Genomic DNA, 48,634 nt, shown 5'->3' with positions numbered 1-48,634 from the left:
TGGCAACTGTATAATAGCACAATACAAATCAGGATTAGATATTTTTTCAATTTTATATATTTAAAATGCCCCACAACGGTTAGTATAGGCTGTGAACGAGGCGCAGCCGAGTATGGAGCCTGTGCAGGGTTATGGGAAGTTGTTATTTAACTATTGGGTACTGTTACTTCGTTAGGTCTTGGGTATCGAACAAGCTTCTCGAAATCTACCTTCCAAAACTCTAATTCATAAAATTTTTGATGGTTGTCTATGGTCAAGGTGATTATTACAGGAACATTATCTTCGTCTATATATTCAACCTGTACAAGGTCTGAAGAATATGTTCTGTCAGGCTCACTGCTGACAAATCGGATACTTCCCATTTTACCATCTTTTAAATCTTCAACCAGTTCAGGAATATCAAAAGTGCCTTCCTTATTCGAAATTCTTATAAGGTGCTTTATAAGATTTTGTTCGCTATCTTTTAAATTCCTTGTTTCCATTTCTAGAATTTTCTATTTCTGCAAAGATCTTAGGCTAGGCTATTGCTGAGACAGTTTGCAGTATTTGTCGAACAATAAAGGCGCGAGGCTTGTGATAATGTTAATTTGATTTAAGTATATCTGAAATTTTTCTTATTAATTCAGCACAGTTTAAAACAAAATCATCATCTACTTCGACTAGCGTTGAAACTTCAGAAATGTCACCTTCATCAAAGAAATATTCGGTTGGTAGCTTCAATTTAAAGGGTAGATCTTTTGATTTGGCTACAACAGCATTATAGCTAGAACCCTTGCCATGCTTTAGTACATTGATAGCAAGATAAAAGGCATTGAAACGGTCGACTAAATCTGTTTCTCCTTTTTGAAGGAGAATCTTTTTTGCTTCTTTGAATCCATCACTACATGCTAATGAATTCTGTAGTTCTGCTTCAAACATAGAATACATGCCAGTTGCAAGTATTGCCTTCTGTAACTGTATCATTTGAACTCCTTTGACCAATGGAGTATGGGCACTTAAATGAAGTTCTTGTTCTATTTTGCCAAAAGTCTCATTTAGGGCTTTTAGTGTGAATTCTGTTCCTATTTCAACAAGTTCTTCAAAGTTGTGCATATATCATTTAATTATCCATAACGGTCTTGTGTATACCTTGTGCGAGGCAGTCAGCCGAAACATTGGGTATAAACCTTGTTGTGCTTCGTTTTACTTAAATTCAATTCTTGAACAAATAAGGTGAAGTTTATCTGTGTCTTCTTTGTTAAGCCACCATGGATCAAACGGCCTTTTCTTACCGTTTTTTAATTTAAAGTATGTGTTAGTGAAGGGAGTGTAGTTTATCACAACATAATCAATGTCGGTTTGACTAAAGGTCCACTTGCGAAAGCCATCTTTAATGGTTACCTGCTCTCCATCAAATATGATATAGTCTCTTTTGATAAGGTTAGTAATTATTTGCACAAACCATATTACAGCTCCCAAGCCACCAATTGCTAGCAAGAAAGTATTAGGAGCATAACGCAATGGATAAATTATTCCAACAATTATGATAATGTATGTGAGACTATAACTAATCTTTTTTCTTAACACTATCTCCATTTGAATTTAAGTCATTTTAATAATTAGAAATGCGGCACAACGGTCTCGTACAGGCAACGGGTGAGGCATTAGCCGAACATGCTGCCTGTGCTGTGTTGTGGTAGGTTATTTTTTCAATTTGTGTAGTCCATTTATAGGAAGTTTCTTTGTCATGCCATCTTCATTCATTGATAGTGCAATCTCAATTTTGTTATCAGCTGTGAATTCAAGGTAACCGTCTACAAGTTCAATATCTCCACTTTCATTGCTAATGGAAATGTCTTTGTAGTCGTACTTATTTTGTCCCGGGTTTTTAAAATTTACTCTGTATAAATCAATTGGTCTATAGAATACATTGCCGCCGTGTCCAAGAATCACTCTCTCGCTTGTTCTGTGGAAAATTGCAAAGCTTTTATTCTCGTTAATAAATGCAATCTCGTTTGCTGGAGCACAGCTTGTAAAAGCAAGTATACCAGCTGCTATAAATACCTGTACTCTCTTTTTCATAATTATTAATTAACCACAACTATCTGCTAACAGGAGTATCTACTCCTACTATCTGCACTATGTGTAGAGTGTTGATGACTGATCATAAACTATAGTTTGGTAAATGCAGTCAGTTACCAGGTACATAGTACAGCACTAATATAGTTTATTTCCTGAAGATTTGAATGGGCGGGAACTATAGGCATAAAAAATAAGAAGGGTTACATCCGTCTGATGTAACCCTTCTTATATCTAACTGCGTGAGCAATTAGGTAATCTTCCAACCTTTTTATGATACACCTTTTACGCCCTGCCTAACCCGAAGGTTATAGTTTGCAGAAAATATTCTGAAATATTTTCAGACAGGCCTAAAAGCAAATAAGCCGACGTTTCAAGTCGGCTTATTCTAAACAGTTAATGAAGTTTTTAAGCTTCTAAAGCTGTATGGTTATTTATACGGTAGCTCCTTTTCGAGAGTTACCCCAAATTAAAATCTTTTTCTACGGAAACCACGGCTTTCACCACCACGGTCTCTGTCACCGCCACGGTCGCCACCGAAACGGCTTCCACCGCGGTCACCGCCTCTGTCACGGTCGCCACCACCGAAACGGCTGCCACCTCTGTCGCCACCACGGTCACGATCTCCGCCACCACGTGGGCCACCAAATCGGCTGCCGCCACGGTCGCCACGATCACGGTCTCTGTCGCCACCGCCGAAACGGCTGCCACCTCTACCACCGCGCTCTTCACGTTCACCGCCTTCTTTACCTCCGCCTTTTTTATCAGACTTCTCAACTACAACCATGCGGCCATCCACTTCAATACGGCCTACTTTTTCAAGTATGTTGGCCGTGTATTCTGAAGGCACTTCCACAAAGCTGAATTTATCGTAAAGGTCGATGTCACCAACTTTAGCAGCAGGAATATCAGAGTTAGCAGCTAACAGGTCGATCAGGTCTTTCGGGTGCACACGGTCTTTTTTACCGATCGTGATAAACAGACGGTCGAAACCTTCTTTAGAGAAACCAAGTCCTTTTTCAGCTTCTTTACCAGCCTCTTTAACCTTCGCTTCTTTAAGTGTCATTTTAAGCAACGCAGCTGCTACTTCAAGCGAAGTATAGTCTTCGTTCACAAGCTTTTCTATAGTTGAGATATGCTTGGTCAGGTTGCCTTTCTCCAGTACTTCACGCACTTTTTCAAGGAACATGTTGGTACGCAGCTCATTCACATCTTCGTAAGTAGGTACCTGCTGCAGCTGGATATTGGCTTTTGTATAGCGCATGATATCCTTCAGCTTGTACATATCCGAACGGCCTGATACGAAAGAGAACGCTTTACCTGATTTACCGGCACGACCAGTACGGCCAATGCGGTGCACGTAAGCTTCTTCGTCCTGTGGCAGGTCGTAGTTAAATACGGCTTCTACGTTCTCCACATCCAGGCCACGGGCTGCCACGTCAGTAGCTACAAGTATCTCCAGCTGTGCGTTACGGAACTTGCCCATAACATTAGAACGCTGGTTCTGGTTAAGGTCACCGTGCAGGGCATCGGCTAAATAACCACGGCTCTGCAGGCTTGTTACCAGTTCATCCACCATGCGCTTGGTATTACAGAAGATAACAACCGACTTCATGTTGAACATATCCAGCACGCGCGACAGAACTTCCTGCTTCATGCTGTTACGCACCTCAAAGTAGATCTGGTCGATGTTGGTTACGGTAAGCTCTTTATGAACCACTTTTACAATCACCGGATCATTCTGGTAACGTTTGGTAAGGTCCATGATCGGCTTAGACATGGTAGCTGAGAAGAATATCGTCTGGCGCTCTTCCGGCATCTTGCTCAATACAAACTCGATATCGTCACGGAAGCCCATGTCTAACATCTCATCTGCCTCATCCAAAATGATCTTACGGATCTTGTCAAGTCTTAAAGTTCCGCGCTCAACGTGGTCCATAACACGACCCGGCGTACCGATCACGATCTGAACACCCTGCTTTAGGGCACGCAGCTGACGGTCGTAAGCCTGGCCACCGTAAATAGGAACGATGCTGATGTTTGGCTTATACTTAATTAATTTCTGGATCTCTCCGGCTACCTGGATAGCCAGTTCGCGGGTTGGGCAAAGAATCAACGCCTGTACACTGCGGTCGTTCTCATCAATGCTTTCTATAGTTGGAATACCAAAAGCGGCAGTTTTACCTGTACCTGTCTGTGCCTGACCAATAATGTCACGGCCTTCCATAATAACTGGTATTGCTTCTGTCTGGATTGGGGAGGCCTCTTCGAAGCCCATGTCTGCGATAGCACGCTGAACCTCCGGCGAAAGCGGAAGCTCGTCAAATCTGATTTTGTTCATCTAATTTTTAATTACTGTATAACTCTCTGGAGCAGCCTGTTTTTACCTATCCCTATGATACGTATCGAAAAACAAAAAATAAAGGTTATCCAATTGTGGCGTTGCCAGTTATACCAGTAAATCAGACTTATTCCAAATCGGGTGCAAAGGTACGACGATTTTACATCATAAACTAATATTCCTTAAACCTGCCCTTTTCCCAGCTCATAAGTCTAAACATCAAATATTAGGATTATTCTATACTTGCTGTTGTAACATTAGCTGGTACTATGGAGTATAACATGTAAATATTTAATTAAAATTTATTACTTTTTAAATTGTTTAGGTACAACCTTTTTATAGGCCACACGTTAATATAGCCAATTCACCCATTTAGAGCATACATTCACCATCAATTTAAATATTTAAACATTTATTTTTAACAAAGTGCCGTAGTATACAAAATCCGAAACCCAAAACTACAAACCCTTATGCCAAAGTAATTAGTACCTAACCCCGGTACCCCTGCCCCACTTACCTACAAGCCTTATTGAACAGAAGCTAATGAGCACGTGTAAAATTACACCGCTTACTGAAAATCAATTAAACAAAACCTTAAACCCCTTAGTCCTCTACTTATGTTACATTTTACTAAAATCTCAACTCAAGGCAAAGACTTTAATCTAATTGCTTCTGGTGCGCTGGCTTTTAAAATTCACAACAAAATTCTGAAGGATGAAGCGTTTGTGCATGGCTCTTCCGTTAGCCGTAACATGTTGGTAGGCAGTGTGCCGGCCCGCAAGGCTGCTACAACTGACAAGAAAAGCGTTTTCTTTGTTATTATCTCTGACCTGGATAAAGTAAATACCGAATCGTTGTGCCAGATGATAGCACAGGAACGTGCAAAAGGTAGCTACGCGGTTTGCCAGGTTATCCCGATGTACTATAACGAACCATCTTTTAAAGCACTTAAGATGCTGCGCCAGAACTTTGATGAGGTACTGGAGTTAAGTAAATTTAACCTGGGTGGCAGCAAAGTATTAAATGGCCTGGAGCAACAGCACTGTATCATTTCTGAATACGTGATCTCGATGGCCCGCATTATGTTCCATGTATGTGCCAACAGCGCCATACCTGCAAAAACAGCTGAAGAACGTATTGAAGAACCAGCATTTGCATAGACTCTACAACACTATAAAATAAAACAGGCTGCCTACCCCTACAGGCAGCCTGTTTTATTTTAGGCCTTTACTACCAACAGCATAGAGATTTACTTTACTTACAAGCTTACAAACACTGGCAAACGGGCAGGCAAAAGTGTATCTTTAAGGCTGGCTATACTCTGCACACAATGGCATCTGTTTTTAAAATATACTCTTCTTCTGCCGGGTCAGGCAAAACGTACGCGCTAACCAAAGAATACCTGAAACTGGCGCTACATTCCCCTAACCCCGACTATTACAGAAGCATACTGGCCATTACCTTTACCAACGATGCCGCCGCCGAAATGAAGGAGCGCATACTGGGCGCCTTACGCGGCTTTAACGACGATACTATATCCGAAAAAGCAAAAGCCAAAAGCGAGAACCTGCTCGAAACTATAACCAGCGAACTACAGAAAGAGCACCCGGAACAGCACCTTGACAAAGAGGAGATAAGAAGACGTGCAGGATTTGTATTTAAACAGGTGCTTTACAACTATGCCGATTTTAGTGTAAGTACCATTGATAGTTTTGTGAACAAGATCGTCCAGGCTTTTGCCCGTGAACTGAAGATACCCCACAACTTTGAAGTAGACCTGGATTCGAATACGCTTTTGAACACAGCCGTATCGCTGCTGCTGGATAAGGTGAAAGATGAAAAAGGAGACCTGCTGACCGAAACCCTGGAGCAGTTTATACTGGAGAAAGCAAGCGAGGGCCGCAGCTGGAGCATGCTAACCGAAGAACTGGCCGACTTTGCCAAAAACCTGCTGAACGAACAGGTATACGAAGCCATCACCGACCTGCAGACGCTTACGCTGGAAGATTTCAGGGAAGTGCACCAGCAACTGCGCCAGACCAAACAAGACATTGAAGCCGCCATAGTTGAGCCCGCCACACAGGCTGTAGCTTTAATCGAGCAAGCCAACCTCGATGCTGGCGACCTGTCTTATGGCAAGAACGGCATTTACGGTTACTTCTTCCGCTGGCTGAAAACTATAGATCTGAACTATGGCAACAGCAACGCCCGCAAAACTGTGGAGAACGATAGCTGGTACAGCGCTACGGCCAAAAAGAACAGCTTTATAGTTAGCCAGATCGATAGCATTAAAGACCAGTTAGCTGAACTATACCTGGAGCTTGAAAACCGGAAAGAGCAGTTTGCCGGTATGTATACTTTGCTCAACGCTATAGTTCCGCACCTGTATAAACTATCAGTTCTGAACGAGTTGGAGAAGTGCCTGCAGGAAATAAAACTGGATAAGAATACCGTTCACATATCGGAGTTTAACAAGCGCATTATTGATATCGTGCTGAAGGAACCGGTGCCTTTTATTTATGAGCGTCTGGGCGAGAAGTATAATCACATCCTGATAGATGAGTTCCAGGATACCTCGGTGCTGCAATGGAACAACCTGCTACCTTTGGTAGAGAATGCGCTTTCATCAGGGCACTTCAGCATGGTGGTGGGCGATGCCAAACAGGCGATCTATAGATGGCGCGGCGGCGAGATGGAACAGATCCTGCACCTCTACAAAAAGAACACGGCCCAACTATATCAGAACCGCCGCAACGCTGAGCTGATACGGGAACGCTACCACACGCTTAACAACGAGGTACTGCAACCCGACAACCTGAACCAGAACTATAGAAGCCGCGCTGAGATCATCGAGTTCAACAACGACATCTTTACGTTTGCCAGCCAGGCCCATCCCGAGTTCGAGATGTTCACCTCTATCTACGACGAAGGCTTTACGCAGGAAATACCTGACCCGAACAACACCGGCGGACATGTACAGGTGCTTTTTACCTACGACGGCGACAGCAATACCAAGTATGATTTTGATACCTGCACCCGCACCGACGAACTATACCCAAAGTATACCCACCCGGATGAGTTAAACTATAACGCAGGCATGCTGAATATGGTGCTGCACCTTGTGGAAAATGCTGTGTCAGATGGCTACAAGCTACGCGACATTGCCATCCTCAGCCGCACTAACCAGAACAGCAAACGCATCGCTAACTTCCTGAAAGAGCGCCGATACGATATCATATCCCAGGACTCGCTGTCGCTGCAGTTTGCCGAAGTAGTGAACTTTATCATTGCTTTATTCCGGGTGTTTAACCGGCCAAACGATGCGCTGGCAAAATCGGAAGCCTTATACCTGCTGAGCGTGGTTACACGCAACGAAGTGCCAGATGTGAAAGTAACGCAGCGCATTGCAACTATAGCCAACACTGCAGACCCGGCCGCTTTTTATGATTACATCAGAGAGCAGGGTTTTGACCTGGACGAGCGCAATACCGGCAATCTGTCTATTTACGAACTGACCGAAAGGCTGATCCGCATCTTTAACTTACTGGGCCATAACAACGAATGTGAATACATTTTCCGATTCCTGGATTTAGTACTGGAGTATAGTTTAAAGAACAGCAATAACCTTAACAATTTCCTGGCCTATTGGGATATGCAAAAGGAAAAGCTGAGCATCAATACGCCAAAAAACCGCAACGCCGTTACCATCACCAGCATTCACAAATCCAAAGGGCTGGCCTACCCTGTCGTTATCATTCCGTTTGCCGACTGGAGCACCGAACCCAAGCGCGGATCGTTGATGTGGAGCCAGTTGCCGGATAATGTTAACTATACAGGTAAATTAAGAAGCGTAGCCGTAAACATGGGCTCTAAACTGGAGAACACCGAACTTGGCGAGCAGTATAAAACTGAGGTAGAGAAGACCTTTATCGAAAACCTGAACATGTTGTATGTGGCCCTCACCCGCCCCATCGACAGGCTATACTTAATTGGTAATGCCAAAGACCTGCTGATTGAAGATAAAATGCCGAAAGCGGATGGACAGGTAAAAAATGTGAGCCATTTGCTATACCAGTATCTGAAGGAAAAGGAACTATGGGAGCCTGGCAAATTCTGCTACCAACTCGCAAAAGGCAACGCTGCCAAAAAGCAAAACTATAGTTCGGAAGAAGATGAAGGTACCTTTGAACTGACACACCTGGTAACAACCGACTGGGAACAACGCCTGAAAATAAAGCAGCACGCCAATAACGTCTTCGATTTTGAAACACAACAACGCCAGCGCCAGGTAAACCGCAAACTGCATTATGCTTTATCACGCATTACGTTTGCCCCGGAGGTGAACCAGGTGCTGCGGCAAATGGGCTACGAGGGCATCATCAGTGAGCGCGATAAACCGGAACTATTGCGCCTGCTAACCGAAATCGTGCAGCACCCGAAAATGGCCTATTACTTCTCAAAAAAAGTAGTTGTAGAGCAGGAAAAAGAAGTGCTCGATGCCCGCGCATACCTGTACAAACCTGACCGCATTGTGTTTGATGGCGAGGCAGTCGTGCTGATAGAATTCAAATCGCCGCCACCAGAGCCTGAGCACCGCAACCGATTAGACCATTATGCTGTGCGTTTCCGGCAATTAGGCTATAAAAAAGTAAAATGCGTGCTCTATTATTTCGACACTCAGGAAGTAAGGGAATGGCAATACGGCGACAAGCCTGCCGAGCAATTAGGGTTGGTCTTTAGACCTCACTGATTTTCATGGCGCGAGCGTCCTCGTCCCGAAATTCTCCGGGATCTGCCACTCGTGTCGAACTATAGTTGGGCCTTTGGCCCGGTTGAGTTAAACAATCTGCTGTTTCGGACATCTATGTCCGGAGCCAACTCTGCTACGGACTTCCAAGTCCGCGTTATTCGCAACACGGGGATTAGGAAATCCCCGGCAGATAGCTTTCGGACACGGATGTCCGAAAGAGCGTTGGTAGTTAAAGGCACGGGATACAAACCTGCGCCAGCAAATAAAAGAAAGAATAAATAAACTAAATCATAACACCAGTTCCCCTTCCTGTTTTCATGAAGGGGTTAGGGGAAAGTAAACCATGGAACAACGCATAACATTAGTAACACTTGGTGTTAAAAACCTGCAACGGTCAAAAGACTTTTACATCAACATTTTTGGCTGGAAGCCACTGGAAACGAGTACCGAGAGCATTCTTTTCTTTCAGCTAAATGGTATACAACTGGCCCTCTTCCCGCAGGAATCTTTGGCAGATGACGCCGGCGTACCTGCCGACGGTAAAGGCTTCAGAGGCTTTTCGTTGGCGCATAATGTGCGGTCTGAAAAAGAGGTGGATGAACTGGTGGCATCACTGGAAGCTAAAGGAGTTACCGTACTCAAGCAACCCGAAAAAGTATTCTGGGGAGGCTACAGTAGCTACATCTCAGACCCGGATGATAACTTATGGGAGATTGCTTACAACCCTTTCCTACCGCTCGATGCCAGTGGAAATACGGAAAGCATCCATTAAGACTAAGATCCATAAGATTTCAGGATGACCAGGATTATAACACATGAATCATACTTTGCCCGGTATTTCACTTTATGAAAATCCTAAAATCCTTCCATCTTAAAAATCTTAGTTCCTATTCACTCATTCAGTTATTCAGTCATTCAAAATTAAGCCAGTGCAGACTTTCCTGGAGCTAACCGCGAAATACATTTACGAGAAATATAAAGAGAACATCAGCGAGCTGTGCATTGTGTTGCCATCGCGCAGAGCAAGCTTTTTCTTTAAAAATGCGCTGGCCCACGCTGCCATTGACCCGATATGGTCCCCGGAAGTTTTATCGATGGAAGACTTTATCTGCAAAATGGCCAGGGTGGATGTAGTAGAGCCTATAAACCTGCAGCTCGAACTATACGACCTGATGCGCGAGCAGGACCCGACCCTGGATTTCGACCAGTTTGTAACCTGGGCCGGCACGTTGTTGGATGACTTCAGCAGGATGGACCAGAACATGGTGGATACGCGGAAGCTGTTTGATTACCTGAGCGAAGCAAAGGCCCTGGAGCGCTGGGAACCCCGCAGCCTGGGCTGGACCATGTCGAAGGACATGCGCAAGTATTTTAGTTTGTGGGAGAATATCGAAAAGACCTACCATAACCTTCAGGCGCATCTACACTTAAACAAGCAGGCTTACACCGGCATGGCTTACCGCAAAGTGGCCACTGAGATAGAAACTATAGTTCAGGAGAACACCTGCCACCAGTTCATCTTTATAGGCCTGAATGCACTCACTAAGTCGGAAGAGAAGATCATTAAGGCACTTCTGAAGCACAACAAAGCTGAAGTACTTTTCGACAGCGATGATTTTTATATGGAAGAAGGCATGGCCAACCGGGCCGGCAGCTTTCTGCGGAAGTATAAAAACACCTGGAAGTTACCTGAATGGCGTTGGCAACAGAACATGCTGCTAACGGATGACAAATCTATAAACGTGATAGGCGTTGCCAACGCCAGCATGCAGGGCAAACTGGCCGGACAGTTGCTACAGGAAATACGCCAGCAGGACAAGCACGCGCAGGTAGCTATCGTATTACCCGACGAAACCTTGTTGTTGCCTGTGCTGCATTCCATTCCGGATGATGTGCCCAACTATAACGTAACCATGGGTCTGAGCTTTAAGGGCACTCCCCTGTTCAACCTTGTGGATCTGCTGTTTGACGTGCACCTTACCGGTGTAAACCAACTGCAGGAAAGCGGTTACAAAGTGTATCAGTACCACCACCTTTCGGTTAGCAAACTGCTCACGCACCCGTTCATCCGGCGTTACGAACTCTACCTGAACGAGCAACCCGACCAGAAAGCTTTTCATGGGCTGATACAGCAGGTGCTGGATACTATAGTTTCTGAAAATAAGGTACTGATAACGGCACAGGAACTGTTGGAAATGGGTCAGCACCACCCGCTGTTCGAAACGCTGTTCCGAACCTGGCGCGATTGCGACGATATTATAGTTGCCATGTACGACCTGATAGAGCTGCTCCGACAGGTGTACACACACGGCCACAACACCATCGAGACCGAATACCTTTACATCTTTTACACCATTATCAAGCGCCTCGACACCATTTTTGATTGTCGCGATCAAAAAATATCGGTACGTAGTTTCCGTAAGTTTTTATATGAACTGATAGGCCAGACACGATTGCCATTCAGCGGCGAACCGATCTCAGATGTGCAGATCATGGGTATGCTGGAAACCCGTGCGCTGGACTTTGAGAACCTCATCATTTTATCAGTAAACGAGAATACGCTGCCGGCTCCTAAAAAGCATAACTCCCTGATGCCCTTTGATGTACTGAAGGAGTTTGGGCTGCCAACCTATGCCGAGAACGAAGGCGCGATGGCCTACAACTTTTACCGTTTACTGCAGCGCGCCAAGCGAGTGAACTTGCTGTATGTGCTGCCTTCGGATACCTATGGTTCGGGAGAGAAAAGCCGTTTTATATTACAACTGCAAAACGACCTGGCCCTGCGCAACCGCAACATCACTTTCCGTGACATGACGGCTATAGTGGAACAGACCGACACCAAGGAATATGATGATGACATCGTTATACAAAAAGATACCGCCACGCTGGAGCAAATAAAACGCGATCTGCAGCGCGGCCTCTACCCTTCCAGCCTTAACACATACATTAACTGTTCGCTTAAATATTACTTCAGCCGCATAGCCAAAATGCAGGAAGCCGACGAAGTGGAAGAACAGGTAGATGCTGCCCAGTTTGGTACTGTAGTGCACCAGGTGTTGGAAGATTTTTTCAAGCCATTTGTGCTGAGTGGCCAGCCTATAGTTGCCGAAGACATTGACCAGATGCTGCTCGAGCTTCCGGGCCACACCAAGCTTGCTTTTAACCAGGCAACGCGTGGTGCCAGTACTGATCGCGGCCTAAACTACCTGCTGCTGAAAGTAGCCATCGAAGTACTGGAGAAATACCTGAAACAACTCAAAAGCTCCAGCGAACTGCCACTTTACATTCTCAGGTTAGAAGAATCGCTTACAGCCAAATTAAAGGTACAGGTTAACGACGAACTACTGGACGTAACCATAGCCGGAAAAGCCGACCGCATTGATATGACCGGCCATGAAATAAGGGTAATAGACTATAAGACCGGTAAGGTTGAGCAAAGCAAGCTACGGGTTAAAACCGACGACCTGCGCACGCCATCATCTAAAACCAAAGACTTTGATAAGCCACGCCAACTATGGCTGTACCAGTACATTCTGCAACGCCAGTTACGCGATGCACCGCAAACTATAATTACCAGCAGCCAGCAAATTGATTCAGAAACTATAGTTGCCAGGTCAGGCATTATCTCGTTCCGGAACATCGAAGAGAATGTACTGTCGTCGGAGTTTAATTTTGCAGGAGATGATGGTCAACCGAAGGACTTTATAACTGCATCGGAAGAACTACTGACCGGCATCATCCAGAACATGCTTGACCCGAATGAGCCGATCCGAAAAACGCAGGATCCGGATGTTTGCGAGTATTGCGCTTATAAAGGAATCTGTGCGAGGTAAAATCTGATTTACAAACTATAAACCAACTGCCTGTTCCAGCAATAAAACTGTATGCCCGACAAACATTTGCCAATCTATGCCATAAAAGACTTTAACCCTGCTCCGCAGCGGGAACAGTACTTTTATTGTAGCAGGTTGAGCAGGCATTTACAGATTCACCTTTTTATACAGAAACCACACAAACACAATTTTTACATTCTGCTATTTATAAGCCAGGGCACCGGCACTCATACAATAGATTTCGAGCAATACACGGTAAAACCAAACACAGTGTTCTTTTTAACCCCGGGGCAGGTACACAGCTGGCAACTTTCAAACGACACAGAAGGATTTATACTGTTCTTTAGCCCGGACTTTTACCTCCTCGATTTTCCGATTCAGAAGTTACACCGTTTCCCGTTCTTTCATGCGGCCCTGCGCTCCCCATCTCTGCTTTTATCCGAAGCTGCATTTAGCCACCTGCTCCCAACTATAGAAAAGTTGCAAACCGAATATGCGCAGCAGCAATTTCTTAAAGATGACATGCTTCGCAGTTACCTCGATGTGCTGCTGATACAACTGACACGACTATACCAACTTGATTACCCGGACGATCTAAACACCACTGCTCCCATTCCTTATCTACAGTCGGTGGAAATGCTGATTGAAGCAAACTATAAAACCCACCAGCCTGTCAGTTTTTATGCTGATAACTTACACATTACACCTAAACAACTGAACGAATACTGTAAACGCCTGCTCGGGAAGACAACCACAGACCTGATACACGACAGAATTATACTGGAAGCAAAACGATTGCTGGTGCATTCTGATCTTACGATAGCGCAGGTTGCTGCCGAACTGGGGTATTTCGAGAGTGCCTATTTCTTCAGGTTCTTCAAGAAAAAAACGAATTATACGCCGGAGCAATTCCGGAAAGAGTATGTATAGTTTACAGCCTGCAAGGTAAAATTGTACAGCATTTGGTCGGTTTCGTGCAGTAAAAAGTCTCTATGTAATCCGTAATTTTGTAATGGATAAACTGATGTGATATGGCCTGGAAAGATTCAGCATTTTATAGTATACTCAACACCAAATGCCCGCGCTGCCACGAAGGAGATATGTTCCCGAAAGGCAGTATGCTAAATTACCGCAAATTCTCAAAAATGAACGAGCAATGCAGCTGCTGCGGTCAGCATTTCGAACCGGAGCCGGGTTATTACTATGGTGCCATGTTCGTTAGTTATGCTTTTAGCACAGCCATTTTTATAGGTGTCTGGGTTCTGCTAAGCTTGTTTACAGAAGACGTTACCTTAACCATGATGCTGATCGCGTTAATAATTGCTGTAATCATATTTCTGCCGCTCACCTTCCAGCTATCCCGCAGCATCTGGATCCATTTCTTCATCCGTTACAAAGGCCCCTGCACTCCACAGGCAAGTAAGTAAGTAAGTAAGTAAGTAAGTAAGTAAGTAAGTAAGTAAGTAAGTAAGTTCGCGGAACTATAGTTTTGAACCTGTTCATCCAAAACTTAACAGGAGCTGTAGTTTCACTTTTCACCTCCTTGGTGGCATACTGGAACGGGGCTTTTTGTACTATTAGTTAGCCTACCCTTGGTTTAAACTAGTTAAGCAATAAACATTAACTCACTGTAAACGTTAGTATTATAGATAGTTAATCTTGTATTTAATTGCACACATTTAAACCTTAAGCTATGAAAAGACTATTTACACTCCTGATATGTATGGCATCAATTCATCTCACTGCATCAGCACAGGATGAGCAGATAACCAGACCGCAGACCACAGCGCCGGTTGCAGGCGAAGCAATTGCACAGGGCAACTGGATGATCGGAGCCAGTATCGCTAATATTGGTCACAACTTTAAATCTGAGACCTTTACACTCGATATTAACCCAAGAGCGGGCTACTTTATTTCCGATAATGCCGTGCTGGGAGCCCAGGTGCAACTTGGCTTATCTATTTATGATGGTGGCGAAGAATTCAGATATGGCCTTACCCCTTTTGCCCGTTACTATTTTCCGGAAGGTGCAGCGCCTACACACCGTTGGTTTGGCGAAGCCGTTTTTGGTTTTGCAGGCAGCTCCGAAGAAGACAGTGAAGGTGACTCCGTCTTTTCGCTGGTGTATGGGCTGGGTGCTGGGTACGCGCACTTTGTAGCCTCTAACGTAGCTCTGGAAGGTACCTTAAATCTGATCCGAAGCAATGCCAACATCGACGTAAGCAACGATTCATCTACCGGACTTTCCCTGAGCCTTGGTTTGCAGATCTATCTGCCGGGTAGCGGACGTAGTTTCTAACTATACATATTCAAACCCTTCCAAAGATCATCTGTACTTTATAGTTGCGGATGATCTTTGCTTTTGCCCCCATCTACTCGTAACTATAATGTAGCTTATCTCTTTATTTAGTATTAACTTAGTTAGTATAAAACACTTATGCTGAATGTAGTGTATTACTACAAAGATGATTTAAGTATAGACTATAGTTTGTAAGCGTACAGGCATATCCCGGGCCTGGATTGCCGGGTATAGTTTCCGAAACGAATGGCTTATGCTACAAGATCCCGCTCCAATTCAGCTTACATTTCTGGGTGGTGCCGGCACAGTTACCGGTTCTAAGATCCTTCTAAAAACAGCTAAAAACCAGATCCTCATTGATTGCGGCCTTTTCCAGGGGCTAAAACAGCTGCGACTTTTAAACTGGCAGAAGCCTGCTATAAAACTGGAAGAGCTGGATGCCATCATCCTCACACACGGACACCTGGACCATTGTGGTTACCTGCCGGTGCTTGTAAAAAACGGTTTCGACGGACCAATTTACGCTACAGAACCAACCCGCGATGTAACCCGCATTATCCTGAACGACAGTGCCCGCATACAAATGGAAGATGCTGAAGAAGCAAACCGCGGCGGCTACTCCATCCACCATCCGGCCAAACCGCTTTACAACCTCGACGATGTTGCACGCACCATGCCTTTGTTCGACACACATAACTATGGCGAATGGGTGATCATAAACGAAGACTTTAAGTTTTGTTTCCGGAACAGCGGCCACATACTTGGCTCAGCTATAGTTGAGTTGAAGTGTCAGGGCCGTACATTCCTTTTTTCGGGAGATATCGGGCAGCGCCAGCCTTTGTTAATGGACCCACCGGTAAGGCTTCGTGAAGCAGATTATGTGATCATGGAATCTACTTACGGCGACAGGCTGCATAGCGAAATCTCGCCTTACACCGAGCTTACAGAAGTAGTGAACCATACTTACGACAAAGGAGGCGTGCTGGTCATTCCAAGTTTTGCCGTGGAGCGTGCCCAGGAGTTGCTTTTGCTCCTTAACACGCTTAAAGAAGACAAGAGCATCCCGCCAATTCCTGTTTACCTCGATACACCGATGGGCATTGATGTATCGGACTTGTACCTGCATTACCATGATTGGCATAACTTAACCCGTGCCGAGTGCGAAACCATGATGCGAAACGTCCACATCATCCGCAAATTTGAACACACGCAACATGTACTGGATACACATGGCCCTAAGATCGTGATTGCGGGTAGCGGCATGGTGACCGGCGGTCGTGTGTTGTATTACCTGGAGCGTTTGCTTGGCGATTCTAAAAATACAGTGTTGCTGGTAGGTTTTCAGGCGCCTGGTACACGAGGCAGTTTGCTTAGCAGCGGAGCAGATGAACTGAAGATACACGGTGCATACTATAAAGTTCGGGCTGAGGTTCGGCAGATAAGCTCGATGTCGGCACATGGCGACCGGGATGACCTGCTCTGGTGGCTGCAGAGTTTTAAACACACACCGCTGCAGGTTTTCCTGAACCATGGCGAGGCACAGGCCAGCGAAGCTCTGCGCATGGAAATTAAAGATAAGCTAAAATTCCCGGTAACTATAGCCCAGATGGGAGAAACCTATTATTTATAGGTCTAACTATAGCTAAGTTACTTTACAAACAAGCGTTTATCAAACTCAAAGGGCTCTATGCCAACTATAGTTACTTTCGGAAAATCGGGGTGGCGTGGGTTTACGAGATAATTGCAGGTGCCCTGCACTGCTGCTGAAGGTACTTTCAGCACAAGTTTTTCATGTTCAACTATAAACTCATCGCCGATAACCTGTGTGGCATTACTATGCGGGAAAGATTTCCAGTCAGTAGGTAGTTTCGCTTCGGACAGTTCAGTTATCCCGATATCATCCGGAATTTGTATCTGGATAAGCTGGTAATCGAAGGGTACAATCCCGAGGGGCATGTGTACGGCAACTTCTACAGTGCAAAGCGCAATAGAATCGCTGGTGTAAAGCATAGGCGTTCCTTTGCTGTTCCAGCGGCCGCCAGCCAGCTCCGCCCCTTTTCCCGACAGGTCTTTTGCAAACCTGGCGCGGCTCAAGCGGTATACGATCATGCCAGTACGCCGTGCTCTATACGGGTAAGCTCATCGCGCAGCATGCCTATGCCAAAAGTGCTGTCCAGCAGTTCTTTCGGTTTGATGCCACCTAACGCTACATTCTTAGCTTCCAGCCAGGCATCAAAATTAGCCTGATCACCGAACACCTCCACTCCTTTATTATAAACCAGCGTTATTTCCAGTATCTTTTCAGAGTGCAGCGGATCAAAAGTGCGTTTCTCTTTTTTATAACGCTGAAAAGTGCGTTCCGACAAATGGAGGTAATTAGACCACTCGCTTATACTAAAAGGACTTTTGTCGGCAATCGTTTGGAAAGAGGCATACTTGATACCTTCGCGCACCGTGCTGATGAGCATGAAAATATCCCGGTCATCGATCAGGCTATAGTTTAAAGTAGTAAGTGCGTGTGCCATAGGTAAAGCTTTTGTCAAATATACGAAACTTGTCGATAATTAATCGACATTTGTCGCAAGTATTTTTATTGGCTTAAGGTGCAGAGTTAAACTATAGTTATCGTTACCTCTAACAGCCTGATTTGCTAAATCAACTATAAACTTCTATTTTTAATGCAGGAGTTTTAACCGGCTCAACAAAATCAACCTAACCCGTTTATGAAGAAGTTACTTTATACTATAGCTGCCTGCTTACTGGCCGCTACCATTACCTTTGCTCAGGATGCCACCGAAAAGCCAGCCCCCAAAGTGCTGCCAATGTTTGGTAAAGTAGTAAAAACAGAGGCGCAACAGTTACAAGACGAGAAATTTCTGAGCAGCTGCGACAAAAACTTTACAACCCGCACCGAGGCCAGCAACTTTTTTATGGAGCGCGGCTGGGAATACCTGAACGAAGGCCAGACCGATACGGCTATGTACCGCTTTAACCTGGCCTGGCTCCTGAACCCGGATAACGCCGATGCACACTGGGCTTTCGGGTTAGTAACAGTTGCTAAAGGTAACCCTGAAGAAGCGGTTGGTTATTACGAAAAAGCACTTGCGCTTAAACCGAAGAATTCCCTGCTCCTCTCCGACCTGGCAACCTGCTACATAGCCATGTATGAGCTGAAACCGAAAAACAAATCACTTAAGAAAGCGGCAACTTACGTAGAGCAGTCCATGGCTGCAGATGCCCAGAATGCATTTGCTTACTTTACCATGTCTAAAGTAAAGTTTTTTAACAAAGACTATAGCGAGGCCTGGACCTACCTGCACAAGGGCCGCGAACTGAACATGGCTGCCGTAGATTATACTTATCTGCTACAGTTAACCGATAAAATGGCTGATCCTAAAGGTTTCTATAAGAACGAAACAGCCGTTCAGCCGGAATAATCAAACTATAACTTCTTATATGAAAAGGCACCTGATGAGGGTGCTTTTTTTATTTAAAAATTGGGGTAAATCCTTCTCGGGCCGCCTGTTACTATCTATAATTTACTATATTTGTTCAGTTACCTGTTTGTAATTTATAGTTCTGATCATATGAAAAAGAAAATTGTACGCGCTTCTGTTCTTGTGTTGGCGGCAACGATGTCTTTGTCGTCGTGTGTGGTTTCTAAAAAGAAATACGACGACCTGATGGCCCGTAAAAATGCCCTGGAAGTAGACAAAGCCAGCCTGGAAGAACAAAAGAGTACTCTGGAAGAAGAAAAAGCATCGCTGGAGAACCAGAAAGCCCAACTGGAGCAGGAACGTGCAGACCTGGAAAAGCAGAAAGCAGAATACCAGGCAAGTTTGCAGCAGGCTCTGAAAGAAGGTAAAACGCTTGGCGAGAACCTGAACATGAGCAAGTCGCAGATAGATAAGCTTAGCGCCGACCTGAAAGCCCGTGAGCAGAAACTGGCTGAACTGCAGCGCATACTCGATGAGAAAGAGAAAGCCGTGAAGAACCTTCGTGCCCGCGTAAGCAATGCCCTGCTTGGCTTCAACGACAAAGACCTGACCGTGCAGGTGCGCAATGGTAAAGTATATATATCGCTGGCAGAGCAGTTGTTGTTTAACTCAGGCTCTACCAAAGTGGACCCGAAAGGTGTTGAAGCCCTGAAAAAACTGGCACAGGTACTGAAAGAGCAGCAGGATGTGAATGTTGTAGTAGAAGGCCATACCGATGATGTTCCGATTGCAAGAGGCACTGTTGGCATGCAGGACAACTGGGATTTGAGCGTACTTCGCGCTACTGAAATTACGCGTATCCTGACACAATCGGGGGTTGCGCCAGAGCGTGTAACGCCATCCGGCCGTTCGCTTTACGTTCCGTTAGAGGATGCCAAAACAAAGGAAGCACGTCAGAAAAACCGCCGTACCGAAATTATTCTTACTCCTAAGTTAGATGAGCTATTCCAGATCCTGGAGTCTGCCTGATAAGGTTTGAGGTTAAAACGTTTTGAAAACAGCCAGCTTTCTAAGAGAGCTGGCTGTTTTGTTTTATAGTGTCTATAGTTGACTGTTCATTTGTCATCCCGAGCGTCAGCCGAGAGATCTTATGTGTCATATAATTGAAAGACCTAGCAGTATGCGCAGCTCTTGCTAGTCGAAGATCCCGGCCTTGTTCCGGGGCGTCTAATGTTCTATAGTTGAATCGACTTTCAACTTGAACCAAGTTATAGTTTCAAATTACCTCCAATCCTGGGAGCTTTACTTACCTATAGTTTCAATCCAGCTTTGGTGCCCTCACGGCCGGGAGGCCCCGTCTTCGGGCATCGCGCTGTTGATTTGAAGCTACCCTCTTACCTCGGGTTGGCTGCGCCACCGCAACAAATCAAAGGCGCTCAACCCAAAGACTGAGAAGTTTCTCATATTAACCGCTAAACTATAGTTAGAACCGGTGAGCTTCGACATTTATCGTGGTCATAGTTCCGTAGGGACAGGTCGCGACCTGTCCGTGCTATACCGTCAACAATAGAACTTTAGATAATAAAATGGCAGTAGCAGAGAGTGTCCCCTTGAGGGGACTATAGGGGTGTTTAAAAGTCAACTTTAAAACTATAACTCAGTAGTAACCTCAACAGGCACAGTTGCAACTGGCAGGAATCTATTAAACAAAGGAAGGAAACTGAAATACAACGTAAAACCGACCGGCAAAGACAGAATAGACCAGGCAGCTATGCCGGCCAGGTTCGCAACCCATAGTGTGCCCAGCGCTCCTACCCAATCCATCCGGAACATATCCATCATCTCATCTATAGTAAGCCGAAACTCTGACATCCCGAATAAGAAAATACCCAGCTTGATAAATGGAATAACCAGCAAAATCTGGAGTGGCTGAACCAGGTAACTGATCAATACAGTTGCAGCAATATTTAACCTGAAACGTGCAGCTAAAGCTGTACCCAGTATAGTTGTAACACCTAGAGCGGGAATAATGCCGACAACAGAACCAACAGCAACCGTAGCAGCCAGCTTTCGGGGCGACATGCCTTGCTTTAGAATGTTTAGGATGGGTTGAACTATTCTGCGTCTGAAAAAGTCTTTCACGGTGAAAAGCAGCTGCTGCCGGTTAAAAAATAAAGTAACGGTATTGGTAAGTGATTTAGTTTACGGCAGTTGCTCGATAATTGGATAAACTGGCAAATGTTCTTCGCAAAATTACTCTTTCATACCCAAAAACCACGAAAGTAACCTGTAGCAGGTGCAATTAAGTCCAGAATTTATAGTAGCATCAAGCCACAACCTAATTAAAATATCTTAAGAATCAGTGGTACAACAATTATTTTAACTGAACACTAAACCATTTGCTCACTGCCCTGTCTAAACCTCACAATAACCCCACACAAAACTTATAAATGAGAAAGTTTTTACTCACGCTGGTACTTCTTTTTACCATCGTAGGAGCATTTGCTCAAAGTGCATCTATTACAGGCGCTATTAAAAGTGGCCAGGATAATTCGGCATTGCCTGGTGCCAGCGTACTGCTGGTCAACAGCGCTACTGCTGCCACAGTGGCTTCTATTACCGATGTGGAAGGTAACTTCCGGTTCGAGCGCGTAGCTACCGGCGACTATACCATAAAAGTGAACTACCTTGGTTTTAAGCCATTCAGCAGAAATGTGAAGATGGAAGGCAAGGCCATAAGCCTGGGTGCCTTAACCCTTGAGGAAGCCTCAACAGCCATTGGCGAAGTAGAAATAGTAGGCCGTGCCCCACTGGGCGAACAAAAAGGCGATACTGCCCAGTTTAATGCGAAAGCATTTAAAACTGCACCAGATGCCAGCGCTGAAGAACTGGTAACCAAAATGCCGGGCGTAACTATACAGGATGGTAAAATTCAGGCGCAGGGCGAAGAAGTAAAGCAGGTCATGATAGATGGCAAGCGCTACACCGGCGAGGACGTGAGCTCAGCTGTTCGTAATATCTCTGCAGATATGATAGAGAGTGTGCAGGTATTTGATGGCCAAAGCGATCGTGCTGCTTTTAGCGGATTTGATGATGGAAACCGTGTAAAGACCCTGAACTTTACTACTAAAAAAGATCGCCGTCAGGGCTATATGGGCAAGATATCAGCTGGTTACGGTACCGACGAACGATACATGGTTGGTGCAGCTATTAACTACTATAACGGCCCAAGACGCGTAACTATAACAGGCCTTACCAACAACATTAACATGTCTGATTTCTCGGTAGGCGAAACTCCGGGAGGTGGCATGCGTGGACGCAGAGGCCGTTGGGGCGCTGCACCAAGTGGCATAAGTACCACAAATATGTTCAGCATTAATTTTAACGATATGCTGGGCAAGAAAATAGAAGTAAGCGGTAACTATAACTACTCTAATTCTGACAATAGCAACGACCAGTACCGTTTCCGCGATTTCGTGAACACTGACACTACTTACCTGGAGAACAGCCTTGATAACGAAATAGACGACAGTCACCGTTTTAACCTGCGCTTCCAGTATAACATCAACGAGAACAACCGCCTGCTGGTAACGCCAAGCATTACAGTTCAGCACTCAGATGCTTTAAACAACATCAGCGCCTATACCATTGATAATGCGGAGACCGCACAGGAAGAAACCCTGACTCAATCGTTAAGCCGTAACAGGAACGACAACCAGAATATCATCTTTAACAATAACATACTTTATTCTCACCGTTTCGGAGATTCTGGCCGCATCCTTACCACCAACTTCAGTACAGGGTATAACACCACTGATGGTGAGACTTATCAGCTGGAGGACACAGACAACTTGACCGACCCAACCGAAGATGTGAACCGTAACCAGTTCATAAAGCTTGACAGAGAAAACCTGACGTGGAGCGGTAACGTGGATTATTCGCAGCGTTTGGGCGAAAACTCAAGACTGCAACTGGAGTACAACATAGGCAACCAGGCCAATGACTCTGACAGAAGAACTTACGACTTTATTGAAAGCGACGGTCAGTATGACAATAAAGCTAACACACCGCTGAGCAATTCATTTAAAAGCGATTACCTGTCGCAGACGTTTGGCCCAAGCTACCAGTACCGCACCGAGAAAACAAGATTCCAGGCAGATTTGCGCTACCAGATCGCCTCTTTACAGAGTGATGTTTCTTACCCGAAACCATATTCGTTAAAGCGCGAATTCAATACTGTACTTCCATCGGCGCAGTTCGAGTACAAGTTCTCAGAAGCAAGTAACCTGAGCATCAATTTCAGATCAAACACCAACGTGCCATCGGTAACAGACCTGCAGCAGGTACTGGATATTTCGAGACCAACGCAGCTAAGAATCGGTAACCCTGCCCTTGACCAGGATTACCAGAACAGGATCAATATCCGTTACCGTAACTTCAATGCTGAAACCAACCGCGTATTCTTTGTAGGTATGTTTGGTACCATCACCCAGGATTATGTAGCCAGCAGCGTTTACACCAGGGATATTCCGGCCGCTTTTGTAGAAGGATACGACCCACAGCCTGGTGCCCGTTTAACGCGCCCTGTAAACATGGATGGCTACTATAATGTGCGCTCGTTCATGAACTATGGCCAGCCGCTTAACTTTATCAGCTCTAACTTTAACATGTTCGGTATGGTAGGTTATGAGCGCAAACCGGGTATGCTGGATGAGGAAGTGAACTATGCCAATACAACCAATTTAGGTGCCGGTATTAACATCAGCAGTAACATCAGCGAGAAGGTTGATTTCACGATCTCGTCGCACTCCAACTATAACATCGTAAAAAACACGTTGCTAACACAGAACAACAACTATTTTACCCAAAACACCAACCTGCGCTACAACTGGATCTTACTGAAAGGCCTGGTTTACCGCACCGAACTGAACCACGTGTACAATTCCGGTTTATCGAAGGGTGTAGATCCGAGCTATGTACTTTGGAACATGAGCCTTGGCAAGAAGGTGTTCAAGAACCAGCAAGGCGAGATCAGCTTTAGCGTGAACGACGTACTTGGCCAGAACGTAAGTGTGCAGCGTAACATCCAGACTGACTATATTGAGGATGTGCAGTCTACGGTGTTGCAGCGCTTCTTTATGGTTACATTCACTTACAACCTGAAGAAATTTGCAAGCGGTTCAGCTCCTGAAGAAAACAATAACCGTGGCTGGGGTCCGGGCATGCGCCGCGGCCACTAACAGCAACTATAGCTATCAAACAAACTTACAAAAGCCTGCACATATTGCAGGCTTTTTTCATTTACAACTATAGACTAAGTGCCTGTAATTTAAATTGTTTCTTAGTACTAAACTTCTGAACTTAATATACTAAAGTCTCACTAACCAATTATATCTATGAACGAAGCTCATCTGCACATCACACTAAACCACTTCCCTATTATAGGCAGTATTTTAGGAATTGCCATACTGACAGCAGGCATGTTCTTTAAAAGTCGAGATACCGTCCGGACTGCACTTGTAGTGCTAATCATCAGCGCCATAGTTGCCATCCCCACTTACCTGACTGGCGAAGCTGCAGAAGAAACCGTTGAGCACATGGCAGGCATAAGTGAAGACCTGATTCATGAGCATGAAGAACAGGCCGAACTATACATCTGGCTTATAGTTGGGCTCGGTGTTTTGGCAGCTATCTCCTTTTTCGCTGACATTAAACAACTGGCCATGCGCAAGACGCTGTTTATTTTAACTATAGTGCTTGGCCTTGTCTCTATCTTCTTTGCAAGGCAGGTTGGCACGTCCGGCGGCGAAATAAACCACCCTGAAATACGATCTGATTTTGTGCCTGCTGCAGATGACCATGACTAAACTATAGTTAATAGTTGCTGAAAACAACAAAGCCCTGCTAACTATAGTTGCAGGGCTTTGTTGTTCTAATCGTGGAAGGTATTTATAGTTTAGATTACTGTACTTACAACCTTTCTTTTGGCCGGAATGCTGTAAAGTATAAGCCCACCCATGATCAGGAGCATTCCCACATTTCCTACCAGGTTTGGCCAGGCTATGCCGAGCAGCAACACCTCTCCTATCACCGTTGCCAAAATCTCTACAGACTGTGTCGCCTCTACGGCTGCCAGCGCGGCGCTGTCGGTTCGTGCCATATGGGTAGCTTGAAAGAATAAAATAGTGCCGATCACACCCGAGAAAATGGCGATCAGGAAAACACCGATCAAATGATCTTCGTCGGGTAAGCCTGCCTCACCATGCCCAAAGATCATTAACAGAATTAATACCGGCAAACTGCCAATGGCCGTACCTGCAACACGCTGCATGGCATTCAGTTTATAGTTGTGTTCCTCTACAATAAGTAGCAGTTTACGGTTTGCCAGCGGCCAGATAATGGCTGCCAGTATTACAAACGCTACGCAATTTAAAACCTGTGCATCTGAGTAATTGCCTTCTTTCTGGCTCCACTGCATCAGCGCAATGCCGACCAGAATAAGGATAGATAACAGCAGCGCCCGCACCGGTATTTTAGCCCGGCCATCTTTATACAAAAAAGGCGATAGCAAGATGCCGGCAACTATAGTAAACTGGAAAACACCGGCAATAAGCCAGCCGGGTCCAAAAGAAGCCGCTGCTGTAAGTAGAACATACACCAACCCAAACCATATGCTTCCCCAGAAGATCCAGACCTTAGGTTGCTTTTTAAGGATGTGTAGTAAGGGTGTCAGCTGATTTTTATACTGTAAGATGACAAGCAGTATGAGCAGCATTATGAGTGTCCGTAACGCCACGGTCCAGGCCCAGTGCCCATCAGCAGCAGAAATAAAGCTGTTCATGACATAAGTGGAGCAAAAGAAAACCGATGCCACCAACCCAATACCAATCGCTTTCAATTTTTGATTTGCTTCCATAGTTGTAGTTTCTGTTTATGTAAAATTACAACCGGAGCCGATGAACATTACGGCACTTTAAACATCAGGTATGGTACTTTCGGAACCACTCGCTCTGAACTGCATAGGTGTAGTGCCTGCCCAGCGCTTAAAGAACCGCACGAAATAAGAATCATCTTCAAACCCCAGCTGGTAGCCAATTTCCTTAACCGACAGGCTACTGAAGTACAACAGGCGCTTACTTTCAAGAAGCAAACGTGCATTCTGCATATCGGCTACGGTAGTTTGTAAGTACTGCCGGCAAAGGCTGTTCAGGTGTTTGGGCGTAATGTCTAAAGCGTCGGCATAAAAGGAAATGGGCTTATGCTGCACATAGTTCTCTTCTACAAGTCCGCTAAGTTTAAAGAGTCTTTCGCTGTGCCGGGCCGGTGTTAGTTTAGATATCTCGACATGGCACTCGCGCAGCACATAGTTAAGCAGGATGAACAGGTAGCGCGACAGAATGGCCTGGCTGGGAACAGGTTGCTGTAGTTCTAAAGTGATGAGCTCAGTTAATTGCAGAAACAGCCGCTGAAAACTTGCATCCAAATCCAGGTACGGGTGCTGGTATACTGCGCCAAAAAGTACCAGGGCATCGTGAGCTGTGATGCCTGTTGTTTGTAAAAAAGCTTCTGAAAAGAAAACAAGCACACCCCGCTCCTGCAGCGACTTCCGCTGATGTGCCTGCCCCTGGCCGATCAGGAACAGCCTGCCTGCCACCATCTCATACCTCCGGAAATCGATCAGGTTATCGCCGCCCTTAGTTTCCTGCACAAATACAAGTTGGTAGGCATCGTGGCGGTGCGGCACTTCCGACAGTTCGCTTACAAATGCTTCTAGTGGCATAACAACTATATCGCGCTCAAAAAGGAGCCCTTGTGTTGGTAGGCTATAGTCTGTTTGTTTCTTCATTAAATATTGATGCAGGACAATGCTAAACTATAAAGAAAGCTACAATTAAACTATCCATGCTAAACTGGCTGATTTTAACACAACAACTTTCATGCTTTACTAAAAAGCTGTGCTTGGTTTTACAATACATATCTTACTATTTTGTAATTTAGTATACTAATTATCCTAAAAATTCAACCTCTACACTTAATACATAAAACTATGTTCCTGAAAGAGTTTCCGGATTATACCTGGCTGAAACAGCAGGCTGAGAAAGCCTTCAGCGAACGACTTGATATGAAGGGAACCAGGCTGGAGAAAGAAGGCTGGCCGGTTGTGATACTGAATGCCCGAACTACCTACTGCCACCGCCCTGATCTTAAAGGCCCCTTTTCTATATTCACGAACATAAGCGGCAGTTCTACGGTGCAGGCTGGCAACAAAAGGGTTAATGTTTCTGAGGACACCTTTTTTATTACCAACCGGGCACAATACTATACTCTTGATGTTGAAAGCGATACGCCTGCAGAAACTTTTAACCTGCATCTGGGCCAGGATGTATGGGAAGATTATACATACACCTGCACCACTACAGATCTGCAATTGCTTGATAACACGGATCATACACAGTACATGACCTTAGCTGAATTTCCGAACCTGCTTCAGACAAAAGTCAAAACTATAAGCCAGGCGCTCGCTCAAATCTACTCACTTTCAAAAAACCCGGATCACACAAAACTGCAGTTAGATGAACTGTTGGCACTCTTATTTAAAGCGTTGGCGGAGCAGAAACATGAATTACACAAAGCCATACAACGTATTCCGCAGGCAAAGCAAAGCACAAAAGCAGAACTACACAAACGCATAACTATAGCCACTGATTTTATACTTTCTAACACCACACACCACACAACGTTAGAAGAACTGGCGGATATGGCCTGCCTGTCTAAGTTTCATTTTCTGCGCACTTTTACCAGCATTTACCGCACCACGCCACACCAGTTTATACTGCAGCAAAAAATACAAAGGGCGCAACGCCTACTGCAGAAAACAAGAGTAACTATAGGCGAAGCAGGCATATTAGCTGGTTTTGATGATGTATCAGTTTTCAGCAGAACTTTTAAAAAGCACACAGGCTACACACCACAGGCTTACCGGCTGCTTTTATAATTAGCAATTTTTGTCAAACGCCGGGTGTCGTTCAGGATTTAACTTTGCTTTAAACCAAAACATATTTCTATGGAAACCACCTATTTTCCCTTCGCTCAGGCAGGATTTATAGTTCTGACAGCTATTTGCGTCTTGCTTCTGCTCTGGGGCACGCATAAAACGTTTATCCGGATGGGCTATACCACTGCCCTTGCCACCAAACGTACAGCTATAGTAGGAGGTATACTTATAGCATGGCTGGCAGTAGCCAGTTTCCTTTCCCTGGCCGGCATAACACGAGATTTTTCAGGAACGCCTCCTAAGTTCTTTATCATCATTATTATTCCATTAGTAGCCATTCTCACACTCACTTTCCATCCAAAGTACAGGGAGTTTATTAAACATGTGCCCGCTTCGTGGCTCATGTACATCCAGGTTTTCAGGGTGCCGGTAGAGATCTTTTTATGGTGGCAGTTCCTGGATGGGCTTACGCCTGTACAAATGACCTTTGAAGGCCGCAACATGGATGTATTAACGGGTATTACAGCTCCGTTATTTGCATGGATATGCTACGGACAAGGCAGGAGACTTTTGAAGCTGGCCTTAGCCTGGAACATAGCTGGTATGGTGCTTTTACTAAACATTGTGATTACGGCTATACTTTCGGCTCCGGTGCCTTTCCGGGTATTTATGAACGAGCCGGCCAATACACTTGTAGCTGAATTTCCTATAGTCTTTTTGCCTGCATTTCTGGTTCCGTTAGCTTATTCAATGCACTTTTTCTTTTTCCGTAAAGCGTACTTGCAGCAAACCTCCAGCACAAGAGATACAACTATAGCTAAAGCCACCTTATAGTTTAGGGTAACATTGTCTGCTAAATAGCTAAATCAACTATAGGTTCGTACCTTTGCAGCTTATTCTAAAAATTATGGCTACCACTTTCCAGGACCTGAAACTAAGCTCCACTATTCTGCAGAACCTGCAGGACCTTAACTATACCTCGCCTACTCCTATCCAGCTCAGCGCAATACCGTTGCTGTTAAACGGGCAGGATGTGGCCGCACAGGCAGAAACCGGAAGTGGTAAAACGGCAGCTTTTGGTTTACCCATCATTCAGCAGGTAAATCCGGAGCAACAACAGATACAAGCCCTGATTCTGGTGCCAACGCGCGAACTTGCCTTGCAGGTGCGCCAGGAGCTTAAGCAATACGCTAAAAATATCCCGAATTTAAAGATCAGTGCCTTTTATGGGGGGCATTCCTTTTCGCAGGAACGCGCTTCGCTTGCACATCCTCCGCAAATTGCAGTAGCAACTCCCGGCCGTTTAACAGATCACCTGTTCCGGAAAACACTGGACCTGGGTACGGTAAAACAACTGGTACTGGACGAAGCCGACAAACTGCTGGAAATGGGCTTTGAAGAAGAGATAGACCAGATCATGGAGGCTATTCCGGCTAAACGACAGGCAATTTTGTTTTCGGCAACTATGCCGCAGGATGTTCAGGACCTGATCAAAGAATCGCTGAAGAATCCCCAGTTTGTAAAAGCATCGGCCAATGCCATACCTGAACAACTGAAACTGATCGGTGTAAAGGTGGAGCAGTCCCAGAAACAGGATGTAGTAGTTAGCCTTCTGAAAACGATAGATGCCGGGGGTACCGTAGTTTTCTGTAATACCCGCGCCGCCGCCGACGAACTGGCCCACGCTTTAAAAGCGGAAGGCATTGCGGCACGCCCTTTACATGGAGGCATGGAGCAACCCGACCGCGATAAAATGATGACGCTTTTCCGCAACGGAACGACACAGGTTCTGGTAGCCACAGACCTTGCTGCCCGCGGATTGGATATTGCCCTGCTCGAAACTATAGTTCATTATGAATTGCCTGACGATGTAGCCGCTTATCAGCACCGGAGTGGCAGAACGGGTCGTGCCGGTAAAAAAGGGACAGTTTACACGTTAGCTACACAACGCGACGAAAGAAAACTCCGCGACTGGGACCAGGTACGTATGGATAACTGGCTGAAAGCTGATGATCTGCTTAAAAAAGCTACTACTGCTGAGCCTACAATGCAGACTTCAGCTTTCGCAACTATAACTATAAATGCAGGCCGGAAAGACAAGATAAGCCCACGCGATATAGTTGGCGCCATTATCGCTGAAACTGGTTTAACATCTGCAGAGATCGGTAAGATTGAAGTGCAGGACAGGGCAAGCTTTATTGCAGTACCTGAAAAGCAGGCGCAAACTATCGCTGAGAAACTGAATAACGGTAAGATTAAAGGCCGAAAGTTCAGGGTGCACCTGGTAAAATAAACTATAGTTACAAGCTTAACGTGCTGTCACTTAACTATAGTTAGCTAATTTCCTTAGCAAAACCATAGCGTAAAATGCTAAAAAAGTTTACCTTTACCTTCTATGGAGATGATAGTTGGAATAGCCGCTTTTTTAGCAGGACTTATAGTTGCTTACCTTTTTCTGAAAGGTAAACAGAGTGCTTTGCAGCAAAGCGTAAACCAGGCTGCAATATCACAAGGGGTATTGGAAGGCCAGGCTAAACTGAAAGCTGAAGAAGCAGAACAACTGAAGGCACAGCTTCGCGAAACACAGACCGAGATACTGGATCTTACCAACGCCCTTACTAAAGCCGAAACCGACTACGATTACCTGAACAAACGACTGCAGGACCAGAATAACGAACTGGAACAGCTACGCGAGAAATTCCTGCAGCAGTTTACCAGCATATCAAACCAGGTGCTGATGAACAATGCCGAGCACTTCAAAAAAGCTTCTGCCGAAAACCTGGAGCAGATCCTTTCTCCGCTTAAAGACCGCATAAAAGAGTTTGAAGCCAAAGTTGATGCTACCTACGAGAAAACTCTGAAAGACAGCATCACTTTAAAGGAACAGATTACACAAATGGCGGCGCTCAACCAGCAAATGAGTCTGGATGCCCTGAACCTGACAAAGGCCCTGAAAGGCGAAAGCAAAACGCAGGGTAACTGGGGAGAATACCTGCTGGAAAGTTTGCTGGAGAAATCCGGGTTGCGCAAAGGGGTGCATTATGAGCGCGAAGAAGTACTGCAGAACGACGAAAGTAAAGTATACCGCCCGGATGTTATCATTCGCCTGCCCGACAACAAACACCTGATCATAGACTCTAAAATGTCGCTGGTGGCGTATGAGGCGTATTGTAGCTGCGAAGAAGATACACAGCAGGAAGTTTATCTGCGCGGTCACATCAACTCGGTTCGCACGCACTTCGCTGACCTTGGCCGTAAAAGCTATCATCGCCTGAACGGTATCAACTCCCCTGATTTTGTGCTGATGTACATCCCGATAGAGCCTGCTTTTAACCTGGCTGTACAACACGACCGTGACCTGTTTACGGATGCCTTTGATAAGAACATTGTGTTGGTAACAACCTCTACATTACTGGCTACTCTGCGTACAGTGGCCGGCGTTTGGCGCCAGGAAGACCAGAAACGAAATGTAATAAAGATAGCCGAGGAAAGCGGTAAACTATATGACAAGTTTGTAGGCTTCGTAGATGATCTGAAAACTATAGGCAGGCACATTGAGCAAAGCCAGTCGGCGTACGGGTTGGCTATGAACAAACTGACCGAAGGCAAAGGCAATCTCATCCGTAAAGTAGAACTGCTGAAAGAATTGGGTGCCAAAACCAGCAAAACTATTGACGAAGGCATCTTATTAGAGTCACAGGTTACGGAAGACCGATGTGAAGTAAAACTATAGTTGTGCAGGACTCAGTAACTACAACACGAACTACTAAACTATAACAACTGTAGTTTTTTCAGCAGGTCGGTTTAGCAGAGTAATAAACAAGCGCAGCTTTAATAGCTGCGTTTTCTGTTTTCGCTGTAACCAAAGTGTAGCAATTGCTTATACCCACCTAAATCAGTATCTTAGTAAGATAACCTCGAACTCAATTATGAAAAAAATCATTTTTACGGGTTTAACAGCAGCCATCCTTTTCTCCTGCTCCAGCCCTAAATCAGAAACTGCAGAAAACATCGAAACCACTGAACTGTCTTCTGTGCAACAGGAAGCGCAGGCTTTTCTGGATGAATACTCTAAAACCTACCAGGATCTTTACACAAAATCTGCAGAAGCGGAATGGGCATCTAACACCCGGATTGTAGAAGGCGACTCGACCAACGCAGTCAATACGCGTCGTGCGAACGAAGCATTTGCTGCTTTTACCGGCAGCGTGGAGAACATAGAACAGGCACGAAAATTCCTTTCTCAAAAAGACAAGCTCTCTCCTATCCAAGTGAAGCAACTCGATGCCATTTTATATGCGGGAGCCAATAATCCGCAAATTATTCCGGATGTGGTAAAAGCCCGCATTAAGGCTGAGACAGAACAGACCGAGAAACTATATGGGTTTGATTACCGCATCTATGAAAAGTCTGTTACCACGAACGATATCGACAACATACTTAAAACTGAAACAGACCTTAAGAAACGCCTGGCTGCCTGGAATGCCAGTAAAGAGGTTGGACCGGGTCTGAAAACCGGGTTGCTGAATCTACGGGAACTTCGCAATAAGACCGTTCAAAGCTTAGGTTACGACGATTACTTTACTTACCAAGCATCGGATTATGGCATGACCCGCGAAGAGATGATGGCCATGATGCAGCAGATCAACAAAGAGTTGCTACCATTGTACCGTGAGTTGCATACCTATGCCCGCTACGAACTAGCCAAGAAATATGGTGCTAAAGAAGTTCCTGATTACCTGCCTGCACACTGGCTTCCAAACCGCTGGGGCCAGGACTGGAGCCCGATGGTGGAAGTAAAAGGCATTGACCTTGATGGTGCCCTGAAAGCAAAAGGTGATAAATGGTTAGTAGAGCAGGCAGAACGCTTTTACGTAAGCCTTGGCTTTGAGGAGTTACCGGAATCTTTCTACACGAAATCGAGCTTATACCCGCTGCCACCAAATGCTAACTATAAAAAGAACAACCATGCCTCGGCCTGGCATATGGACCTGGACAAAGATGTGCGAAGCCTGATGAGCGTGGAGCCAAACTCAGAGTGGTATGAAACAACCCACCACGAACTTGGCCACATTTATTACTATATGAGCTACACCAATCCGGATGTGCCGGTGTTGCTGCGAGGTGGTGCCAACCGTGCCTACCACGAAGCTATTGGTAGCTTAATGGGATTAGCGGCTATGCAGAAACCTTTCCTGGCAGAGCTGAACCTGATAGAAAAAGATGCGAAGACAGACGAGGTACAGACCCTATTAAAAGAAGCGCTGAGTTACGTAACGTTCATTCCTTTTGCTGCAGGTGTAATGAGTGAGTGGGAACATGACTTTTATGCGAAAAACCTGCCTGCCGACCAACTAAACAAGCGCTGGTGGGATCTGGCTAAAAAGTACCAGGGAATTGTGCCACCTGCAACGCGTGGCGAGAACTACCTGGACCCTGCTACCAAAACACACATTAACGATGATGCCGCCCAGTACTACGACTATGCCATGAGTTATGTAATCCTGTTCCAATTGCACGACCATATTGCCAAGAATATACTGAAACAGGACCCACGGGCAACAAACTACTATGGCAACAAAGAAGTGGGCAAATTCCTGAACGATATTATGTACCCAGGCGCCTCAGTTGACTGGAGACAGATGTTGAAGGAGAAAACTGGTAAAGAGCTAAACGCAAGTGCAATGGTTGCTTACTTCCAGCCGCTAATGGATTACCTGAAGCAGCAGAACAAAGGCCGAAAGTACACAATATAGTTTCAACTGTAAACCAATAAAAAAAGCAGCGACAGGAAATTGTCGCTGCTTTTTTTGTGAGCTAAACTATAGTTTGTTTAAAACAGAAAGGGTAAACTAACTACTTGAGTAGCGTACTTTATAATCTAGTAATTAGCTTCAACAGCAGGTACATCTACCAAAATAAAGCTGGCTTTTGAAGTTGCATGAAACGAGATCAGTTCCTGCTCTAGCAACCTTACCTGGTCATTTTGCTCTAACTCAACCCCGTTAACTATAATATTACCCTCCAGTACATAAATCAGGCTTTTCCGGATCTTAAATGTCTGAAAGTTAAAATCTTTGCCCTGGCTGAAGTTACCGTAAAAAATAGTTGAATTTGAGTTTATAAAAACTACATCCTCTAACACTTTCTGGCCGGTTACTAAAGGTACAAACTCATCTTTGGTATCCATAAAGTCTACCTTCATGTGCTCGTACGATGGGGCAAGGCCACGCTTGTTTGGTAAAAACCATAGTTGCAGCAAATGCACGTCAGCTTCCGATTTGTTTGCCTCCGAATGCGTAATGCCGGTTCCGGATGTCATGCGCTGAACTTCACCGGCGTGTATTACCAGGTCGTTGCCTAAGCTATCAGTGTGTGTCAGTTCACCGTCCAGCACAATCGTTACAATTTCCATTTCAGTGTGCGGATGCGTCGGGAAACCAGAATCAGGGCTTACATAATCGTCGTTAAATACCCGCAACGGACCGAACTGCACATTAGCAGGATCATAATAGTCTGCGAACGAGAAAAGGTAATTTGAGCGGAGCCAGTCTCCTGTTCTTGCTTCGTGGCGCTCTGTTGCGCTTATCTGTTTTATCATCTTGCTTTAAAAGTATAGGTTTTGCATACTACACACTAAATTATACTTACTGTTAGCCTTTACGCATATTTATAGTTAGTTGTTAATAAAGCACACTTCTGATGCAATTTAGAACAGCAGACATAAAAAAATCCTGTACAGTTGCCTGCACAGGATTTCTATAGTTTCTATCTTTCAAAATCAGTTAATCTACCTTCTTCAACTTCTGCATTTCTTTCTGCAGATCCAGCACGATAGATGACAATTTATCAAGCGACAGGTCCGCTATCGGGAATGTAGAACTGATATAAGACCTTGCTTCCCATATTTCCAGGATATCTTCTACATGAAGTTCGTAAGGTGAGTAAACCGGGTTATCAGAATGCAGGCGGAGCACAGCAGTATCCTGTAGTTTATTATAGATTCGCTTAAACACAACACCTTCCTTCTGGCTTACAATGATACATGGCGTACCATCTTTTATAGTTTTCCAGTCTTCAACAAAACGGCCAACTATAACAGTACCTGATGTAATAGGCAGCATAGAATCACCATTGATCTCGAATGCCCGGAACGTTCCACTGTTACCAAGCATTGGTAACCTGAAACGAGGTAACTCTTCTATAAACTCCGGGTCTGCGTAACCATTCAGGTAACCGGCACTGGCTTTTAAAGGCACAAGCTCAATGTTTTCTTTATCATTGCCATCAACTGTTATAGCAAGTACACGCAGTTTACCTTCACCAGACTTCTGTGCAATACCTTGTCCTGTATTGTTTGACAAGTCTAATGTGATCAGATCATCCAGGGAAATCGAGAACAGGTTAGCAATATTTACCAGAGTGCTGAGTTTAGGCTCTGCCCTACCCTCTTCGTAAGCGCCTACCAACGAACGTTTTATATCAAGCTTTTCGGCAAGTTGTGCTTGCGTGTAACCAGCCTTCTTGCGCAGATATCTTAAATTTGATGTTACCATATCTCAAATATGCCAATGTTGTTAGCTTAAAACATGCTCTAATTATATATCAGAACAAATTATTAGTAAATGTATGCATTATTTTTAAACATTGCTAACAAGTTTAGCAATTAATTATTATGTACTTTTTTTAGTATTGCGATTTGTGTAATTAATAGCCTGTTATCAAGAACTTTCATATTTTTATCGCTTTTATTAGAATGATTATAGATATTCTTGATATCATCTGTAACTAAAATTTTGAATTAAGTGCAATTCTTACTTACCTTTAAAAACCGATAAACAAACTCACAACATATTGTTTATCAACTATAATAAAGCTAAACACTTAAACAGTGCATCGTTTAGGAAATATTCAAATATTAGGTTATTACTATTATTGAATATACAAACATCTTTAACACAACTTTAAAAGAACAACATAATACAAAATAACTGAAAAAGATAAGTACCCGAATAAAGTGTTCTACTTTTTGAACTATCTGAAGAAGACACCGGTTACGTATCAAATTCAAAAAGGTTACAGATTAAATTTCAACTTTTAGCCAAATTTTTTTCATGATGACTCACACCTTTAAGAAAGCCTTATCTATGGCGGTTCTGGCCTCAGCTGTTACCCTGACAAGCTGCCAGAAGGACGAACTAATGGAAGAACAGTTCGAGCAAAGCAACCCAACTTTCAGCGCTGTGCATGGCCAACCAATTGAGGGCCAATACATTGTTGTTATGAAAACTCCCGGAGAGGGGTTAAGCACTTCACGCTCTAAAGACCTGTCCACGAGCGAGCGCCAAACATTCAGAACTACACGTCAGCGTATACTGGATAACCTTAAAATTGATGCTTCGGCCGTTAAGGAAAAGTTTGATGGTACTGTAAACGGTTTCGCAGCTCAGTTAACCGACGAGCAGTTGGAGCAAGTAAAAGGTAACCCTGAAGTTGCTTATGTAGAGCAGGACAGAGTGATTACACTTGGTAAACCAACCTGGACTTCAGGAAGCAGCAAAGGAGGCAGAAAGAAAACTACTTCACCTGAACCTGCACCAGCACCTACTGAGCCGGCACCAACAGAACCTGCTCCTACCGAGCCAACTCCTGAACCAACTCCGGTTGTAACTGAGCCGGCACCAACTACTGGTACCTATAATTCTATAGTTCCTGTTGCAGGTGAGCTTGTGCCATGGAATATTGCACGTGTTGGTTACGGTGATGGTACTGGTAAAACTGCCTGGGTTATTGACTCTGGCATCGACACCAATCATCCTGATCTTAAAATAGACCTTAGCAGAAGCGCTTCATTTATTTATGGCGTTACGTCAGTTGAAGACGGTTACGGCCACGGAACTATAGTTGCAGGTATTATTGCAGCAAAAAACAATGGTTCTGGTATGATCGGTGTTGCATCTGGCGCTACTATAGTTGCCCTTCGTGTATTCGATGATGCAGGTGCTGGTACTATGTCTCGTGCTATATCTGCTGTTAACCACGTAATTAGTGTAGCCGCTCCTGGCGATGTAGTGAATATGAGCCTTGGTGGCGGTATTTCATCTACACTTGATAATGCTGTTAAAACTGCTGCTGCAAAAGGTATTATGTTTGCCATTGCTGCCGGTAACAGTGCTGTTGATTGCATTAATAACTCTCCTGCCCGCGTAGATGCTGTAAATGTATACACAGTATCTGCCATGGACCGTTACGATCGTTTTGGTTCCTTCTCTAACTATGGCGCTCCTGTAGACTATACAGCTCCGGGTGTAAGTGTTACAAGTACTGCTAACACTGGAGGCCTGGTAAATGCTGCTTCAGGTACGTCATTTGCAGCGCCACACGTAGCAGGCATCCTGTTACTGCAAGGCAAAGTAAATTCAAACGGTATCGTAACCGGTGACAAAGATTCAACTCCGGACGCGATCGCGGTACTATAGATAACATACTAGTAAGATTACACAAGAAAGCCGGCTCTTTTGGAGCCGGCTTTCTTGTTTTTAGAGTTTCTGGTAAACTATACCGTTACTTTAAACAAAGCGATAGATAACCGTATCTTGTGGTATTCATATTGTTCACCGAGCGCTTCATACAGGTCTTTTAGTTTTGCATCTGGTCCCAGCTTCGCAATGGCTTTGCTTATTTCCTGAAACTCCTTTTTGCTAACAAATTTGTTAAGGTCTACCTCATATCCTTGCTCGTATAGTGTGGCAAGGTGTGAGTAGATAGTAACCGGATTGAGATTACGCTGACGGGCTATCTGTTCCGGATTATTGCCCTTTTTGTAAGCCTCATACGTTACCAAATGGGTAGCGCCCTTCATCTTATTGCCTTTATCCTGCTCATCGGTCATAAAGTTGATGATCTCATTCACAAAATCATAGCCGTAACGCTCGTATTTAAGCGCTCCTACACCAGATATAGCCAGCATAGCAATACGGTTCGTAGGTTTTTCGGCAGCCATTTCCTGAAGCGTAGTATCAGTAAAGATGACGTAAGGCGGCACACCATATTCATCAGCCATACGTTTACGCAAAGCGCGTAACCTTTCAAACAGTGCATCTTTAATGAGCTCTTTCTTTGGTCTGGCTTTTCTGGTTTCTTCTACCGGCTGTTTTACTTCATCAAACTTAACGAGCTGTACTTTACGGCCCTCAAATAAAACCTGTCGGCTTTGCTCTGTCAGTTTTAAAGTATAGTTCTGATCGTAGGCAAGTTCTACTAAGCCGGCATTAAGCATCTGGTGGAGGTAGCGCTGCCAGTCCATGGTACTTATTTCGCGGCCGGCGCCGTAGGTTTTAATTCGGTCGTAGCCTCCTTCCAATACCTGAGCATTCCGGGAACCACGCAACACATCGATCAGCAGGCCCATGTTTACCTGTTCGTTGGTGCGGGCAATGGCGGAGAGTGCTTTCTGCACCAGTAGGGTTCCATCAAACGAAACAGGCGGGTTGCGGCAGATATCGCAGTTGCCACAATCCTTTTTCATGGTCTCGCCAAAGTATTGCAACAGTATCCGGCGGCGGCATATGGTAGCTTCGGCGTATTGTTGCATCCGGTCGAGCTTAACCAGTTGCAGTTCTGTCTGCTTCTCGTTGCCTTCCATCAGCATACTGCGCATACTCATTACGTCGGCGTAACTATAAAACAGCAGCGCATCAGATTTAGCACCGTCCCGACCGGCACGACCAATTTCCTGATAATAACCTTCTATGTTTTTGGGCAGGTTATAGTGTATCACCCACCGCACATTAGATTTATCAATTCCCATTCCGAATGCAACCGTCGCACATACGATCTGCACATCATCTTTCAGGAAGTTTTCCTGGGCTTTGGCACGTTGCTGTGCACTCATGCCGGCATGGTAACTGGTCGCCTTAAAACCGTTCTTTTTCAACTTGTCAGCAACGGCTTCTGTTCCTTTCCGGCTAAGACAGTAAATAATTCCGGGTTGACCATGATGTCTTTCGAGGAACTCCGTGATCTTATTGAAACGGTCACGGCCCGGCTTAACCATCAGGTTTATATTTGGCCTGTCGAATGATGCTATAAAAACCTGTGGATCGCGAAGGCACAACTGGTCCTGTATATCTTTCTGCGTAAGCCTGTCGGCAGTAGCTGTCAGGGCAACCATAGGTGTTTGCGGGAACTGCTGCTTCAGAACTTTCAGCTGCGTATATTCCGGCCTGAAATCATGGCCCCACGCAGAGATACAGTGCGCTTCATCTACGGCAAAAAGAGAGATCTGTATCCTTTTCAGGAAAGCCATGAACCCGGACGAAAGCAGCTTTTCAGGAGAAACATACAGGAGCTTCAGTTCACCGGAAAGGCAGGCATTCTCAACCTGGTATTGCTGGTCAGAGGAAAGCGAACTATTCAGGAAAGCGGCTTTAATTCCGTTCTCCAGCAAGGCTTCCACCTGGTCTTTCATCAGGGCGATGAGCGGAGAGATAACCACACACAAACCTGGCATTACAACGGCAGGCACCTGATAACAAACAGACTTTCCGCCTCCGGTAGGCATTAATACTACTACATCTTCTTTGTTCAGAATGCGGGCAATGATCTGCTCCTGCATCGGCCTGAAATTGTCGTAACCAAAGTATAGTTTTAACGCCTCACGCGCCTCCCTTATCTCCATCATAATCTAATGTGCTGCTCTGTTCTCTTTACCCAAAGATACGGCTATTTTACCTAACCCTCTACCCCTGTTTACCTGGTGATTTAAAACTAACTACACTTGAGCGCGTAGTTTAATTCATAGCAAACAAAATAAAAAACTATGAAATCTGAGAGAACAAACAACCTCGAACATGTACTTATTAAATGTATAACTGCCTGCGAAACTTGCGCTACCATGTGCCTGCAGGAAGACGATGTGAAGATGATGGCCCGCTGTATTATGCTGGATCGCGATTGCGCAGACATCTGTACATTAACTGCACGCTTTGTGGCCAGAAACTCTGACCATGCCAAACATGTAATGAAGGAATGTATTGAGATTTGCCGCATGTGCGAAGAAGAGTGCCGTAAACATAAGCACGACCATTGCCAGAAGTGTGCTGACGCCTGCCGCGAATGTGCAGATGCCTGTGCCGAATGGATGAACGGCTAAACTATAGTTCATAAAAAAAGCGGGGCTGGTAAAATTACCAGCCCCGCTTTTTTTATGAACTATAAACTATACTAGAAGATCATATCCAGGATAGCATTTATAACGGAGAGAACTAAGCTGAATATCAACGCCCAGATAAAGCCATCAACACTAAAACCGGCTACCAGGTAGTCAGCCAGCAAAATGATCAGGGCATTTATTACCAGCAAAAATAATCCCAGTGTTACTATAGTTACAGGTATAGTTAAGATAACCAATATCGGTCTGACAACAGCATTTAGCAGGGCCAGCACAATAGCCAGTATAAGCGCAGTCAGGAATGTATCGATGTGAACGCCCGGCAGAATATACGAGGCAAGCACCACCGCCACACCGGTTAGTAATAGTTTAATAATGAATCCCATAGTTATAGCTTTAGAAGTATATAGTAAAGGTATATTATTAAACGTAGTACGCAACCGGCACTTTAAAGATTAAAATTCAGCTTTTAGTTTTCCCTGAGACGCCGCCATCCAGTTACAGATCTTGTAAAGCAGACGCGCCCCAACGTTACCATTCCATTCTGTATCACCTGGAGCAACTTCGTTCAGGTCGCAGCCAATGATCTCGCGCCCTGATTTAACCAGTTGCTTTATCAGGTAAATAGCTTCTTCAAACTCCAGACCACCCGGAACCGGCGTACCCGTACCCGGGCAAAGCTTCGGATCAAGTGCATCAATATCAAAGCTCAAGTACACTTTCTGGGGCAGCTGCGCGATGATCTTCTTACACTCTTTTTTCCAGCTGTCACCGGCATACATGTTCTCTTTCAGCACGGCATCATAGAAAATAGTGATGCGGCCATTCGACTGCTCAGCCATTTCAGCTTCGGCCTGGCAAAGGTCACGGATACCAACCTGAACCAGTTTTTTAACCTGTGGCACCTGCAGTGCATTGTACATGATAGACGCATGCGAATACTTGAAGCCTTCGTAGGCTACGCGCAGGTCGGCATGAGCATCCAGTTGCAGTATACCAAACTCTTCGTGTCTTTCAGCCAGGGCATGTATCATACCAAGTGGTGTGCTATGGTCACCGCCAAGTACGCAAACGGCTTTCCCCTGATCCATGTAACCTAGTGCCTTATGTTTTAGCCATTGTAGTAGCTCCTCGCCTTTGGCGGTTACTTCTGCAGGGACATTCTCCATTTCAGCAGCGTTCTCCTGCGACTGCCCTTCTTCCAGCCAGGTAATGTATTTCTCGGCTTTCTCGCGCAGCTGGTCACTTACATTGTGCCATTTTTCCGAGATCTCTTCCATCGCGATACCAGCTTTCCAGGCATCTTTTATGGCAGGCTCAAACAGGTCGATCTGTGGAGAAGCATTCAGGATAGCCTGCGGTCCATCAGCGGTGCCGGCACTATAGGATACTGTTACTTCCCAGGGCACAGGAATAACAACAACTTCAGCTTCATCTACATTAAACGGCAGCCCGAAAAGACCGGCATTTACATCACCTACACCATTCGGATCGAAGTTGGCAATTTTTTCTGCTTTGCTATTAGGCTGTTGGTTCTGCGGAGTACTCATCGGTTACCTGACCTGGTTTAGCGTTTAAAAGTTCTTTTACAAAGTTAGGAAGCGCGAAGGCCGCCTTATGAATGTCTTCGTTATAGTATTTAAGACCTTGCTCTAGAGAGAAAGCGGCCGCAGCATTTACATCATACTGAAGCGGATGTGCATCACCTTTAGAAGAATACGAGAAGCTCCAGGTACCTGTAGGGTAAGTAGGAATAGCTGCCAGGTAGCAGTGTACTTTCTCAGCACCGAATATCTGCTTGTACGTATCGTAGATCTCCACAAATACACCACTATTAAAGCGCGGCGATTCACTTTGCGTGATCATGATACCATCTTTGGTAAGGCAACGGTAAACTTCCTGGTAAAACTCAGCTGTAAACAAGCCTTCGCCTGGACCAACAGGGTCTGCAGAGTCAACTATAATAAGATCGTAGCGCTCGTTTTCACACTCTTTAATGTACTTGATACCGTCTTCAACCAGCAGGTTCAATCTCGGGTTATCGAAGGCAACAGCTGTTTCAGGTAAGTGAAGTTTGCAGGCTTCGATTACAAGTTCGTCAATCTCTACCAGCGTAACCTCTTCCAGTTGCTCGTAGCGTAACAGTTCGCGAACCGTACCGCCATCGCCACCACCAATTACAAGGGCGCGTTTTGCCTTTGGATTGCTGAACATCGGCACGTGCGTGATCATCTCGTGATACACATACTCGTCTTTCTGCGTGCACATTACCATACCATCAAGGGTAAGCAGGTTACCGTAAGCAAATGTTTCGAAAACTTCTACGCGCTGATACGGAGAATCCTTTTTGTATAGTTGATTGCCGGTATGCTTTAACGAAAGTGCAATGTTCTCATCACGCTCTGTAAACCATACATCGCGGGTTATAGTCCCTAATTTTTCTTCTGGTTTTGCAGATACGTCTCTCAACGACTCCAGGTTGAAATCCATACGCTTCAGAAGGTCGAGCTGGCCACGACGGCACTCCATAGCTGAACCGTGGCTCGCTTCGAACGCATCTTTCAGATAGTTATAAGATACCCATGGGTCAACAGAATCGCCACAGGTAAACAGGTCGACAGCTGCATAACCATATTCCGGCCATGTATGAATCGCCAGGTGACTTTCCTGAATCACGACCACACCCGAAACTCCGTATGGCGAGAAGTGGTGAAATGTACTATTTATTACGGTGGCTCCGGCAGTTTCTGCGGCAGCTACCATGCTGTTCTCGATATGAACAACGTCGTTCATAAACTCAGGAGAACAGTTGTAAAATTCTACCAGGATGTGTCTTCCTAATGCGTTCATCAAATGCGTGTAAAAGTTTTAAAAAGTATTAATCAGGCAAAAAAACAAAAACTATAACTATAATCAAAAGTATAGCAGATAGCATATCGTATACTTGACTGGTATGCAATTAGTTATCAATCAGAAAAGAGGCAAATAAAATAACAGGGAGAAAGGTAGCTACACAGGTAAGGCCGGAATGGCATACACTTTTTGTAGCGCAAAGGAAACAATAGTTACACCCGCAGCTGAGCTATAGTTAAAGCTGAATTGAAATGAATGAAGCCAAACTATAAGCACACCCAGTCTATTATAGTCTTTCAACTATAGCGTGTGTTGAATGTACAGTTTAATCTGGAGTAAGCGTTAAAGCGTTTTTGTATTCGTTAAATCAGGTCGAAAAAGTTAAGTTATAGTTGCGTTTTACTGTCCATGTCGAATGCGCGAATAATCTCCAGTATTTTCAGGAAGGTACTTGTATCGAAGAACAGCAACAAGGGCAACTCAACACTTTTAAAGTTATGGGTAAACTTGGTGATCACAGTGAAGACCAGCGGCTGAAACAAAGGATGTTGTACCAGTATGTCTTTTAACGAATCGGCGATATGGCTCTTCGGTGCTTTTGGTGGAGAACCGTAAATGTTTGATTTCAGGATATTGGCCAGTTGGGTTACCAGCGCACCTGTTATGATATTGCTGATCTCGAGTAGCAGCGATTCCTGCATGGCGCTAACTTCGCCTTTCTGCACATCCAGCATGTTCAGGCAAACCTCCGACAGCCGGTTTATATGGTCATCAGAGAATAGCATTAGCGTAGAGCCATTAAAATCACCTTTAATATCAGACTGTATGATAAAGTGAGTGGTTTCGTACCTGGACACCAGGTTAAGCAACTCTTTTACCTCTATCAGCTGTATATCCGGCACTTTAAGCAGCACTTTGTCTTTAGCAATGGCAGCAAAAGAGTCAGCTGCACGCGCCAGCCCGATATTAAGGATTTCCTTAATTATATCTCGCTCTAGTTCTGTTACGTGAGGTTCAGTTATGTTCGTCATGCTACTACTATATAGTTTGTTCGCCTGCCAGCACTTGTCTTCTGCTGATGAAATAGCGTGTTACCGCTGGTACATCCAAAACCAGGCAAACTTTTCCAGAACCGAGTAATGTTACACCTCCATACAGGTCTACAGCATCGAGTGGCTTGCTCAGAGGCTTTACCACGATGTCTTGCTGTCTGTATAGTTTGTCTACAATTAAACCCAGTTTTCTGTTGTTGTAAGATACGATTATAATATTCTGTATCAGGCCTTTCAACCTGGACTTATCACCAAGGTTAATATCCTGTTCTTTTACATTCAGGAGCTCATGCAAGTAAACAACTGTTATAGTTTCACCAAAAATATTGGCTACCATAACACCTCCTACTTGATGCAGATCATCTGTGTCGAGAGCCACTACCTGCTCGGTATGTATCAGCGGAATAGCGTAAAATATCTCATCCACTTCAAACAGCAGTGCACCTTTTACAGCAATAGATGTCGGTAACTGAAGAATGAAAGTGGTACCTTTCCCCTTCTCAGATTCGATCCGGATCCTGCCGCCAATTGAGTCCACTGCATTTTTAACTACGTCCAGTCCAACTCCCCTTCCCGAAAATTCCGTTACCTCTTTGGCCAGCGAAAAACCCGGTTCAAAAAGGTAAGACAAAGCTTCTGTATCAGAAAGGTGTTCTACTGCACCAGCTGGTAACATTTGTCGCTCAACTATAGCTTTGCGTACCTGGTTCAGGTCAATTCCTTTTCCATCGTCAGTCAGTTGTATCAGCACATTCTCTCGGTCGTTACGGGCAACCAAAGACAAACTGCCATTCTGGGGCTTATTCTTTTTAAGGCGGTTCTCCGGTTTCTCGATACCATGCGTAATAGCATTGCGTACCAGGTGCAGTAACGAGTCTGTGATGATCTGAAGTATATTTCTGTCGATCTGAATATCGTGACCTGACATGGTAAGATCCACAGATTTTTTCTCAGCTGTCGCGATGTCGCGAACTATACGCGGAAATTTATTAAAGAGCGAACCGATACTTACCAGTCGCGCATCCATAATACTATACTGCAGGTCTTCGGTAATGCGGTTAAGGTGCGAACTTACACTTTTAAGCTCATCGTTACCCAGTTCCCGACTTATTGAAACAATACGATCACGGTCAATCACCAGTTCCCCTACCAGGTTAAGTAAATGATCCAGCTTTTTGATCTGGATATAAACCAGTTCGGATAGCGACAGATTCTTTGAAGTATTGTAACGCTGAACTTTAGCCAGTTCAATCGTGCTGTCCGATAAATTATCAACTATAATATCAAGGTTTCGGAGCAATACAGGGTCAGGTTCTCCATAACTTTCATTATCAATGTTATGGATAAGTTCGCCCAGTAAGTCTATTCCCTCAAACAGAACAGTTACAACTTCATCGCTAAAGCTAAGTTCTTTGTTTCGGATAAGGCTGAACGCCGTTTCAAGTTTATGCGACAGGTCTGAGATTTTCAGGTACCCGATGGCCTTGGCATTCGCCTTCAGGTTATGCAGAAAACGGAATATCTCCGCCAGGATCTGATCGTCCTGCGGTCGTTTTTCCAGATCGCTGATATGCCTGTTCAAGGCATCAAAATACTCCAGCGCTTCTGCAACAAATATTTCTTTATATTCCTGTTCTCTCGATTTCATAAAGTGTCGTCGGCTACGCCAACGGTGTTTAAACCGGCCACATAACTGTTAATGAAATGTGGTATTTCAGACAAAGGCAGCACATGGTGCGAAATACCGCTGTCAATTACTGACTTGGCCATCCCGAAAATAGCGGAAGAAGCTTCGTCTTGGGCAATTACTATACCGCCCCTTTTATGTATGGTTGTGGCGCCAATAGTTCCATCTTTTCCCATTCCGGTCAAAATAATACCAAGCACCTGTTTAATATTACTGTTCGCTACCGACTGCATGAGTAGATCTACAGAAGGCCGGTCGTACGAATGCGCCAGTTCTTCTGCAAAGCTGATTTTATAGTTGGTCGTATTCCCGATTATTGGTTGTATGACCATATTGCGCCCGCCTGGTGCAACTATAAGTTTATTTGGTTTCAGAAGTAGTCCTTGCCTGCCTTCGGTTACCGTAAGTTTGGTATGTCCCTGTAGTCGCTCTGCCAGCGATTTTGTAAAACCGGCCGGTAAATGCACGGCAACCAGTATAGTTGCCCGCAATTCATCAGACAGTTCTTTTACAATCTGCTCGATGGCCTGCGTACCACCCGTAGACGCCCCGATAACTATAACTGTTTCTACTATAGGCTTTGCAACGCGTGGTTTCGCATTTTCAGTTTCAACCTGCAGTGTCAGGTGCTCCAGCATTTGCTGAACATCCCAGTTTATAGTTTCTTTTACAGCCTTTACCTTACTTATCAACTCCGGAGCTATACTCCTGAAGTCCGGATACTTTTTATTTTCAGGTTTCAGAACAATGGCAAATACGCCTAGCGCTGTTGTTTCCTGTATAAGTTCCAATGTCAACTGCTCCCTTTGTATCATCAGAATAATGGGAGTTGGTGCTTCACTGAAAATGCGCTTGAACGTAAAGAGCCTGTTGTTCTTTGGCAGATCGTAGTTTACCAGAACAACATGCGGTTCCTGTTCTTTCAGGCACTTTAGTAGTTCATCCCCATCAGCAGCAAGCCCTGCCACACAAATTTCCTTCTGGTCACTCAGTATCGATTCCAACACCAGCCGCGTATGGCTCGACTGATCTGCAATCAAAACTTTGATGCCATTTGCCGACTTCAGCATAAAAAATTGGTACTAAATCAGAATAAAGTAATGGTCTATTCTTCCTTCAATGCCTGGCTAACTACTTCCAGTACTTTTTCTTCCGAGAATGGCTTCACAATATAGGAAAGCGCACCATATTCCAGCGCCTCATTGACAATCACTTCCTGCCCTACCGCACTCACAATGATCACTTTCATATCAGGCTGATCCGCTTTTATACCTTTCAATACATCCAAACCAGTATTATCCGGCAGTATAACATCCAGTGTAATCAGGTCCGGCTTAGTTTCCTTGGCCAGTTCCAGCGCAGTTTGTCCGTTAGGTGCTTCGCCCACTATTTCGTAGCCGGCGTCGGTCAGCATGTTCTTTAACATGGTGCGCATGTAGAAAGAATCATCTACTATCAGTATTCTTTTCATAATTTGTGAAGTTGCTTCTTAGTCGTTCTTAGTTTGATAACTGCTTTATTTCGTCACCGGAAAGTATCTTGTACATATCCAGCACAATAATCAGGCGGTTATCTACTTTTGCTATACCCTCAATATAGTTTTCCTGTACAGCGATGTCCTGTAAAAAGGACGGTGTTTTATCCATTTTGGAAACAGAAAGATTAAGCGATTGCGGTACTTCTTTCACTACTACACCAATGCTGTACTCTCTAGCCTCAATTACTAAAGTATAAGATGCATTGCCGGCAGAAACAGAAGTATCCGGGCGAATCCCGAAACGCTCTTCAAGGTCCATTATAGCTATAATATCTCCACGTATGTTGGCAACACCTTTAACAAAATCAGGTGTGCGTGGCATGCGGGTTATAGCAGGCGTAACGGTAACCTCTTTTACCTGCTCAATTTTAATACCATAGAACTCGGCTCCAAGTTTAAAAACGATCAGGTGCAGCAGCGGTTCGTTTGCTTTTACTTTTGCTGACTCCTCTTTACCATTTCCTGAAACAACTGTTCCCTCTTCTGGCGTTACAGATGTTTCAGAGGTTTTACCTTTTTTAGTCGGCATACTTAATTAGTTGTTGCTCATTCTGTTACTTCTACCTGTTGCCTGTGTTCTGGCTGGTGTACGCTTCATGGTTCCGTTTCCTACAGGTATAGATGCTAAACGAGATGGCTTGCTATGGTTAAAGATGATGTTACCATCAATAAGTTTGAAGGCAGAGATACTGATCTGCAGGTCGGCCGCAATGTCGTTCAGGTTCTGAGAAGATGAAGTCAGTTCTTGCATCGAAGTAGAAAGCTGCTTGGCAGTGCTCGCTACCTGCTGCGTGCCAGATGCTGTCTGTTCCGCAATAGCAACCACTTCCTCCACATATTTCACAACGTCCCCGATGGATGATTTCTGAACTTCAGTTGCTGTTAAGATATCCTGTGCCGTTCTCAGCGTTTCACCACTTGATGCTGCAATGTTCTTAAAGGCACTGGATGCTTCGAATGTTGCATTCTTTCCTTTTAATACGCGGCCTTCCATGGTCGAGATCGCAGTTGCTGCTGAAGCTGTATCTTTCTTAACGTCCTCAACAAGCGTGGCAATCTCACTTGCAGACTTACGAGAACCTTCCGCCAGCTTTCTGATCTCTTCAGCTACTACCGCAAAACCACGTCCTGCTTCACCTGCTCTGGCCGCCTCAATAGCAGCGTTTAGGGCAAGTAGGTTAGTTTGTGCGGCGATGTCCGTGATCACACCAAGTGACTTCGATATTTCCTGAGAGCGTGTGCTCAATACTTCAATTGTTTTAGCTGTAAGTGCCGCAGAGCTGGAGATCTCTTCCATGTTCTTTACCACTTCCGCTACAGTTTTCAGACCTATCTGAGAGCTTTCCTCACCTAATAATGCCGTTTTGTTCACAACTTCAGCACGGTTGGCAGTCTCTTTTGTACCTTTCATGATCTCTTCGATCAGTTTAAAGGCCTGGTCTGTTTTTAATGCCTGGTTCTGAGCACCTTCCGCCATCTGCTGCATTGCCAAAGCCACATCCAGTGTCACTTTGTTCATATCCAGCCCTTTGATGGCCATTTCTTCGGAAGAAGTTCCTACTACAAGCGATGAATCGTTTATCTCACCAAGTAGTGCATTCAGGTTATCTACCGCAAGAT

At 44.8% G+C, this 48,634-nt stretch carries 41 protein-coding genes (1 of these 41 running past the window's edge); 19 read left to right on the top strand and 22 right to left on the bottom strand.

Annotation, left to right across the window (positions count from 1 at the left end):
* Positions 1-146: 146 nt before the first annotated feature.
* The 5 genes from ABS362_RS14805 to ABS362_RS14785 all read right to left on the bottom strand — a co-directional run bounded on the left by ABS362_RS14805 (position 147) and on the right by ABS362_RS14785 (position 4,399).
* Positions 147-482 carry a DUF6984 family protein gene (locus ABS362_RS14805; protein WP_350413273.1) on the bottom strand — a complete coding sequence of 112 codons (336 nt, stop codon included), beginning with the start codon at positions 480-482 and terminating at the stop codon, positions 147-149.
* Positions 483-582: 100 nt separating this feature from the next.
* Positions 583-1,092, bottom strand: a complete 510-nt coding sequence (locus ABS362_RS14800) for a hypothetical protein (RefSeq protein ID WP_350413272.1) — start codon at positions 1,090-1,092, stop codon at positions 583-585.
* 90 nt (positions 1,093-1,182) lie between these two features.
* Positions 1,183-1,575: a hypothetical protein gene (locus tag ABS362_RS14795; protein ID WP_350413271.1), complete on the bottom strand. Its 393-nt coding sequence runs from the start codon at positions 1,573-1,575 to the stop codon at positions 1,183-1,185.
* A gap of 105 nt (positions 1,576-1,680) precedes the next feature.
* Positions 1,681-2,061, bottom strand: a complete 381-nt coding sequence (locus tag ABS362_RS14790) for a hypothetical protein (RefSeq protein WP_350413270.1) — start codon at positions 2,059-2,061, stop codon at positions 1,681-1,683.
* Between the two features lie 466 nt (positions 2,062-2,527).
* The gene (locus tag ABS362_RS14785; protein WP_350413269.1) at positions 2,528-4,399 is read right to left on the bottom strand and encodes a DEAD/DEAH box helicase; all 1,872 of its coding nucleotides are present in this window, start codon (positions 4,397-4,399) and stop codon (positions 2,528-2,530) included.
* 617 nt (positions 4,400-5,016) lie between these two features.
* Between ABS362_RS14785 and ABS362_RS14780 the strand changes: the two genes are divergently transcribed.
* The 8 genes from ABS362_RS14780 (at position 5,017) to ABS362_RS14745 (ending at position 16,911) form a co-directional block, all read left to right on the top strand.
* The gene (locus ABS362_RS14780) at positions 5,017-5,559 is read left to right on the top strand and encodes a hypothetical protein (protein WP_350413268.1); all 543 of its coding nucleotides are present in this window, start codon (positions 5,017-5,019) and stop codon (positions 5,557-5,559) included.
* Positions 5,560-5,729: 170 nt separating this feature from the next.
* On the top strand, positions 5,730-9,149 hold the full coding sequence (locus ABS362_RS14775) for a UvrD-helicase domain-containing protein (RefSeq protein ID WP_350413267.1): 3,420 nt from the start codon (positions 5,730-5,732) through the stop codon (positions 9,147-9,149).
* A gap of 343 nt (positions 9,150-9,492) precedes the next feature.
* Positions 9,493-9,921 carry a VOC family protein gene (locus ABS362_RS14770; RefSeq protein ID WP_350413266.1) on the top strand — a complete coding sequence of 143 codons (429 nt, stop codon included), beginning with the start codon at positions 9,493-9,495 and terminating at the stop codon, positions 9,919-9,921.
* Positions 9,922-10,078: 157 nt separating this feature from the next.
* Positions 10,079-12,982, top strand: coding sequence for a PD-(D/E)XK nuclease family protein (locus ABS362_RS14765; protein WP_350413265.1), 2,904 nt, complete (start codon positions 10,079-10,081; stop codon positions 12,980-12,982).
* 51 nt (positions 12,983-13,033) lie between these two features.
* A complete protein-coding gene (locus ABS362_RS14760) occupies positions 13,034-13,912 on the top strand; it encodes a helix-turn-helix domain-containing protein (protein WP_350413264.1) in 879 nt (292 codons plus the stop codon).
* A gap of 101 nt (positions 13,913-14,013) precedes the next feature.
* On the top strand, positions 14,014-14,409 hold the full coding sequence (locus ABS362_RS14755; protein ID WP_350413263.1) for a DUF983 domain-containing protein: 396 nt from the start codon (positions 14,014-14,016) through the stop codon (positions 14,407-14,409).
* 266 nt (positions 14,410-14,675) lie between these two features.
* On the top strand, positions 14,676-15,281 hold the full coding sequence (locus ABS362_RS14750; RefSeq protein ID WP_350413262.1) for a hypothetical protein: 606 nt from the start codon (positions 14,676-14,678) through the stop codon (positions 15,279-15,281).
* 253 nt (positions 15,282-15,534) lie between these two features.
* Positions 15,535-16,911: an MBL fold metallo-hydrolase RNA specificity domain-containing protein gene (locus tag ABS362_RS14745; protein ID WP_350413261.1), complete on the top strand. Its 1,377-nt coding sequence runs from the start codon at positions 15,535-15,537 to the stop codon at positions 16,909-16,911.
* A gap of 17 nt (positions 16,912-16,928) precedes the next feature.
* Here ABS362_RS14745 and ABS362_RS14740 read toward each other — a convergent pair whose 3' ends face one another.
* Positions 16,929-17,390, bottom strand: a complete 462-nt coding sequence (locus ABS362_RS14740; protein ID WP_350413260.1) for an RES family NAD+ phosphorylase — start codon at positions 17,388-17,390, stop codon at positions 16,929-16,931.
* On the bottom strand, positions 17,387-17,806 hold the full coding sequence (locus tag ABS362_RS14735) for an Xre family toxin-antitoxin system antitoxin (RefSeq protein WP_162426505.1): 420 nt from the start codon (positions 17,804-17,806) through the stop codon (positions 17,387-17,389). The genes ABS362_RS14740 and ABS362_RS14735 overlap by 4 nt, the downstream gene beginning before the upstream one ends.
* 198 nt (positions 17,807-18,004) lie before the next feature.
* On the opposite strand from ABS362_RS14735, the gene ABS362_RS14730 reads away from it, so the two are divergent.
* Positions 18,005-18,718, top strand: coding sequence for a tetratricopeptide repeat protein (locus ABS362_RS14730; RefSeq protein ID WP_350413259.1), 714 nt, complete (start codon positions 18,005-18,007; stop codon positions 18,716-18,718).
* 150 nt (positions 18,719-18,868) lie between these two features.
* Positions 18,869-19,747, top strand: a complete 879-nt coding sequence (locus ABS362_RS14725) for an OmpA/MotB family protein (RefSeq protein ID WP_350413258.1) — start codon at positions 18,869-18,871, stop codon at positions 19,745-19,747.
* A gap of 621 nt (positions 19,748-20,368) precedes the next feature.
* On the opposite strand, the gene ABS362_RS14720 is transcribed toward ABS362_RS14725, so the two are convergent.
* Positions 20,369-20,860, bottom strand: a complete 492-nt coding sequence (locus tag ABS362_RS14720) for a DUF2062 domain-containing protein (protein ID WP_350413257.1) — start codon at positions 20,858-20,860, stop codon at positions 20,369-20,371.
* Between the two features lie 308 nt (positions 20,861-21,168).
* On the opposite strand from ABS362_RS14720, the gene ABS362_RS14715 reads away from it, so the two are divergent.
* Positions 21,169-23,958: an outer membrane beta-barrel protein gene (locus ABS362_RS14715; RefSeq protein WP_350413256.1), complete on the top strand. Its 2,790-nt coding sequence runs from the start codon at positions 21,169-21,171 to the stop codon at positions 23,956-23,958.
* Positions 23,959-24,114: 156 nt separating this feature from the next.
* Entirely contained in the window at positions 24,115-24,585 is a 471-nt protein-coding gene (locus ABS362_RS14710; protein ID WP_350413255.1) for a hypothetical protein, read from the top strand.
* 89 nt (positions 24,586-24,674) lie between these two features.
* On the opposite strand, the gene ABS362_RS14705 is transcribed toward ABS362_RS14710, so the two are convergent.
* Both ABS362_RS14705 and ABS362_RS14700 read right to left on the bottom strand, forming a co-directional pair.
* Positions 24,675-25,634 (bottom strand): DMT family transporter, encoded by a 960-nt coding sequence (locus tag ABS362_RS14705; protein WP_350413254.1) that lies wholly within the window; start codon positions 25,632-25,634, stop codon positions 24,675-24,677.
* Positions 25,635-25,691: 57 nt separating this feature from the next.
* Positions 25,692-26,564 carry an AraC family transcriptional regulator gene (locus ABS362_RS14700; RefSeq protein ID WP_350413253.1) on the bottom strand — a complete coding sequence of 291 codons (873 nt, stop codon included), beginning with the start codon at positions 26,562-26,564 and terminating at the stop codon, positions 25,692-25,694.
* Positions 26,565-26,765: 201 nt separating this feature from the next.
* On the opposite strand from ABS362_RS14700, the gene ABS362_RS14695 reads away from it, so the two are divergent.
* From ABS362_RS14695 to ABS362_RS14675, 5 genes are all read left to right on the top strand, one after another.
* Positions 26,766-27,713 (top strand): helix-turn-helix transcriptional regulator, encoded by a 948-nt coding sequence (locus ABS362_RS14695; RefSeq protein WP_350413252.1) that lies wholly within the window; start codon positions 26,766-26,768, stop codon positions 27,711-27,713.
* 69 nt (positions 27,714-27,782) lie between these two features.
* Complete coding sequence (locus ABS362_RS14690; RefSeq protein ID WP_350413251.1) at positions 27,783-28,547, top strand: DUF8737 domain-containing protein; 765 nt, start codon at positions 27,783-27,785, stop codon at positions 28,545-28,547.
* Positions 28,548-28,620: 73 nt separating this feature from the next.
* Entirely contained in the window at positions 28,621-30,006 is a 1,386-nt protein-coding gene (locus ABS362_RS14685) for a DEAD/DEAH box helicase (protein ID WP_350413250.1), read from the top strand.
* 102 nt (positions 30,007-30,108) lie between these two features.
* Positions 30,109-31,446 (top strand): DNA recombination protein RmuC, encoded by a 1,338-nt coding sequence (locus ABS362_RS14680; RefSeq protein ID WP_350413249.1) that lies wholly within the window; start codon positions 30,109-30,111, stop codon positions 31,444-31,446.
* A gap of 196 nt (positions 31,447-31,642) precedes the next feature.
* Positions 31,643-33,469: a M2 family metallopeptidase gene (locus tag ABS362_RS14675; RefSeq protein ID WP_350413248.1), complete on the top strand. Its 1,827-nt coding sequence runs from the start codon at positions 31,643-31,645 to the stop codon at positions 33,467-33,469.
* Positions 33,470-33,594: 125 nt separating this feature from the next.
* Here ABS362_RS14675 and ABS362_RS14670 read toward each other — a convergent pair whose 3' ends face one another.
* Together ABS362_RS14670 and ABS362_RS14665 are read right to left on the bottom strand one after the other, a co-directional pair.
* A complete protein-coding gene (locus ABS362_RS14670; protein WP_350413247.1) occupies positions 33,595-34,314 on the bottom strand; it encodes a pirin family protein in 720 nt (239 codons plus the stop codon).
* A 184-nt stretch (positions 34,315-34,498) separates the two neighbouring features.
* Positions 34,499-35,269: a helix-turn-helix domain-containing protein gene (locus ABS362_RS14665; RefSeq protein WP_350413246.1), complete on the bottom strand. Its 771-nt coding sequence runs from the start codon at positions 35,267-35,269 to the stop codon at positions 34,499-34,501.
* Positions 35,270-35,827: 558 nt separating this feature from the next.
* On the opposite strand from ABS362_RS14665, the gene ABS362_RS14660 reads away from it, so the two are divergent.
* Entirely contained in the window at positions 35,828-37,192 is a 1,365-nt protein-coding gene (locus tag ABS362_RS14660; RefSeq protein WP_350413245.1) for a S8 family serine peptidase, read from the top strand.
* Between the two features lie 77 nt (positions 37,193-37,269).
* On the opposite strand, the gene recQ is transcribed toward ABS362_RS14660, so the two are convergent.
* Positions 37,270-39,396 (bottom strand): DNA helicase RecQ, encoded by a 2,127-nt coding sequence (recQ, locus tag ABS362_RS14655; protein ID WP_434086528.1) that lies wholly within the window; start codon positions 39,394-39,396, stop codon positions 37,270-37,272.
* A gap of 138 nt (positions 39,397-39,534) precedes the next feature.
* Here recQ and ABS362_RS14650 point away from each other — a divergent pair, with 138 nt between their 5' ends.
* Positions 39,535-39,867, top strand: coding sequence for a four-helix bundle copper-binding protein (locus tag ABS362_RS14650; RefSeq protein WP_350413244.1), 333 nt, complete (start codon positions 39,535-39,537; stop codon positions 39,865-39,867).
* A gap of 71 nt (positions 39,868-39,938) precedes the next feature.
* Here the strand turns inward: ABS362_RS14650 and ABS362_RS14645 are convergent, their stop codons facing one another.
* From ABS362_RS14645 to ABS362_RS14605, 9 genes are all read right to left on the bottom strand, one after another.
* Positions 39,939-40,271 (bottom strand): phage holin family protein, encoded by a 333-nt coding sequence (locus tag ABS362_RS14645; RefSeq protein ID WP_350413243.1) that lies wholly within the window; start codon positions 40,269-40,271, stop codon positions 39,939-39,941.
* A 69-nt stretch (positions 40,272-40,340) separates the two neighbouring features.
* Positions 40,341-41,435 (bottom strand): agmatinase family protein, encoded by a 1,095-nt coding sequence (locus ABS362_RS14640; RefSeq protein ID WP_350413242.1) that lies wholly within the window; start codon positions 41,433-41,435, stop codon positions 40,341-40,343.
* The gene (gene speE / locus ABS362_RS14635; RefSeq protein ID WP_350413241.1) at positions 41,407-42,735 is read right to left on the bottom strand and encodes a polyamine aminopropyltransferase; all 1,329 of its coding nucleotides are present in this window, start codon (positions 42,733-42,735) and stop codon (positions 41,407-41,409) included. Before speE ends, ABS362_RS14640 begins: the two co-directional genes overlap by 29 nt.
* Positions 42,736-43,124: 389 nt before the next feature.
* A complete protein-coding gene (locus ABS362_RS14630) occupies positions 43,125-43,769 on the bottom strand; it encodes a chemotaxis protein CheC (RefSeq protein ID WP_350413240.1) in 645 nt (214 codons plus the stop codon).
* Between the two features lie 7 nt (positions 43,770-43,776).
* Positions 43,777-45,438, bottom strand: a complete 1,662-nt coding sequence (locus tag ABS362_RS14625; protein WP_350413239.1) for a chemotaxis protein CheA — start codon at positions 45,436-45,438, stop codon at positions 43,777-43,779.
* A complete protein-coding gene (locus ABS362_RS14620) occupies positions 45,435-46,547 on the bottom strand; it encodes a chemotaxis protein CheB (protein WP_350413238.1) in 1,113 nt (370 codons plus the stop codon). The genes ABS362_RS14625 and ABS362_RS14620 overlap by 4 nt, the downstream gene beginning before the upstream one ends.
* A gap of 35 nt (positions 46,548-46,582) precedes the next feature.
* Complete coding sequence (locus tag ABS362_RS14615) at positions 46,583-46,948, bottom strand: response regulator (protein WP_350413237.1); 366 nt, start codon at positions 46,946-46,948, stop codon at positions 46,583-46,585.
* A gap of 28 nt (positions 46,949-46,976) precedes the next feature.
* Positions 46,977-47,543 carry a chemotaxis protein CheW gene (locus ABS362_RS14610; protein ID WP_350413236.1) on the bottom strand — a complete coding sequence of 189 codons (567 nt, stop codon included), beginning with the start codon at positions 47,541-47,543 and terminating at the stop codon, positions 46,977-46,979.
* A 6-nt stretch (positions 47,544-47,549) separates the two neighbouring features.
* Positions 47,550-48,634 carry the end of a HAMP domain-containing protein gene (locus ABS362_RS14605; RefSeq protein ID WP_350413235.1) on the bottom strand. The gene runs 2,578 nt beyond the window's last position, so only the last 1,085 of its 3,663 coding nucleotides appear in the window; the start codon falls outside the window, past its right edge — the gene reads right to left on this strand; the stop codon is at positions 47,550-47,552.

Source organism: Pontibacter populi (genome assembly GCF_040278685.1).
In the GTDB taxonomy this organism is placed as follows: domain Bacteria; phylum Bacteroidota; class Bacteroidia; order Cytophagales; family Hymenobacteraceae; genus Pontibacter; species Pontibacter populi.
Note: the sequence above shows the minus strand (reverse complement) of the source record. Positions and strands in the feature narration are given on the sequence as shown.

Coding starts and splice junctions, on each gene's coding strand:
- ABS362_RS14805 (WP_350413273.1), bottom strand. CDS start 482: ATGGAAACAAGGAATTTAAAAGATAGCGAACAAAATCTTATAAAGCAC.
- ABS362_RS14800 (WP_350413272.1), bottom strand. CDS start 1,092: ATGCACAACTTTGAAGAACTTGTTGAAATAGGAACAGAATTCACACTA.
- ABS362_RS14795 (WP_350413271.1), bottom strand. CDS start 1,575: ATGGAGATAGTGTTAAGAAAAAAGATTAGTTATAGTCTCACATACATT.
- ABS362_RS14790 (WP_350413270.1), bottom strand. CDS start 2,061: ATGAAAAAGAGAGTACAGGTATTTATAGCAGCTGGTATACTTGCTTTT.
- ABS362_RS14785 (WP_350413269.1), bottom strand. CDS start 4,399: ATGAACAAAATCAGATTTGACGAGCTTCCGCTTTCGCCGGAGGTTCAG.
- ABS362_RS14780 (WP_350413268.1), top strand. CDS start 5,017: ATGTTACATTTTACTAAAATCTCAACTCAAGGCAAAGACTTTAATCTA.
- ABS362_RS14775 (WP_350413267.1), top strand. CDS start 5,730: ATGGCATCTGTTTTTAAAATATACTCTTCTTCTGCCGGGTCAGGCAAA.
- ABS362_RS14770 (WP_350413266.1), top strand. CDS start 9,493: ATGGAACAACGCATAACATTAGTAACACTTGGTGTTAAAAACCTGCAA.
- ABS362_RS14760 (WP_350413264.1), top strand. CDS start 13,034: ATGCCCGACAAACATTTGCCAATCTATGCCATAAAAGACTTTAACCCT.
- ABS362_RS14755 (WP_350413263.1), top strand. CDS start 14,014: ATGGCCTGGAAAGATTCAGCATTTTATAGTATACTCAACACCAAATGC.
- ABS362_RS14750 (WP_350413262.1), top strand. CDS start 14,676: ATGAAAAGACTATTTACACTCCTGATATGTATGGCATCAATTCATCTC.
- ABS362_RS14745 (WP_350413261.1), top strand. CDS start 15,535: ATGCTACAAGATCCCGCTCCAATTCAGCTTACATTTCTGGGTGGTGCC.
- ABS362_RS14740 (WP_350413260.1), bottom strand. CDS start 17,390: ATGATCGTATACCGCTTGAGCCGCGCCAGGTTTGCAAAAGACCTGTCG.
- ABS362_RS14735 (WP_162426505.1), bottom strand. CDS start 17,806: ATGGCACACGCACTTACTACTTTAAACTATAGCCTGATCGATGACCGG.
- ABS362_RS14730 (WP_350413259.1), top strand. CDS start 18,005: ATGAAGAAGTTACTTTATACTATAGCTGCCTGCTTACTGGCCGCTACC.
- ABS362_RS14725 (WP_350413258.1), top strand. CDS start 18,869: ATGAAAAAGAAAATTGTACGCGCTTCTGTTCTTGTGTTGGCGGCAACG.
- ABS362_RS14715 (WP_350413256.1), top strand. CDS start 21,169: ATGAGAAAGTTTTTACTCACGCTGGTACTTCTTTTTACCATCGTAGGA.
- ABS362_RS14710 (WP_350413255.1), top strand. CDS start 24,115: ATGAACGAAGCTCATCTGCACATCACACTAAACCACTTCCCTATTATA.
- ABS362_RS14705 (WP_350413254.1), bottom strand. CDS start 25,634: ATGGAAGCAAATCAAAAATTGAAAGCGATTGGTATTGGGTTGGTGGCA.
- ABS362_RS14700 (WP_350413253.1), bottom strand. CDS start 26,564: ATGAAGAAACAAACAGACTATAGCCTACCAACACAAGGGCTCCTTTTT.
- ABS362_RS14695 (WP_350413252.1), top strand. CDS start 26,766: ATGTTCCTGAAAGAGTTTCCGGATTATACCTGGCTGAAACAGCAGGCT.
- ABS362_RS14690 (WP_350413251.1), top strand. CDS start 27,783: ATGGAAACCACCTATTTTCCCTTCGCTCAGGCAGGATTTATAGTTCTG.
- ABS362_RS14685 (WP_350413250.1), top strand. CDS start 28,621: ATGGCTACCACTTTCCAGGACCTGAAACTAAGCTCCACTATTCTGCAG.
- ABS362_RS14680 (WP_350413249.1), top strand. CDS start 30,109: ATGGAGATGATAGTTGGAATAGCCGCTTTTTTAGCAGGACTTATAGTT.
- ABS362_RS14675 (WP_350413248.1), top strand. CDS start 31,643: ATGAAAAAAATCATTTTTACGGGTTTAACAGCAGCCATCCTTTTCTCC.
- ABS362_RS14670 (WP_350413247.1), bottom strand. CDS start 34,314: ATGATAAAACAGATAAGCGCAACAGAGCGCCACGAAGCAAGAACAGGA.
- ABS362_RS14665 (WP_350413246.1), bottom strand. CDS start 35,269: ATGGTAACATCAAATTTAAGATATCTGCGCAAGAAGGCTGGTTACACG.
- ABS362_RS14660 (WP_350413245.1), top strand. CDS start 35,828: ATGATGACTCACACCTTTAAGAAAGCCTTATCTATGGCGGTTCTGGCC.
- recQ (WP_434086528.1), bottom strand. CDS start 39,396: ATGATGGAGATAAGGGAGGCGCGTGAGGCGTTAAAACTATACTTTGGT.
- ABS362_RS14650 (WP_350413244.1), top strand. CDS start 39,535: ATGAAATCTGAGAGAACAAACAACCTCGAACATGTACTTATTAAATGT.
- ABS362_RS14645 (WP_350413243.1), bottom strand. CDS start 40,271: ATGGGATTCATTATTAAACTATTACTAACCGGTGTGGCGGTGGTGCTT.
- ABS362_RS14640 (WP_350413242.1), bottom strand. CDS start 41,435: ATGAGTACTCCGCAGAACCAACAGCCTAATAGCAAAGCAGAAAAAATT.
- speE (WP_350413241.1), bottom strand. CDS start 42,735: ATGAACGCATTAGGAAGACACATCCTGGTAGAATTTTACAACTGTTCT.
- ABS362_RS14630 (WP_350413240.1), bottom strand. CDS start 43,769: ATGACGAACATAACTGAACCTCACGTAACAGAACTAGAGCGAGATATA.
- ABS362_RS14625 (WP_350413239.1), bottom strand. CDS start 45,438: ATGAAATCGAGAGAACAGGAATATAAAGAAATATTTGTTGCAGAAGCG.
- ABS362_RS14620 (WP_350413238.1), bottom strand. CDS start 46,547: ATGCTGAAGTCGGCAAATGGCATCAAAGTTTTGATTGCAGATCAGTCG.
- ABS362_RS14615 (WP_350413237.1), bottom strand. CDS start 46,948: ATGAAAAGAATACTGATAGTAGATGATTCTTTCTACATGCGCACCATG.
- ABS362_RS14610 (WP_350413236.1), bottom strand. CDS start 47,543: ATGCCGACTAAAAAAGGTAAAACCTCTGAAACATCTGTAACGCCAGAA.